This is a genomic window from Thermostichus sp. OS-CIW-31 (assembly GCF_054060305.1).
On the sequence record NZ_JBSSDA010000022.1, the window covers coordinates 1 to 52,670 of the forward strand.

48 protein-coding genes, 1 pseudogene and 1 CRISPR repeat array are annotated in these 52,670 nt (G+C 57.7%); of the genes and pseudogenes, 20 read left to right on the plus strand and 29 right to left on the minus strand.

Going from position 1 to position 52,670, the window contains the following annotated elements:
• The first annotated feature begins 73 nt into the window (after nucleotides 1–73).
• Both ACVWY9_RS11840 and ACVWY9_RS11845 read left to right on the plus strand, forming a co-directional pair.
• The gene (locus ACVWY9_RS11840) at nucleotides 74–433 is read left to right on the plus strand and encodes a DUF190 domain-containing protein (protein WP_457388522.1); all 360 of its coding nucleotides are present in this window, start codon (nucleotides 74–76) and stop codon (nucleotides 431–433) included.
• A gap of 42 nt (nucleotides 434–475) precedes the next feature.
• Nucleotides 476–1,669, plus strand: coding sequence for an MFS transporter (locus ACVWY9_RS11845; protein ID WP_457388524.1), 1,194 nt, complete (start codon nucleotides 476–478; stop codon nucleotides 1,667–1,669).
• A gap of 122 nt (nucleotides 1,670–1,791) precedes the next feature.
• Here ACVWY9_RS11845 and gloB read toward each other — a convergent pair whose 3' ends face one another.
• From gloB to ACVWY9_RS11865, 4 genes are all read right to left on the minus strand, one after another.
• Nucleotides 1,792–2,550 (minus strand): hydroxyacylglutathione hydrolase, encoded by a 759-nt coding sequence (gene gloB / locus ACVWY9_RS11850; RefSeq protein ID WP_414416695.1) that lies wholly within the window; start codon nucleotides 2,548–2,550, stop codon nucleotides 1,792–1,794.
• A gap of 7 nt (nucleotides 2,551–2,557) precedes the next feature.
• On the minus strand, nucleotides 2,558–2,821 hold the full coding sequence (locus ACVWY9_RS11855) for a DUF3143 domain-containing protein (RefSeq protein ID WP_011431822.1): 264 nt from the start codon (nucleotides 2,819–2,821) through the stop codon (nucleotides 2,558–2,560).
• 127 nt (nucleotides 2,822–2,948) lie between these two features.
• Nucleotides 2,949–3,365, minus strand: a complete 417-nt coding sequence (locus ACVWY9_RS11860; protein ID WP_414342162.1) for a J domain-containing protein — start codon at nucleotides 3,363–3,365, stop codon at nucleotides 2,949–2,951.
• A 111-nt stretch (nucleotides 3,366–3,476) separates the two neighbouring features.
• Nucleotides 3,477–3,656, minus strand: a complete 180-nt coding sequence (locus ACVWY9_RS11865; protein WP_011431820.1) for a 50S ribosomal protein L32 — start codon at nucleotides 3,654–3,656, stop codon at nucleotides 3,477–3,479.
• A 520-nt stretch (nucleotides 3,657–4,176) separates the two neighbouring features.
• Here ACVWY9_RS11865 and ACVWY9_RS11870 point away from each other — a divergent pair.
• Nucleotides 4,177–5,028 (plus strand): hypothetical protein, encoded by an 852-nt coding sequence (locus ACVWY9_RS11870; protein ID WP_457385604.1) that lies wholly within the window; start codon nucleotides 4,177–4,179, stop codon nucleotides 5,026–5,028.
• Here ACVWY9_RS11870 and ACVWY9_RS11875 read toward each other — a convergent pair.
• The 10 genes from ACVWY9_RS11875 to gcvP all read right to left on the minus strand — a co-directional run bounded on the left by ACVWY9_RS11875 (nucleotide 4,997) and on the right by gcvP (nucleotide 22,291).
• Nucleotides 4,997–5,833, minus strand: a complete 837-nt coding sequence (locus tag ACVWY9_RS11875) for a metal ABC transporter permease (RefSeq protein WP_457388569.1) — start codon at nucleotides 5,831–5,833, stop codon at nucleotides 4,997–4,999. The two genes, ACVWY9_RS11870 and ACVWY9_RS11875, sit on opposite strands and share 32 nt — an antisense overlap.
• Before the next feature lie 10 nt (nucleotides 5,834–5,843).
• Entirely contained in the window at nucleotides 5,844–6,641 is a 798-nt protein-coding gene (locus tag ACVWY9_RS11880) for a metal ABC transporter ATP-binding protein (protein WP_457388527.1), read from the minus strand.
• A complete protein-coding gene (locus ACVWY9_RS11885) occupies nucleotides 6,638–7,759 on the minus strand; it encodes a metal ABC transporter solute-binding protein, Zn/Mn family (RefSeq protein WP_457388529.1) in 1,122 nt (373 codons plus the stop codon). Before ACVWY9_RS11885 ends, ACVWY9_RS11880 begins: the two co-directional genes overlap by 4 nt.
• 13 nt (nucleotides 7,760–7,772) lie before the next feature.
• Nucleotides 7,773–8,216, minus strand: coding sequence for a SufE family protein (locus ACVWY9_RS11890; protein WP_011431815.1), 444 nt, complete (start codon nucleotides 8,214–8,216; stop codon nucleotides 7,773–7,775).
• A 97-nt stretch (nucleotides 8,217–8,313) separates the two neighbouring features.
• Nucleotides 8,314–9,453, minus strand: a complete 1,140-nt coding sequence (cfa, locus tag ACVWY9_RS11895; protein WP_011431814.1) for a cyclopropane fatty acyl phospholipid synthase — start codon at nucleotides 9,451–9,453, stop codon at nucleotides 8,314–8,316.
• Between the two features lie 70 nt (nucleotides 9,454–9,523).
• Nucleotides 9,524–15,582: a CRISPR direct-repeat array (repeat unit 36 nt; unit sequence GTTTCCAATTTCTAGGGATCCCCCCGAAGGGGGAAC).
• A gap of 277 nt (nucleotides 15,583–15,859) precedes the next feature.
• Nucleotides 15,860–17,515, minus strand: coding sequence for an ABC1 kinase family protein (locus tag ACVWY9_RS11900; protein WP_011431813.1), 1,656 nt, complete (start codon nucleotides 17,513–17,515; stop codon nucleotides 15,860–15,862).
• A 45-nt stretch (nucleotides 17,516–17,560) separates the two neighbouring features.
• Complete coding sequence (locus ACVWY9_RS11905; protein ID WP_011431812.1) at nucleotides 17,561–18,142, minus strand: peroxiredoxin family protein; 582 nt, start codon at nucleotides 18,140–18,142, stop codon at nucleotides 17,561–17,563.
• A gap of 37 nt (nucleotides 18,143–18,179) precedes the next feature.
• A complete protein-coding gene (locus ACVWY9_RS11910) occupies nucleotides 18,180–18,617 on the minus strand; it encodes an SRPBCC family protein (protein ID WP_414343614.1) in 438 nt (145 codons plus the stop codon).
• A 2-nt stretch (nucleotides 18,618–18,619) separates the two neighbouring features.
• Nucleotides 18,620–19,234 carry a hypothetical protein gene (locus ACVWY9_RS11915; protein ID WP_457388532.1) on the minus strand — a complete coding sequence of 205 codons (615 nt, stop codon included), beginning with the start codon at nucleotides 19,232–19,234 and terminating at the stop codon, nucleotides 18,620–18,622.
• 90 nt (nucleotides 19,235–19,324) lie between these two features.
• Complete coding sequence (gene gcvP, locus ACVWY9_RS11920; protein ID WP_457388534.1) at nucleotides 19,325–22,291, minus strand: aminomethyl-transferring glycine dehydrogenase; 2,967 nt, start codon at nucleotides 22,289–22,291, stop codon at nucleotides 19,325–19,327.
• Nucleotides 22,292–22,484: 193 nt separating this feature from the next.
• Between gcvP and psbU the strand changes: the two genes are divergently transcribed.
• The 3 genes from psbU (at nucleotide 22,485) to csaB (ending at nucleotide 24,961) form a co-directional block, all read left to right on the plus strand.
• On the plus strand, nucleotides 22,485–22,853 hold the full coding sequence (psbU, locus tag ACVWY9_RS11925; protein ID WP_457388536.1) for a photosystem II complex extrinsic protein PsbU: 369 nt from the start codon (nucleotides 22,485–22,487) through the stop codon (nucleotides 22,851–22,853).
• Between the two features lie 51 nt (nucleotides 22,854–22,904).
• A complete protein-coding gene (locus tag ACVWY9_RS11930; protein ID WP_457388538.1) occupies nucleotides 22,905–23,798 on the plus strand; it encodes an Rpn family recombination-promoting nuclease/putative transposase in 894 nt (297 codons plus the stop codon).
• A gap of 77 nt (nucleotides 23,799–23,875) precedes the next feature.
• A complete protein-coding gene (gene csaB, locus ACVWY9_RS11935; RefSeq protein WP_457388540.1) occupies nucleotides 23,876–24,961 on the plus strand; it encodes a polysaccharide pyruvyl transferase CsaB in 1,086 nt (361 codons plus the stop codon).
• Nucleotides 24,962–25,114: 153 nt separating this feature from the next.
• On the opposite strand, the gene ACVWY9_RS11940 is transcribed toward csaB, so the two are convergent.
• The gene (locus ACVWY9_RS11940) at nucleotides 25,115–26,269 is read right to left on the minus strand and encodes a homocysteine biosynthesis protein (RefSeq protein WP_414329883.1); all 1,155 of its coding nucleotides are present in this window, start codon (nucleotides 26,267–26,269) and stop codon (nucleotides 25,115–25,117) included.
• A gap of 129 nt (nucleotides 26,270–26,398) precedes the next feature.
• On the opposite strand from ACVWY9_RS11940, the gene ACVWY9_RS11945 reads away from it, so the two are divergent.
• Together ACVWY9_RS11945 and ACVWY9_RS11950 are read left to right on the plus strand one after the other, a co-directional pair.
• A complete protein-coding gene (locus tag ACVWY9_RS11945; RefSeq protein ID WP_011431804.1) occupies nucleotides 26,399–27,328 on the plus strand; it encodes an ABC transporter permease in 930 nt (309 codons plus the stop codon).
• Nucleotides 27,325–28,149 carry an ABC transporter permease gene (locus tag ACVWY9_RS11950; protein ID WP_414424115.1) on the plus strand — a complete coding sequence of 275 codons (825 nt, stop codon included), beginning with the start codon at nucleotides 27,325–27,327 and terminating at the stop codon, nucleotides 28,147–28,149. Before ACVWY9_RS11945 ends, ACVWY9_RS11950 begins: the two co-directional genes overlap by 4 nt.
• On the opposite strand, the gene cpdA is transcribed toward ACVWY9_RS11950, so the two are convergent.
• From cpdA to ACVWY9_RS11970, 4 genes are all read right to left on the minus strand, one after another.
• A complete protein-coding gene (gene cpdA, locus ACVWY9_RS11955; RefSeq protein ID WP_011431802.1) occupies nucleotides 28,146–28,940 on the minus strand; it encodes a 3',5'-cyclic-AMP phosphodiesterase in 795 nt (264 codons plus the stop codon). The two genes, ACVWY9_RS11950 and cpdA, sit on opposite strands and share 4 nt — an antisense overlap.
• A 330-nt stretch (nucleotides 28,941–29,270) precedes the next feature.
• Complete coding sequence (psbP, locus tag ACVWY9_RS11960) at nucleotides 29,271–29,795, minus strand: photosystem II reaction center PsbP (protein WP_414355432.1); 525 nt, start codon at nucleotides 29,793–29,795, stop codon at nucleotides 29,271–29,273.
• A gap of 263 nt (nucleotides 29,796–30,058) precedes the next feature.
• A complete protein-coding gene (locus ACVWY9_RS11965) occupies nucleotides 30,059–30,817 on the minus strand; it encodes a PspA/IM30 family protein (RefSeq protein ID WP_011431800.1) in 759 nt (252 codons plus the stop codon).
• Between the two features lie 37 nt (nucleotides 30,818–30,854).
• Nucleotides 30,855–31,565, minus strand: coding sequence for a polysaccharide deacetylase family protein (locus ACVWY9_RS11970; protein ID WP_457388544.1), 711 nt, complete (start codon nucleotides 31,563–31,565; stop codon nucleotides 30,855–30,857).
• A 325-nt stretch (nucleotides 31,566–31,890) separates the two neighbouring features.
• On the opposite strand from ACVWY9_RS11970, the gene polA reads away from it, so the two are divergent.
• Together polA and grxC are read left to right on the plus strand one after the other, a co-directional pair.
• Nucleotides 31,891–34,686, plus strand: coding sequence for a DNA polymerase I (polA, locus tag ACVWY9_RS11975; RefSeq protein ID WP_457388546.1), 2,796 nt, complete (start codon nucleotides 31,891–31,893; stop codon nucleotides 34,684–34,686).
• A gap of 92 nt (nucleotides 34,687–34,778) precedes the next feature.
• A complete protein-coding gene (gene grxC / locus ACVWY9_RS11980; protein WP_414418871.1) occupies nucleotides 34,779–35,039 on the plus strand; it encodes a glutaredoxin 3 in 261 nt (86 codons plus the stop codon).
• A gap of 11 nt (nucleotides 35,040–35,050) precedes the next feature.
• Here grxC and ACVWY9_RS11985 read toward each other — a convergent pair whose 3' ends face one another.
• On the minus strand, nucleotides 35,051–35,347 hold the full coding sequence (locus ACVWY9_RS11985; protein ID WP_414418872.1) for a DUF2470 domain-containing protein: 297 nt from the start codon (nucleotides 35,345–35,347) through the stop codon (nucleotides 35,051–35,053).
• A gap of 490 nt (nucleotides 35,348–35,837) precedes the next feature.
• Nucleotides 35,838–36,503 (minus strand): hypothetical protein, encoded by a 666-nt coding sequence (locus tag ACVWY9_RS11990; protein WP_457388549.1) that lies wholly within the window; start codon nucleotides 36,501–36,503, stop codon nucleotides 35,838–35,840.
• An 87-nt stretch (nucleotides 36,504–36,590) separates the two neighbouring features.
• Between ACVWY9_RS11990 and ACVWY9_RS11995 the strand changes: the two genes are divergently transcribed.
• Entirely contained in the window at nucleotides 36,591–36,977 is a 387-nt protein-coding gene (locus tag ACVWY9_RS11995; protein WP_457388551.1) for a hypothetical protein, read from the plus strand.
• Between the two features lie 419 nt (nucleotides 36,978–37,396).
• On the opposite strand, the gene ispG is transcribed toward ACVWY9_RS11995, so the two are convergent.
• The 3 genes from ispG to ACVWY9_RS12010 are packed head-to-tail and all read right to left on the minus strand — an operon-like array spanning nucleotide 37,397 to nucleotide 40,058.
• Nucleotides 37,397–38,626, minus strand: a complete 1,230-nt coding sequence (ispG, locus tag ACVWY9_RS12000; RefSeq protein WP_414331679.1) for a (E)-4-hydroxy-3-methylbut-2-enyl-diphosphate synthase — start codon at nucleotides 38,624–38,626, stop codon at nucleotides 37,397–37,399.
• Nucleotides 38,627–38,675: 49 nt separating this feature from the next.
• Entirely contained in the window at nucleotides 38,676–39,497 is an 822-nt protein-coding gene (locus tag ACVWY9_RS12005) for an MOSC domain-containing protein (RefSeq protein WP_457388553.1), read from the minus strand.
• A 45-nt stretch (nucleotides 39,498–39,542) separates the two neighbouring features.
• Nucleotides 39,543–40,058 (minus strand): bifunctional nuclease family protein, encoded by a 516-nt coding sequence (locus tag ACVWY9_RS12010; RefSeq protein WP_011431791.1) that lies wholly within the window; start codon nucleotides 40,056–40,058, stop codon nucleotides 39,543–39,545.
• Nucleotides 40,059–40,122: 64 nt separating this feature from the next.
• Between ACVWY9_RS12010 and ACVWY9_RS12015 the strand changes: the two genes are divergently transcribed.
• Nucleotides 40,123–40,905, plus strand: coding sequence for a cobalt-precorrin-6A reductase (locus ACVWY9_RS12015; RefSeq protein WP_457388555.1), 783 nt, complete (start codon nucleotides 40,123–40,125; stop codon nucleotides 40,903–40,905).
• A gap of 25 nt (nucleotides 40,906–40,930) precedes the next feature.
• Here the strand turns inward: ACVWY9_RS12015 and ACVWY9_RS12020 are convergent, their stop codons facing one another.
• A complete protein-coding gene (locus tag ACVWY9_RS12020; protein WP_414350270.1) occupies nucleotides 40,931–41,287 on the minus strand; it encodes a single-stranded DNA-binding protein in 357 nt (118 codons plus the stop codon).
• Nucleotides 41,288–41,623: 336 nt separating this feature from the next.
• Between ACVWY9_RS12020 and ACVWY9_RS12025 the strand changes: the two genes are divergently transcribed.
• Together ACVWY9_RS12025 and scpB are read left to right on the plus strand one after the other, a co-directional pair.
• On the plus strand, nucleotides 41,624–43,780 hold the full coding sequence (locus ACVWY9_RS12025; RefSeq protein ID WP_457388557.1) for an NAD(P)H-quinone oxidoreductase subunit 5: 2,157 nt from the start codon (nucleotides 41,624–41,626) through the stop codon (nucleotides 43,778–43,780).
• Between the two features lie 171 nt (nucleotides 43,781–43,951).
• Nucleotides 43,952–44,449, plus strand: coding sequence for an SMC-Scp complex subunit ScpB (gene scpB / locus ACVWY9_RS12030; RefSeq protein ID WP_457388559.1), 498 nt, complete (start codon nucleotides 43,952–43,954; stop codon nucleotides 44,447–44,449).
• Nucleotides 44,450–44,633: 184 nt separating this feature from the next.
• Here the strand turns inward: scpB and ACVWY9_RS12035 are convergent, their stop codons facing one another.
• The gene (locus ACVWY9_RS12035) at nucleotides 44,634–45,284 is read right to left on the minus strand and encodes a peroxiredoxin (RefSeq protein ID WP_414399269.1); all 651 of its coding nucleotides are present in this window, start codon (nucleotides 45,282–45,284) and stop codon (nucleotides 44,634–44,636) included.
• A 292-nt stretch (nucleotides 45,285–45,576) separates the two neighbouring features.
• On the opposite strand from ACVWY9_RS12035, the gene ACVWY9_RS12040 reads away from it, so the two are divergent.
• Nucleotides 45,577–46,632 (plus strand): hypothetical protein, encoded by a 1,056-nt coding sequence (locus tag ACVWY9_RS12040; protein WP_457388561.1) that lies wholly within the window; start codon nucleotides 45,577–45,579, stop codon nucleotides 46,630–46,632.
• 79 nt (nucleotides 46,633–46,711) lie between these two features.
• Here the strand turns inward: ACVWY9_RS12040 and ACVWY9_RS12045 are convergent, their stop codons facing one another.
• Together ACVWY9_RS12045 and ACVWY9_RS12050 are read right to left on the minus strand one after the other, a co-directional pair.
• Nucleotides 46,712–47,557: an alpha/beta hydrolase gene (locus tag ACVWY9_RS12045; RefSeq protein ID WP_457388563.1), complete on the minus strand. Its 846-nt coding sequence runs from the start codon at nucleotides 47,555–47,557 to the stop codon at nucleotides 46,712–46,714.
• A gap of 120 nt (nucleotides 47,558–47,677) precedes the next feature.
• Entirely contained in the window at nucleotides 47,678–48,265 is a 588-nt protein-coding gene (locus ACVWY9_RS12050) for a CPBP family intramembrane glutamic endopeptidase (RefSeq protein WP_414328684.1), read from the minus strand.
• A 492-nt stretch (nucleotides 48,266–48,757) separates the two neighbouring features.
• Between ACVWY9_RS12050 and ACVWY9_RS12055 the strand changes: the two genes are divergently transcribed.
• The 4 genes and pseudogenes from ACVWY9_RS12055 (at nucleotide 48,758) to ACVWY9_RS12070 (ending at nucleotide 50,705) form a co-directional block, all read left to right on the plus strand.
• Entirely contained in the window at nucleotides 48,758–48,886 is a 129-nt protein-coding gene (locus ACVWY9_RS12055; protein WP_414328685.1) for a hypothetical protein, read from the plus strand.
• A 202-nt stretch (nucleotides 48,887–49,088) separates the two neighbouring features.
• On the plus strand, nucleotides 49,089–49,622 hold the full coding sequence (locus ACVWY9_RS12060) for a thermonuclease family protein (protein WP_457388565.1): 534 nt from the start codon (nucleotides 49,089–49,091) through the stop codon (nucleotides 49,620–49,622).
• Between the two features lie 110 nt (nucleotides 49,623–49,732).
• A pseudogene (locus ACVWY9_RS12065) lies at nucleotides 49,733–49,916 on the plus strand (hypothetical protein); the annotation flags it as partial.
• Between the two features lie 90 nt (nucleotides 49,917–50,006).
• Nucleotides 50,007–50,705, plus strand: coding sequence for a cofactor assembly of complex C subunit B (locus ACVWY9_RS12070; RefSeq protein ID WP_457388567.1), 699 nt, complete (start codon nucleotides 50,007–50,009; stop codon nucleotides 50,703–50,705).
• Nucleotides 50,706–50,744: 39 nt separating this feature from the next.
• On the opposite strand, the gene bchI is transcribed toward ACVWY9_RS12070, so the two are convergent.
• Nucleotides 50,745–51,803, minus strand: coding sequence for a magnesium chelatase ATPase subunit I (gene bchI / locus ACVWY9_RS12075; protein ID WP_457388571.1), 1,059 nt, complete (start codon nucleotides 51,801–51,803; stop codon nucleotides 50,745–50,747).
• Between the two features lie 388 nt (nucleotides 51,804–52,191).
• On the opposite strand from bchI, the gene ACVWY9_RS12080 reads away from it, so the two are divergent.
• A complete protein-coding gene (locus ACVWY9_RS12080) occupies nucleotides 52,192–52,536 on the plus strand; it encodes a DUF4168 domain-containing protein (RefSeq protein ID WP_414331953.1) in 345 nt (114 codons plus the stop codon).
• The last annotated feature ends 134 nt before the right edge of the window (nucleotides 52,537–52,670 follow it).

Genomic DNA, 52,670 nt, shown 5'->3' on the forward strand with positions numbered 1-52,670 from the left:
TTTCTCGTTTTGACAAATTGGCCAGGAACTTCTTGAGTTTTCTCTATCTCGTCAGTGCTCTCTTTTGGCTCAAATGAAAGATCAACACAACCTAGATGATGAACCAGAAGTTTATAAATTGGATATTTACATCGGCGAGTCAGACCGTTGGCAAGGGAAGCCTCTCTACCTGGCTCTGCTGGAGCTAGGTCGTCAGCGTGGGCTAGCTGGTGGTACTGTGGTGCGAGCTATTGCTGGCTTTGGTCGAAACAGTCATATTCGCAGCAGTAACCTTCTAGAGCTTTCCACAGATCTGCCCATTTTGGTAACTTTCATCGACACGCCGGAAAAAATCAAAGCCTTTCTACCGGAAGTAAAAACTCTGATGCATGACGGTCTAGTTACTTGCCATAGGGTACAAGTATTCCATCATGTTCCTCATCAACAACAATAGTCCAGATCTGAAAATAGATTCCCCATTGCCAAGGAGCTGGTTATGCCCGATTCCCCTTCTGCCCTGCGCTTTATTGTTTTGCTGGGGATCGTCAGCCTCTGCGCCGATGCCACCTACGAAGGGGCACGCAGCATTTCTGGAGCTTTTTTGGGATCCCTAGGGGCCAGCGGCACAGTGGTGGGCTTGGTGGCAGGCGGGGGAGAGCTGCTGGCCTATGGCTTGCGCTTGGGAGTGGGGTATTGGAGCGACCAGCTGGGCAGGGATCCCGCGCACCGCAGTCGGGGTCACTGGCGGCTCACCACCTTGGGCTATGTCATCAACACGGCGGTGATCCCGGCTTTGGCCTGGGCGGGCAGTTGGCCTTGGGCCGCCGTGCTGCTCTTGGCCGAGCGGACGGGCAAAGGGATCCGCACCCCGCCGCGGGACGTGTTGCTCTCCCATGCAGCCTTGCAGGTGGGTCGGGGCTTGGGGTTTGGCCTGCACGAGACCCTAGATCAGATTGGGGCGGTGGGGGGGCCGCTGTTGGTGGCGGCAGTTCTGAAAGTCGGCTATGGCTTCCGGGGTGGGTTTTTGGCCTTGGGGATCCCGGCAGCGGTGGGGCTGGCGGCTTTGGGGCTAGCGCAATGGCTGTATCCCAGTCCGCGCGACTTTGAGCCGGAGCCGGAGATGACTCCAGCAAAAGGCTTGCCCAAAGTTTTCTGGCTGTATCTTTTGGCAGCAGCCTGTGTGGCTATGGGGTTTGCGGATTTTCCCCTCATTGCCCTGCATCTGCAACAACAGTCAGGGAGCGATGGGGCAGGGATCCCTTTGCTCTATGCCCTGGCCATGGGGGTGGATGCCCTAGCAGCCCTGGGCTGTGGCTGGCTGTTCGACCGCGTGGGGCTGTGGAGCTTGCTGGGAGCGGTGGCGGTATCGGCTGGATTTGCGCCGCTGGCCTTTTCCGGTACCTATGCTCTGACGGTGCTGGGCATGGTGCTCTGGGGCATTGGCTTGGGGGCCCAAGAATCCATCATGAAGGCGGCGGTGGCCGGTATGGTAGCTCCCGAGACGAGGGGCTTTGCCTTTGGCCTGTTTACCAGTGTCTATGGATTGGCTTGGTTTGTGGGCAGCGCCCTGATGGGGGTGCTTTACGATTTCTCCCTGACTGGCTTAGTGCTCTTTTCGGTAGTCACTCAAGGGCTGGGGGCGGCTATCCTGCTGGCTCTAGTGTCCAGGAGGCAGGCCGAGGTGGGCTGATGAAAAGCCCCTGCACCAGATTACGGTGCAGCTCTTCGGGGGTTTCGTTCGTGCTGGTGGTGAGGAGCACCATCCCCTCAGGTTTTGGGCCACCTCCAGGAGCTTTTGTCAGAACCCGATTTTCAGAACTGATCCTTCATACCGCGCAGGCGAGCGAAGACCCGCACCGGATCCTGGAGCCCGGTGGCAGCTTGCAGAGCCGGCTGATCCCAGCGCAAGAAGGGGTTGGTGCGTCGCTCCTCGCCCATAGTGCTGGGTACTGTTGGGGATCCCGATTGGCGCAGGGCGGCCACCTTTTGGTAACGGGCCTGCAGGTCGGGATTTCCCCCATCCACCGTCAGGGCAAACCTGAGATTGTTCAAGGTGTATTCGTGGGCACACCACACCCGCGTCGGTTCAGGCAACTGGCGCAGTTGATCCAGGGATCCCAGCATTTGTTCCGGGGTGCCTTCAAACAGCCGCCCGCATCCCCCGGCAAACAGGGTGTCCCCACAGAAGAGATCCCCGCTCTCGGAAAAGTAGTAGGCAATGTGACCCCGGGTATGGCCGGGCACAAACAGCACCTTTGCTAGCCGACCCGCAAACTCCACCGTTTCCCCTGCCTTGAGCTCCACCGTCTGGCCAGGGATCCGCCCCCGATCCACCTGGCTGCCATAGACTCTGGCACGGGGATAGCGCTCCAAAAGCTGTCGGTTGCCCCCCACGTGGTCGTGGTGGTGGTGGGTGTTGAAAATGGCCACCAACTCCGCCCCCAGCTCGGCCAGCTTTTCCAACACGGGCTCAGCCACTGCCGGATCCACCACGGCTGCTGTTGCAGTGTCGGGATTGTGGAGCAGGTAGATGTAGTTATCGCGCAGGGCAGGCAACTGGAGAACGCGCATGGCTCGGCTAACTCTCAAAAATGGCCTGTTCTACGTCTTGCCGGCTGAGGGAATAGGGAAAAGATAAAGTTTTCGTGTTGCCGTCTGGGTAGGTGTATCGCACCCAAATGCTGGTTTCTTCCAGGCGCAAAATGGCTTTCCAGCCAGGCCGTTCGCAAAACCACTGCTCCACATCCTGCGGATCGCGGGTGCAGCCCTGATCCTCCAGCCAGCGTTCGATGGTGTGGAGCGGGTGATTGTACAGGGGCGTGGTTGCAGGAGGCAAAGGCATGGCGAGATTCAAGAAAAGCAATCAAACCCTAGAGTCAACGGGCTATGTTCATTCAAGCACTCCTGATCCAGAATCCGAAAACTCGATCCCAATGTCCTACCGAAGAGGGCAGGAAATGCTCGCAGAATCAGCTTGCCCCACTCTCTCGCAGCCAAGCGAGGACACCTGCCAACACCAAACACACGACTAGGGTGGATCCCATCAGCAGCAGGGCACACAGCTCGCCAGCCGAAAGTGGGCGGGTTTCCATACGCAGCTCTAGAGAATCGGCACCAAGGGATCCCGGCATGCCCAGAGATCCCGTGTTGGCGGTCACCGCCCGTAAGCTGGCATCGTAGATGGCCCGTTTCGCCGGGTTGCTGAGGACAAGGTAGGCCTCCTGCAACTCTTGGAAGCAGCGAATGGCCACTTCCGGAGCCAGGGGAGAAGTATCGGGATGGTAGCGCTTGCTCAATTGCCGGTAGGCCCGCCGGATGGCCTCAGGAGATGCCCCTGGAGACAGACCCAGCCGTTGGTAGTAGGTGAGGGAAGTCAAGGAGCGCATGCAACCTATGGAGGAGCAAGACTACAGGGGCAGCAAAACCGCTTTCAGGGGAGCACAGCTCTAGTCCAGTGTAATCACTCGCGCAGACACCGGGATCCCTGCAGCAAGCCTCTATTCTTCCTCATCCTCTTCAGACTTAGCTTTGGGATAGTAGAAACCGGTGTTGCGACCGCTGAGAATGGCGCGCCCAATGGTCATGGCTCGCTGGGCCTGGAGCTTAGCTTTGCCCAGCCAGACGGCGTAGCGCCTGCGACTGCGGGCTTTAGAAGTTTTCTTCTTAGGAACAGGCATGGCTTCGCACAAAAACACAGCCTTACTAGGCTAGCATTGAGGCTGCGCTGCCGATCCCAGCTTTATTCAGGCAAGTAGCCTATCAGTGGTTGACCAAAAGGCGCGGCAAGCCCCGTCCTTCAGGGCAGGGAAGGATAGCGCCGACCGTAGCCGACGCCCTTTAAAAACGCAGTTATGAGAATAACGCCGATCGCGGCAGCGGGCCGGAGGCCTTTCTGGTCGGTGCCACCAACATCCTTGCTCGCGGGATATAGCTGTTGCGAGACGAAGGGCAGGACACGGCCGACGCTGCGGTCGGGATGCGGGTGGGTGAACCACCCGTGTCAGCCCGGATGGCCTGTGGATCGAACTGCACGGGCGGTCGGAAGCAGGAACCCGCCGAGACGACTGCGCAAGGAGCCATCCATGCGCAGCGTGGTAGGAATCTCCAGCCTTCAGGCCGGGGAGGATGTCAAACGAACGACACTTGCTTTCTGAGCCACTAACCTTGTAGAAAGACAAGGGCGAAAGGGCGGCTTTGATGCGGCGGCGCATTCTACAGCTTTGCATCCTCGGCTGGACGATGCTCCTCGTCCTGGCAGTGGGGGGCAGGGGATCCCTGCTGGTTCCCCACTTTTTTGGCATTGAAGCCCTGCAAGCCCAGGCTCAAACTCAAGCCGGAGAACTGCCGCAGCCGATGCGGCTCAAACTTCCCCCCGGCCTGGATCGCTACGCCTACGACAAGGCGGTGGGAGACTACTTTGAGGAAATCGAGCCGCTTTTGCCAGGTGGAGCCTATGCCCAGTGGGCCTTCTATCCCGTCCCTATCTACATCCAAGGGGATCACCCCCAGTGGAAGGCCTCCGTGGAGCAAGCGGTGAAGGAGTGGTCGGCCTACATCCCGCTCAAGGTGGTGGCCAAAGAGGAGGAGGCTTTCTACGGGATGAGCATTTACCGCGTTCCTCCTATTGGCGGCGGGGTGGCAGGGGCGGCCCGCCCGGAGTTTTTCTTCGCCTCGGATGGCTCTTTACAACAGCGGGTGCGCATCGTCATTGCAGAAGGACAGGGGTTGGCCGAGGTGACGGCGGTGGCCCGGCACGAGATCGGGCATGGGCTGGGGCTCTGGGGCCATAGCCCGAACCTGCGGGATCTGATGTATGGCGGACACCATGCGGCGGCTACCGGCAATCGGCGGGTGTTGCGGGTGCCCAACATTACCAAGCGGGATCTCAACACCCTCAAGCGCGTCTACGAGCAGCCCACCCTCAGCGGGCAGGTCTTTCCAGAGAGCTATCGCCGCCTGTTTGGCCAGCTTCTGCAGGAAAAGCCGCTGCCCGAGAGAGCTCTTGGATTGCCGCTAGCTAGAGCTGCAGGAGTTGCGACACCCCCTTGAGCGCCATAGCTAGGAGAAAAAAGAGCAACTGGGTGGCAACAATGCTGGGGCCGGAGGGCAGGTTGAAGGTTGCCGAGGCGATCATCCCCAGCACCGCGCTCAGTCCCCCAATACCTATGGCCAGCAGCACATAGGTTGTAAAGCGGGATCCCAAAAGCCTTGCCGTCGAGGCTGGGATGACCACAAAAGCGCTCACCAGCAACACCCCCACCGAGCGAATCGCCAGGGCCACCACCACAGCCAGCAACACCACAAAGGCCAGCTTCTGCCAGCCCACCTGAACCCCCCGCGCCCGCGCCAGCGGCTCATCCAGGGTCAGCAACATTTGGGAGGGCAAAGTCAATCCCACATAGGCCGAGCTGATCAGCAAGAGGATCCCGCTCGTCCACAGGGCTGCCGGGCTGATCCCCAAAATCTCCCCAAACAACAACTGGTTGAGGTTGCCCCGATAGCCGGGCAGCAAGCTGAGGGCGATAACGGCCAGCGCCAAAGAGGAAGAGTAGATGATGTTCAGCACCGCATCCGCCGACAGTTGAGTGCGCTCCAAGACAAAGGTGACGCCCAAAGCAAATCCCACCCCAAACACCATCAACACCACGGTGGGATTCAGCCCCAGCAGCACTCCCAAAACAATCCCCAGCAGAGCCGAATGCCCCAGGGCATCGCTAAAAAACGACAGTTGCCGCAGAATAACAAAACTGCCCAGCAGCCCACCTGTCATGCCGGTGAGGATCCCACCCAGCATGGCCCGCTGCATAAAGGGCAACTGCAACAGCTCCACTACCCGCACCCAGCCCTCCAACATCGCCTTCCCCTCAGTGACGGTGGTAGCGGACAAAATGGTGCTCCGCACCGCTGTCGCGAACAGGCCCATAAACCCGGCTCAGCACTTCTGGTGCCAAAGCCACCTGGGGGGATCCCTGGCAGATGAGGGATTGGTTGAGGCACAGCACGCGGTCGCAATAGCAAGACACCATTTCCAGATCATGGGAGATCTGCAAAATGGCCCAGCCCAGAGATTGGCGCAGCTCTTCCAAGAGCCGGTAAAACTCCCCCTCGCTGAGCGTATCTAAGCCTGCCGGTGCCTCGTCGAGGATAAGCAGCCGCCGCGGCCAAGCCAAGCAATAGGCCAACAGCACCCGTTTCAGCTCCCCGCCGCTGAGCTGGCCCAAAGCCTTAGAGGACAGGTGGGATGCGCCGACCCGTTCCAACGCCTCTTTCACCGCCTGCTGCCGAGCAGAGCGCTGCTGCCAGGGCCAGCGGGGTTGCAACGCCCCCCAACCCAAAGCCACAAACTCCTCCACCACCATGGGAAACCCAGGATTGAACTGAAAACGCTGGGGCACGTAAGCCACCTGCTGCCGCACTGACGGGGGCAAATAGCCGGACAGGCGCACCGGCTCTCCCAGAATCCAAACCGAGCCGCACTGCCGCGGCAGGATCCCCAAGATGGCCTGCACCAAGGTACTTTTGCCAGCGCCATTGGGGCCGACAATGGCCGTATGGGATCCCGCCCTCAGCTCAAATGACACATTCTGTACTGCCAAGCGGGATCCCCGATAGACCGTCAGCCCCTCGACGCGCAGGACAACCTCGCCGGAGCAGGAGATCACCGCCCCCTCGCCAGCAGGTGTTCGAGAGCAGCTTGGCCCAGCAGCGGCAATTGCAGGGGCAGGAAGGCCGTCTCCTTCTCAAAGGCGGAGACCAGGTTCTCCACGTTTTGCCGCAGGATGGTCAGGTAATATTCCGGCTCGATCCCCTCAGGGCCAGCGGTTTCGATGGGATCGAAAACGCGAACTTGGATCCCTAGGTCTCTGGCCAAAACCTCAAAGGGGTTGTTGTCTCCCACCTGAGGTTCCACCAAGATGGTCTTCAGGCCCGACTCCCGCACCGTCTCCATCACCCGCCGCACATCTTCGGGGGAGGGGCTGGCTTCAGGGATCTCCACCAAGAACTCGGCTTTGAGGTTGTAGCGCTCGGCAAAATAGGGGGCAAAGTCGTGGAAGACCACAAAGCTTCTTCCGGCAAAGGGAGCTAGCCGAGCGGCAATCTCCTCATCCAAAGCCTTGAGCTTCTCGATAAAAGCAGCCGCATTGGCCTGGTAGATCTCTGCCCCCGCCGGATCTACAGAGATGAGGCCATCACGAATATTTTCCACCTGCTGAATGGCCCGCCTGGGATCCAGCCAAATGTGGGGGTTAAACTCGCCGTGGCTGTGCCCATGAGAGTGTCCATGACCGTGCCCGTGAGAATGGCCGTGACTGTGTCCATGAGAGTGTCCATGGCCGTGACCGTGGGAGTGCCCATGCTCTGGCTCCTCAGCCCGCAAAGTTGGGATCCCTTCGCTGCTGTCAACGATTTGCAATTGGGGGTTCCCAGCGCTGGCGATCAACCCTTCCAAAAACGTTTCCATACCCAACCCGTTGATCACCAGCACATCCGCCTGAGCCAGCAAACGAACCTCCTCAGGTCGAGCCTGAAAGTCGTGGGGCCCCATCTGAGGGGGAAGGAGTGGCGTGACTTCTGCCCGATCCCCGGCCACAGCACGGGTAAATTGCGTTATCGGCAAAATCGTGGTCACCACCTTTGGGGGGCTGGATCCCTGCTGGGCCCGGGACTCTTCTTGGCGCATCTGCAGGCTTCCCAGGATCCCGACCGAAAGAGCGGCCACCAGAGATACCAGCAATCGCATGGATCGAACAGAGCGAAGAGAGTTAAGCCTATCGGTCATGTGCAGAAATACCTCACAAAACAACAGAGACAGCAGAACTTGCAGAACCCGACCTTCGAAAAGCCAAAGCCCTCTGCTGGAGCAAAGAAAACATGCTCACCAGACCGTTGCTCCTGGAAGGGCTAAGGCTGAAATTGAGGCCCATCTCCCGCACAAACTCTGGGGAAACCCCCAAAATCTCTTCCGGCGCTAGGCCACTTAGCCCCTCCACCACAATGGCCACCAAACCCTTGACCAACTGAGCATCGGCATCCCCTTGGATGTAGACCTTGCCCTCCCTAAACTCGGTGGCCAGCCACACCCGCGAAGCGCAACCTCTGACTAGGTTCTCCTCCTTCCTCTCCGCTTCGGGAAAGGGTGGCAGGCGCTTGGCATAGGCTAGGAGAAGCTCATACTTCTGCCGCGAGGTCTTGGCTTTCTGGAAGCGATTGACAATTTGCTGCAGAGCTGCGGGCATCCCTCAGCTTGTCTAGAGTGAGAATGATAATCAAACTCATCATAACACCCCCACTCAGCGAGGGCGCAGGGGCACCTGCAAACTTTTGGGACTGTCGTTACCGAAGCGAGCGATAGCCGCCACTTACTCCCCGTGGTGAGAGGACCAGTTGCCAAAGTTGGCTGGCCCGGGCCTTGAAGCTACCGGCACTCATCAGGAGATAGAGCCGCCACATGCGGCGAAAGCGCTCATCGTAGCGGTCGGCTAATTTTGGCCATGCCTGCTCGAAATTGGCGTGCCAGGCTTTTAAGGTGGCCACGTAATTGATCCCAAAATTGTGCCAGTCTTCCAGCACAAATAAGCCCTCAAAGGCTGCAGTAATCAGATGAGGCGAGGGCAGCATCGAGTTGGGGAAAATGTAGCGCTCAATCCAGGGATCCCGCCCCTGGTAGGCCACGTTGCTGCCGATGGTGTGCAGAAGAAACAAGCCATTGTCGTTCAACAAGCGGCGGGCTACCTGCATAAACGTTCGGTAGTTTCGGTAGCCAACATGTTCAAACATGCCGACAGAAAGGATGCGATCAAACTTTCCCTGGGTCTGGCGATAGTCTTCTAACCGAATCTCGACCGGCAGGCCGCGGCAGCGTTCGCTGGCCAGTTTGGCTTGCTCTTTGGAAACAGTAATCCCCACAACCTGCACCCCGTAGCGTTCGGCCAGGTACTGGGCTGTGCCGCCCCAGCCACAGCCGATGTCGAGCACCCGCATGCCGGGTTGGAGTTCCAGCTTGCGGGCAATGAGGTCAAGCTTAGCTTCTTGGGCTTCATCCAGAGTTTGCGCGCCCCCATCCCAATAGGCACAGCTGTAGATCATGCGGCGATCCAGCATGTCCTCATAGAGATCGTTGCCAATGTCGTAGTGGCGCTGGCCAATGACGAATGCCCCCTTGCCCCGCTGGCGGTTGATAAGGCAACTGTCCAACCCAAGCAAGGGCTGAGTTAGCCAACCCACCTGCTGCGGTGCCTGGGCAGTTAGGAGACGACAAACTAACTCATCAATGGCCTCGCAATCCCACCAGCCCTCCATGTAGGCCTCGCCAAAGCCCAGGGATCCATAGAGCAGGCAGCGCAGATATAGCCGCTCGTCGTGAACTTGAATATCCCAAGGTTGCGAGCCATTGAGGGTTATACCGGCAGCATCCAGAACTCGAAGCGCGTACTGACGCGCCAGCCAGCGCAAGCTGTTGAGTCCTTTCCCCATCCTCAGGAATCCCTCACCACAGGGAAACTGACTCAACAAATACAACCCAACGCGGCAAGGGATCCAACAAGTTTCCAATTTCTAGGGATCCCCCCGAAGGGGGAACAGGATGTGACTGAATTTGTAGATGTTGAGGATTTGCTGGTGTTTCCAATTTCTAGGGATCCCCCCGAAGGGGGAACTGCAATGACGAAGGCCTGACTGGTATCAGCATCCCCGAGGAAGTTTCCATTTTCTAGGGATCCCCCCGAAGGGGGAACCAGAATATTACCGTCTAACAGTCAACGGTAATAAATGGGTTTCCAATTTCTAGGGATCCCCCCGAAGGGGGAACTTGTTTATTCCCGGATAAGGGAGAGGTGGTTATGTATACCAAGTTTCCAATTTCTAGGGATCCCCCCGAAGGGGGAACTAAGCCGTCTTCCGCAATGGAAGCATGGCGGCTCCTGTTTCCAATTTCTAGGGATCCCCCCGAAGGGGGAACGCTTGCACCTGGCGAGTTGGTCCGGAATGATCAAGGGCAGTTTCCAATTTCTAGGGATCCCCCCGAAGGGGGAACAACCCGCTGCGGAAGCGTTTCGGCATTCAATTGTAAATGTTTCCAATTTCTAGGGATCCCCCCGAAGGGGGAACTTGCGAGTTATCGCAAATGGGGGGTTCTCCCCGAGTCGTTTCCAATTTCTAGGGATCCCCCCGAAGGGGGAACGGGCAAATGGGCTCCTATACCTTTCCCCTCGACTGGTCTAGTTTCCAATTTCTAGGGATCCCCCCGAAGGGGGAACACAAGCAGTCATTTAGGAAGTCGAACATAGCAAACCTGTTTCCAATTTCCAGGGATCCCCCCGAAGGGGGAACTCCTCAATAGCCCCGACTACAGCCTGATAGCAGGCTTCGGGTTTCCAATTTCTAGGGATCCCCCCGAAGGGGGAACAAAATTGAATATGAATCAACAACTGAATAACCTAGGCCGTTTCCAATTTCTAGGGATCCCCCCGAAGGGGGAACAGAGAAAACGTTCACTCCTCTAGAGAGTCTACTGTTAGTTTCCAATTTCTAGGGATCCCCCCGAAGGGGGAACGGCAATCCTGAGCGAAGCTTCGAGAGTGTAATACTCTCGGTTTCCAATTTCTAGGGATCCCCCCGAAGGGGGAACCCTTGTACTAAGTACAGTGATAGATTATCTAAGCTGTGTTTCCAATTTCTAGGGATCCCCCCGAAGGGGGAACATAAACGCCCGTAGAGAGAATGTTTTTAATTCTCCTCTTGTTTCCAATTTCTAGGGATCCCCCCGAAGGGGGAACAACCTAAGTAACATACTCGTAATGAAACTATGGCTAAAAGTTTCCAATTTCTAGGGATCCCCCCGAAGGGGGAACGATAGGAGGATGGGATGGCCACGACACACCGTGCAAAGAAGTTTCCAATTTCTAGGGATCCCCCCGAAGGGGGAACAGTTGATGTTAACTTGCGACCACTACAACCGTCTGCAGTTTCCAATTTCTAGGGATCCCCCCGAAGGGGGAACGGGGTAAGTCTGCTGTGGAGGGGTTGAGTGTGAGTAGGTTTCCAATTTCTAGGGATCCCCCCGAAGGGGGAACTTCGGCGAGCAAAACTGCCAGCCGGCAGAGGAGAAGGTCGGTTTCCAATTTCTAGGGATCCCCCCGAAGGGGGAACTCCCGCCAAGAAGCATTATGAACCACCCAAGTTGGTGTTTCCAATTTCTAGGGATCCCCCCGAAGGGGGAACAACCTTACCATCTGGGCAGTAAAAGATAGGAAAGCCTAGTTTCCAATTTCTAGGGATCCCCCCGAAGGGGGAACTTGCTAAGTCAGCGCGAAGCCGACCGAATTAGAAATGAGGTTTCCAATTTCTAGGGATCCCCCCGAAGGGGGAACGCTCAGTTTTTCTGAATTTGTTCCGAGAATACTGATGGTTTCCAATTTCTAGGGATCCCCCCGAAGGGGGAACTTGGTTTCGTGCGTGTTCGCCCCAGAACATCGAGATCGAGGCGGAAAGCCCCTTCACGTTTCCAATTTCTAGGGATCCCCCCGAAGGGGGAACCCGTGTTCTTAGTTTATTTGGAGACTCAAAATAACGTTCCTGCGTTTCCAATTTCTAGGGATCCCCCCGAAGGGGGAACTTAGAGAATCCCAGTCTCGTTGCAGATGATGATGAATTGTGTTTCCAATTTCTAGGGATCCCCCCGAAGGGGGAACTTACTAATTAGACACTTTATCCATCTAGCAGAAAGTATCCGGTTTCCAATTTCTAGGGATCCCCCCGAAGGGGGAACTTCAATGGTTACGAACGGATTGAGGAGAGCGTCCCCTACTACTACGGTTTCCAATTTCTAGGGATCCCCCCGAAGGGGGAACACTTTAAGGTCTTTGCTTGACCGGCTATGATCTTCTCAGGTTTCCAATTTCTAGGGATCCCCCCGAAGGGGGAACGGTCCTTGTAGAAGAAGGGTACACACGTATTGGTAGTGAACGTTTCCAATTTCTAGGGATCCCCCCGAAGGGGGAACCTTCCTCGGATAGTGTCGCTTGAGCTGGGTTACGAAAAGGAGTTTCCAATTTCTAGGGATCCCCCCGAAGGGGGAACCTGTTCTACTTTAAGTGTCTGTTTGTACATGATAGCGTTTCCAATTTCTAGGGATCCCCCCGAAGGGGGAACCATTGGCTAAAGCACTTGCATTATGCAATACGGATAGTGAGCTACGGTTTCCAATTTCTAGGGATCCCCCCGAAGGGGGAACACGGTAAACCGCTGCGTGAGCCAGTTTGGACTAACGTCAGTTTCCAATTTCTAGGGATCCCCCCGAAGGGGGAACCCCTAAACAAAGGGAGGTAATCATGGAGATCCTGAATATCAGTTTCCAATTTCTAGGGATCCCCCCGAAGGGGGAACTCGACTAGCTCGCAGGCAACCGCCCAGCTTGGGCTGGGCCGTTTCCAATTTCTAGGGATCCCCCCGAAGGGGGAACTCTTATCTAACTCTGGTATACCTTGAGCTTGTTCTAGAAACTGTTTCCAATTTCTAGGGATCCCCCCGAAGGGGGAACGGGATAAAGAACACCCAGGATTTTCCTGGGTGTGTTGTTTCCAATTTCTAGGGATCCCCCCGAAGGGGGAACCCAGTACTACTGGTGTTCCCAACGCTGTCGTTGGGTCCGGCTGAGTTTCCAATTTCTAGGGATCCCCCCGAAGGGGGAACTACTTATCTCAGTGTTCACTCACAGAGCACGAAATCTTCGAGTTTCCAATTTCTAGGGATCCCCCCGAAGGGGGAACCCTGGTATAGCGGACCAGTCGAGATTAGACAACATCGTTTCCAATTTCTAGGGATCCCCCCGAAGGGGGAACGATAGGCCAGATTGAGGAAGTCATTCGAGCAAAAGCGAAAAGGTTTCCAATTTCTAGGGATCCCCCCGAAGGGGGAACTACCTGCCGCGCTTCCGCAAGCAGTTCGTCGGGGGTCCAAATGAAGGTTTCCAATTTCTAGGGATCCCCCCGAAGGGGGAACGTTCGAGAAGAACCCGAGCGTCATCAAACAGGCAATTCAAGTTTCCAATTTCTAGGGATCCCCCCGAAGGGGGAACCTGAAAATCTGCGCAAGCAGATTGAGGCGGCTGTAGCGTTTCCAATTTCTAGGGATCCCCCCGAAGGGGGAACGTTGATGGTGTAGTCGTCACGTAGGGTGAGGTTTAAACGTTTCCAATTTCTAGGGATCCCCCCGAAGGGGGAACCTAAGCAAGTTCCTGAACTGCTGCCGAAACCTGAAAGGGTAGTTTCCAATTTCTAGGGATCCCCCCGAAGGGGGAACCCCAGTGAAACAGTCGAATATATCTATGACATCGACGTTTCCAATTTCTAGGGATCCCCCCGAAGGGGGAACTTGGGTGCTCCACGTAGGAGCCTCCACGCCTCCATCCCGGAGGTCGGGTTTCCAATTTCTAGGGATCCCCCCGAAGGGGGAACTCGATCTCGCTTGGCCTCCAACAGTCTGCGGGAGGCTAAGTTTCCAATTTCTAGGGATCCCCCCGAAGGGGGAACTTTTCTTGGTCTTCCCCGTCCCATCGAGGACGAAGGATTGTTTCCAATTTCTAGGGATCCCCCCGAAGGGGGAACGACTTCACCTTCAAATTCGAACTGTTGAATAGTCATAGAGTTTCCAATTTCTAGGGATCCCCCCGAAGGGGGAACTCTAGGACTTCCGAGGATTGTTTCCCTCGAGATTGGGGTTTCCAATTTCTAGGGATCCCCCCGAAGGGGGAACATAAATAAGTGAAGGCTGCCACTAGGGCAGCCTTTTTATTTTTGTTTCCAATTTCTAGGGATCCCCCCGAAGGGGGAACAGAATTCATTCTAGAACCCTCCATTCAGGGTTTTTGGTGTTTCCAATTTCTAGGGATCCCCCCGAAGGGGGAACTCCAAGAATCCATTTGTACCCTCCAGCTTTCTGCTTACGTTTCCAATTTCTAGGGATCCCCCCGAAGGGGGAACTCCAGTGATCCTCTAGGATTAACCACCCGCCAATGGTTTCCAATTTCTAGGGATCCCCCCGAAGGGGGAACGATTTCTGCAGCCTCTCGCAGACTGTTTGTTACGAGAAAGTTTCCAATTTCTAGGGATCCCCCCGAAGGGGGAACACGAATCTATTCTCTCTATTCTTGGAGCGCAAGATGCTTGTTTCCAATTTCTAGGGATCCCCCCGAAGGGGGAACAAGACCTTCCTTATCAAAGAGGAAGGAACGGCCAGTGTTTCCAATTTCTAGGGATCCCCCCGAAGGGGGAACGGGAGACAATGGGGGGCGACTTCGATGGGGATCCCGTCGTTTCCAATTTCTAGGGATCCCCCCGAAGGGGGAACTTGACATAGACAACCTCGCCTTCTGAGAGTGCCTTGTTTCCAATTTCTAGGGATCCCCCCGAAGGGGGAACTTTAGAGTCATTCTAAGAGCTTTAGAAAGATGTGTAGTCAAATGTTTCCAATTTCTAGGGATCCCCCCGAAGGGGGAACATGACTGCACTAACACACCGCGCAAAACGCCGTGCGGGTTTCCAATTTCTAGGGATCCCCCCGAAGGGGGAACTGGATGAGCATTTTACTGAAGTAAGCTTCTATATTCCGGTTTCCAATTTCTAGGGATCCCCCCGAAGGGGGAACACCACCCGCAATTCTTCGATAGTCCTCAGAGTGTTCCGTTTCCAATTTCTAGGGATCCCCCCGAAGGGGGAACGCTGAAGCGCGTAGCGCAGGGGATGTAGCGTCAGCCATCCGCGTTTCCAATTTCTAGGGATCCCCCCGAAGGGGGAACTATATCTTGGGTATCCGTAAATAACCTCCCCCAACTCGTTTCCAATTTCTAGGGATCCCCCCGAAGGGGGAACCCAGATGGGTCAACCCGCCGCGCTTGGCGGGGAGGCGTTTCCAATTTCTAGGGATCCCCCCGAAGGGGGAACAACCCCTGATATATTGGCACCGCTCTGCCCTTAGGATTTGTTGTTTCCAATTTCTAGGGATCCCCCCGAAGGGGGAACTGTCCACCATCATTTACATAATAGAAATGTAAATGTTTCCAATTTCTAGGGATCCCCCCGAAGGGGGAACTAGAAGTATAGTACCTAGTACCGAGTTCCACTCTGAAGTTTCCAATTTCTAGGGATCCCCCCGAAGGGGGAACCCAAGAAGGCTGGTGGACATTTGGGGGCAGTAAGACCACAAGTTTCCAATTTCTAGGGATCCCCCCGAAGGGGGAACTCTTGCTGGGGTACTCGGGGAGGTAAGCTGGATTGAAGTTTCCAATTTCTAGGGATCCCCCCGAAGGGGGAACATCAACCCGGCAAACCTGGCACAGCGGGAGGAAGAAGTTTCCAATTTCTAGGGATCCCCCCGAAGGGGGAACATGAATACTGATTCGATCACCGTCATAATCGCCGCCCGGTTTCCAATTTCTAGGGATCCCCCCGAAGGGGGAACTCAGTACACCATGTAGGCTATCGACAGTCCACCCGTGATGGTTTCCAATTTCTAGGGATCCCCCCGAAGGGGGAACCGGGACTATTCGCCCTAGAAATGAAGTATTCTCTGGTTTCCAATTTCTAGGGATCCCCCCGAAGGGGGAACCCACCCCTATTAAACCCAAGCAGGGCAAGGAATGCAAGGCCCATTTGCGAGGGATCCGGAAAAAAGTCGGCAAAAAGAGTTTTGGCGAGGGGGTTTTGGGGCCGGAAAGCCTTGTGGCGCAAGGCGTCGAGGGATCGAACGAAAGAATCGGCCTTTGCGGCTTTTGGCGGATCGCTCGCGGAGGCGTTGATACCGTTTTGGTGTTCTTTTGGAAACATCGAGATCCAGACAAGGGCAGTAGGGCCCTGAGTCCACTGATGAGCCAACCTCAGCCAATCTAGCCGCGCAGGCGACCGGAGCGCAGGATGCTGATGACGAGCCACAGCCCCAACAGGCTGGCCGCCCCGAACAGGAGTTCACTCAGCCAAAAGACCTGAAACCGCTGCGTCTGAGCCGAGATGATGGCAGCTCCGACGATCAGAGAGCCGACCACAATGCTGTAGGAAAGGCGGTTGGCCGACTGATCCAGGCTGCTGCGGATCCCGTCCAGCTCTTGGATGGTCAAGTTCCAGCGCTGGGTTTCCGAGGTGATGCGGCTGAGCAGCAGCTCCATCTGGCGCGGCGATTGCAGAGAGAGATTTTTCAAATCCAAAGCCGTGCGCAGCAGCGAAGGCAGAGGGGCCTCCCCCAGCAATTGCGCCCGAAACACATCCGCCATCAGGGGGCGAAGCTGCTCCGGCAGGTTGTAGTCGGGGGTGAGCTGGCGGGCGATCCCTTCCAAATTGGCCAGCGCCTTGGCACAGAGGCCCAAATTGCCGGGAATGCGGATCTGGTTGCGCCGGGCCGCCTGCAGGATCTCGGAAAAGAGCTGGCTGAAGTTGAGCTCCGCAATGCTCAGGGCGTAGTACTGCCGCAGCAGACGCTCGTAGTCGCTTTGGAGCTGGGCCAAGCTGACAGTCTGATCCCGCGAGCGGGCCGCGGATCTTTCCGGCAGGGCCAACTCCAGGGTCAATTCGGCACAGCGCTGGGCATCGAGGCTGACAATGGCCAGCATCAGCTCCAGCAGAATCTGCTGCGTGCGCGGATCCAGCCGCCCAATCATGCCGCAATCCAGCAGGGCTACGCGACCGGATCCCAAGTAAAAGAGGTTGCCGGGGTGGGGATCGGCGTGGAAATAGCCATCAATGCAGATCTGCTGGAAAAAAGCGCGGGTCAAGAGGCGGGCGATGTTTTCCGGGTCCGCGTCGCTGCGATCCGCCTCCAACAAGGGCCGGCCCTCGATCCACTCCAGCGTCAACACCTTTGGCGTAGTGAGAGGCCAATGGATGCGCGGCACCACCAGTTGGGCCGGATCAAACCAACGCCCCCTTTGCAACTGTTGGCGGAGCTGCTCGGTGTGGCGGGCCTCTTGGGTAAAGTCCAGCTCTGCTTGAATGGCCCGGCAGAACTCATCCGCCAAGGCCACCACATCTGCCAACCTGCCGAACTCCGTTTGCGCCACCAGCTCGGCAATGCCCCGGATTAGCCGCGTATCCCGCTCCACCACCGCCTCCAGCCCGGGCCGCTGGATCTTGAGGGCCACCCACTCGCCGCTGACCAGACAAGCCCGATGGACTTGGGCAATGGATCCCGCCGCAACCGACTCTGTGTCCAGGCTGCTGAACACCTGCTCCAACGGCTGCCGCAACTGCTGCCGCAGCAGGATCTCCACCGCATTCCAGGGAACAGGAGGTACGTCGGCCTGCAGAGTGCTGAGGGCCTCGATGTACTCTCGCGGCAACAGGTCCGGACGGGTGCTCAGCAGCTGGCCCAGCTTGACATAGACCGGCCCCAGATCCACCAAAATGTTGCGCAGCACCATTGGGGGGGGCAGTTGGGGTTCCCCAGCCTTGCCAAAAGAGAGCAAGCGGCGCATGTAGTCCCAACCGTGGCGCAAAACCACCTCCAGGATCTCGGCCTGACGCGCCCCACTCTGGGCCAGACGGGCAAACATCGCAGTCTCTCTCCCTGGAAGTCCAATGGCAGAGAAGCCCGATCCCTAGAAAAAGGGGATAGGGGCCACCCTACGGGTTCCATCCCAGCCGGTTTGCAGCCCCTCCCGCAACACCCGCAGCACCTCATCGGTATCGGCATTGGGCTGGGCAAAGGAGAAAACATGCTTGAAGCGCAGTTTGCCCTCCCGATCCACAACGAACTGGGCCGGCAGAGGTGCTCCCAAAGCTTGGCCAACCCCATAGAGGCGGAAGGTTTTGCACTCGGGATCCACCAGCAGTGGGTAGGGCAGTTGCAGGTCTGCTTGAATCTGCTGGCTTTGAACCGGATCAGTGCTGGTGACCATCAGCAGCTCCGCCCCCAGAGCTTGGATCTCGCCGTAGCGGGCTTTCAGCTCTTGGATGTGGGGGTAGCAAAAAGGGCAAAAAAGCTTTTCGGTGAAGATACGAGTAAAAGCCAGAACCACCGGCTTTTGGCCGCGGTAGTCCGATAGCCGCACGGGATCCCCTTGCACGCGCGGCAGCTCAAAATCGGGGGCAATCTGGCCGATTTCCAGAGAAGTGTTGGCTGGTTGGGGGATGAAGTTGTCGGCAAAGCGACGGTTAAACAGTCCGCTGTTGCTGGTCATTGCAGTTTTTTACGTTTCTTTACTACTTGCCACCAGCCTAACCCAAAGCCTCGGCCACCGCCTTCAGCCGTCGGAGCTGGGCCCGCATATCCTGCTGGGTCGGCCCTGCTGCCAACAGGTAAAACCCTGCCGCCACCCAGGGACTGGGGATGCGGAAGTTGAAGCAATTGACTAGAAGGGTACCCCCCGGCTGGGGATGGCATTCCCAGCGGTCGGTTCCTTCAAAAAATCCCTTAAACTGCCACTGCACCAAGCCTTCTGCCCGCTCTGTAATCACGCAATCCAAGCTGGGGGATACAAACGGCAAGCGAAGGAAAAAGCGGTAGCGGCTGCCCAATTCCGCCAGAGGGGATCCCACCGCCTCACAGCCCAACAGCGGGTTGAGCCAGCGCTTCATCAACTCCAGGTCGGTGAGGCAGCGATCCACCTGGGCCACGCTGGCCGCAATCGGAATTGACTGGGTGTAGACAGGCATCCTCAGGGGAAAGTTGGGGGAGCGAGCTTGGCCGCAGAGAGGTCTTCTGCCGTGGCAGAGGGGGATACGGTGCTCAGCAAAATCAAGATATCGCGATATTCCACCTGATCCGGCCCGCGACGGGGGGATCCCACTTGCACCACCGCCTGTTGGAGAGGCTTTTTGGGGTGGGGGGGAGACTCGAACACCAAGGTGCGGATCCCATTGGCCTGCTCGATGTCCGAGAGGATGTCCCAGCCCCGGCCCCACAGGGTGCGGCGATAGTAGGCGGCAATGGCCTCCAGAGGCTGAGAGGTCTGCAAGATCAGGGAAGCAAGGCCCCCCTCTCGATCCCGAATCTGTCCCGAAGAGATGATGGAAGCGTTGGGCAACTGCAAGTGAGGGGGAAACTGGGGGGGAAGAGCGCGGGCATCCCCCAGGGAAGCCTCAAAATGCGTGCCATCTTTGCCGATGTGACGCCGCACGGGATCCTGATCCACTTCTTGAGCAACCGGATCAGGCATCTTGCGGCAGGCCACGAGGGATCCCGCCAACAGCCCCAGGGTTAGCCGAGTAAGAATAGGCAAAGAACTTGGCCCCACTGACGTGAACCGCTCAAGACGGGGATTTTTTCTCATCCGTTGGCCAGGGATCCCTGACTGGTTATAGCGGATCCCGCCTTTGGATACAACCAATCTCCCTTTCTGGGCCAAGTTCCAGAGCAGCCATCATTCGTCGAGCCAGGGCTGACAACTGCACACCAGGTGGCGATCCCCGTAGGCGTTGTCGATGCGGCTGACGCTGGGCCAGAACTTGTGGGCCTTGACCCAAGGGAGCGGGTAGGCGGCCAGCGAGCGAGGATAGGGGCGATCCCAGTGGTCGGCAGCCACCACCTCGGCGGTGTGGGGGGCCAGCTTGAGGGGATTGCGCACCGGATCCATCTCGCCTCGCTCAATGGCGGCAATCTCCTGGCGGATGGCAATCATTGCCTCGCAGAAGCGATCCAGCTCCTCCAGAGATTCGCTCTCGGTGGGCTCCACCATCATTGTCCCCGGCACCGGCCAGGAGATGGTGGGGGCGTGGAAGCCATAGTCCATCAGGCGCTTGGCCACATCTTCCACCTCGATGCCGGCGCTTTTTTTCAGGGGGCGCAAATCCAAAATACACTCGTGGGCTACCCATCCCCCCGGCCCTTTGTAGAGCACCGGGTAGTAGGGATCCAGCCGCTTGGCGATGTAGTTGGCGTTGAGGATGGCCACTTGGCTGGCCAGGGTAAGGCCGGCGGATCCCATAAGGCGAATGTAGGCCCAGGAGATGGGCAAAATGCTGGCACTGCCCCACGGGGCAGCGCTGACGGGGCCGTTACAACCGGGCAAAACAGGATGGCCAGGCAAATAGGGCACAAGGTGAGGGGCCACGGCAATGGGCCCTACCCCCGGCCCACCCCCCCCGTGGGGAATGCAGAAGGTCTTGTGCAGGTTGAGGTGGCAGACATCGGCCCCCAGCTCGGCAGGACGGCAGAGGCCCACCTGAGCGTTGAGGTTGGCCCCATCCATGTACACCTGTCCCCCCGCCTCGTGGATTATCTGGCAAATCTCGCGGATCCCTTCCTCAAACACACCGTGGGTAGAAGGGTAGGTGATCATCAAGGCGGCCAGCCGCTCCCCGTGCTGCTCCACCTTGGCCCGCAGATCCTCAATGTCGATATTGCCGGCTTCATCACAAGCTACGCTCACCACCTGCATCCCCGCCATCACGGCGCTGGCCGGGTTGGTTCCGTGGGCCGAGGTGGGGATCAAGCACACCTGCCGCCGGCTTTCCCCTCTGGCTTGGTGGTAGCGGCGGATAGCCAACAGGCCGGCATATTCCCCCTGAGATCCGGCATTGGGCTGCAGAGAAACTCCGGCAAAGCCGGTGATCTCCGCCAGCATCTTTTCCAACTGGGCAAAGAGGGCTTGGTAGCCGCGGGCCTGCTCCAGGGGCACAAAAGGATGGAGCTGGGCAAACTCCGGCCAGGTGACCGGCATCATCTCCACCGTGGCGTTCAGCTTCATGGTGCAAGAGCCCAAGGGGATCATGGAATGGGTGAGAGCCAGATCCCGGCTTTGCAGGCGGTGGATATAGCGCAGCAGCTCAGTTTCCGAGTGGTAACGGTTAAAGACCGGATGGGTGAGGTAGGGGGTGGTGCGCAGGAGCTGGGGCGGCAGGCTCTGGCCCAAATCCGGCCCTGGGCTGTCGGGATCCCAAGCTGGCGGTAAGGACTCCGTTCCGCTGACGCGAACGGTTCCGGCGAAGATCTCCCACAGATCCCGCAGATCCTGAGCGGTGGTAGCCTCATCCAAGCTGATCCCCAGCGTCTGGTCATCGATCTGGCGTAGGTTGATCTGTCGCTGGGCAGCGCCGGCCTGGATCGCCTGCACCTGCTCTGGAGAAGCTACCTTGACCCAGAAGGTATCGAAGAAATGCTCGGGCCCCACCTCATAGCCCAACTGACGGATCCCAGTGGCCAAGTGATGGGCCTGGCGGTGGATGCGCTCGGCTATGTGTCGCAAGCCGCGGGGGCCGTGGTAGACGGCATACATAGAAGCCATCACCGCCAAAAGCACCTGAGCAGTGCAGATGTTGCTGGTGGCCTTGTCGCGCCGGATGTGCTGTTCGCGGGTCTGTAACGCCAAGCGCAGGGCCGGCTTGCCTTGAGCATCCTGAGAAATCCCCACCAGCCGTCCTGGCAGCAGCCGCTTGTGGGCCTCGCGGGTGGCGAAGTAAGCCGCATGGGGGCCGCCATAGCCCAAAGGCACGCCGAAGCGCTGGGTGGATCCCACCACGATGTCCGCTCCCCACTCTCCTGGGGGTTGCAATAGGGTCAAGCTGAGCAAGTCGGCAGCCACCGTCACCACCATCCCCTTCTGGTGAGCCTGCTCCACCAACTGCCGGTAGTCCCGGATTTCCCCAAAGGTGTTGGGATATTGCAACAGCAGCCCAAAGCCCTTCTCCGGGCAAAACTCCGCCAGATCCGTCACGCGCACCTGGATCCCCAAGGGCTCTGCCCGCGTCTGCACCACTGCAATCGTCTGGGGATGACAGCCCCGATCCACCCAGAAAACTGGGGATCCCCTGCCTGCCAAGGTGTAGGCAAGAGCCATGGCTTCGGCGGCTGCGGTGGCCTCGTCCAGCAGGGAAGCATTGGCGATCTCCATCCCCGTCAGGTCGATCACCATCGTTTGGAAATTGAGCAGGGCCTCCAGTCGTCCCTGGGCGATCTCGGCTTGGTAGGGGGTGTAGGGAGTGTACCAGGCAGGGTTTTCCAGGATGCTGCGCTGAATCACCGGCGGCGTCAGGGTGTTGGAATAGCCCATGCCCAAAAAGGATCGCCACACCTGGTTCTGGGCAGCCATTGCCTGCAGTTCCGCCAACACCTGCAGCTCAGGGCAAGGGGATCCCAATTGCAAAGGCCGGCTGCTGCGAATGGCCGGCGGCACCGCCTTCTCCACCAGCTCCTGCAGCGAACTCAGCTCCAACACTTGCAACATCTGCCCAATTTGCCGGGCATCCGGCCCAATGTGCCGTCTGAGAAAGAGTTCGGTCTGCCCCAGCAACTCCAGCTCCGGAGAAGGCGTGGGTTGTGGGATCCCTGGAGATGGATCCCGGCTGGGGGGGTCAAGTCGAGTCGAGTGGAGAAGGGCCAAGTCGGACATGGTGCGATAGCCGAGAAAGGGAGAGCAAGAAAGACTGTCTCCTGATCATAGTTGTTAAAAATTGTTTCTGTCGGGATCCAAATCCTGTCTTGGCCCTCGATTCGGGGTGGAGGGGATGAGACACTAGATGGTCGGAGAATGTTAGCAACCTATACAGATGAGCCTTTTGGATTCTGCTTGGAGAAGTGATGCTATGCGCTGGCTGCTGTCCATCTTGGTTCGTGTGGTGTTAGTGCTCTGTCTGTGCTTCGCTCCTTTGGGGATCCCTGTTGTGGCCAGGGCTGCAGAGCTTCCCGCGGTGAAGCACTTAGACACTCCGATTGACGTGAACAACACCATCTTGCGCAACTACCGCCAACTGCCCGGCTTCTATCCCACCCTAGCTCGCATCCTGGTGAAAAATGCCCCCTACAAGAGCCTGGAAGACATGTTGCAGATCTCAGGCCTGACAGAGCAGCAAAAGGACCTGATCAAAGCCAACGCCGAGAACTTCGTGTTTGGCGAGTATCAGGAAGGGGCTAACCAACTGGAAAACCGCATCAACCAAGGGTACTACGGCTGATCTCGGCAGAGGGGCCATCGGGAGAATCGGCTTTTGTAGGAAAGGGATCCTGTGGCCTACGATAACGTCTGCAAGTACTTGGTGGAATGGTTCCCCGAGTCCTTTGCCCGGTGGCTGCTGGGATCCCCGGTTCCCTTGATCCAGCTCCAGCCAACGGAGCTCTCCAGCGAGCCCATTCGCGCGGACTCCCTCATCCTGCTGAGGGCCCAAAACCTGATTTTGCATCTGGAGTTTCAAACCGATCCGGATCCCGATATCCCCTTCCGCATGGCCGACTATTGCCTGCGCCTCTACCGCCGCTATCCCGACCAGGAGGTGCGGCAGATTGTCATCTACCTAAGAAAAACCCAGTCAGAACGGGTGTACCAGACTTCTTTTCAACGGGGATCCCTGTCCCATCGCTTTGAGGTCTTGCGCCTGTGGGAACAAGATCCGGAGGTGCTGTCTCAATATCCAGGACTCCTGCCTTTAGCCGTGTTGGCAGATCCGGAAAACCCGGAGCCGCGACTCCGCCAAGTGGCCAGAGCAATAGCAGAGATAGAGGATCCAAAGCTACGGCAAGAGGTGAAAGCGGCCACTGCTGTTTTGGCAGGATTAACATGGACGCCAGAGGAAATTAGCAGGGTACTGGGAGGTCTGGCTGTGCGGGAATCGACCATCTATCAGATGTGGCGAGCAGAAGCCCTCAAAGAAGGGCGAGAGGAGGGCCTGAAACAAGGTCTAGAGCAAGGTCTGCAACAGGGTCTGCAGCAAGGTCTGCAGCAAGAAGCAGCTCGACTGACTCTGAGTCAACTGCGGCGCAAGCTGGGATCTTTGCCGGAAGACCTGTCTGAAACCATCCGCCTCTTACCTACCGAGCAACTGGAGGCTTTGGCGGAAGCGCTGTTGGACTTCCAAACCCTGGCCGATTTGATCCAATGGCTCAGGGAGTCATCATCCAACTAGGGTTTGCCGTCGCGGCCTTTTCCAACCTCACAGGACTCTGTGGGTGAGTTAGGATCCCTGTTACTCAGATGGACTCGATGAAACGGCCACAGGTTTTGATCTGTGGCTACTACGGCTACGGCAATGCCGGCGATGAGGCGTTGTTGCTGGCTCTCTTACGAGAGCTAGAGCAGTTGCCCAGCCCCGTACAGCCGGTGGTGCTCTCCCGTCGCCCTGCCGAAACGGCTGCCACCTATGGGGTGCTGGCCTATCCGCGCTTCAACAGTTTGGCTTTACGGCGCTGTCTCCAGGAGGCCCAGGCTTTCATCTGGGGTGGAGGTGGCCTGCTGCAGGATCGCACCAGTTGGCGCAGCCCTCTCTACTACCTGGGGGTGATGGGCCTAGCCCAGCGCTGGGGACTGAAGACCCTTGCCTGGGCCCAGGGGATCGGGCCGCTGCAGCGGGGGTGGATTCGCGCACTAGCCCGTCGCTCGTTGGCAGGTTGCACGGCCATCAGTGTGCGGGATGGGGTTGCCTCCCAATGGCTGCAAGAGTGGGGGATCCCTCACCAGGTGGCTCCGGATCCCGTCTGGAGTTTGCCGTCCAAAACCTTGCCGGAATGGGAAACGTGGCCTCAGCCCCGCATTGCTGTGGTCTTGCGTCCGCATCCGCAACTGACTGGAGCCTGTCTAGAAGCTTTGAGCCAGGGTTTACAGCGTCTCCAGGCTTCCACGGGGGCATACCTTCTCTTCGTGCCCTTTCAGCTGGCTCCTCCCGGATCCCCTGACCTTGGGCCAGACTACCACTTGGCTCAGCAGCTTCAGCAGCGCCTACCCCACCGTAGCCAAGTGCTGGAAATTCGGGATCCCTGTCTATTGAAAGGAGTCTTTCGGGGTGTCAGGCTGGCGATCACCATGCGCTACCACGGATTGGTGATGGCGGCGGCAGAGGGCTGCGCCTGTTTTGGTCTCAGCTACGATCCCAAGGTGAAAACGCTGCTCCAGGAATTGGGCATGCCTGGCTGGGATCTGCAGGAGATGCCCACCGATCCTGAAGCCTTACACCAAGCTTGGCTGGCCTGCTACTCAGAGGGCCTAGCTCTCAGCCCTGCCCAAGCTGACCTGTGGGCGAGGCAATCGGCTCAGCACGCTCAGTTGTTGAGACAGCACCTGAAGTGGGGTTGATGGGGTTGCCTGGAGAAGTTGCTGCCAGCGAATTCCGGTAGCGGTTCTTCTGGAGAGCCGCTTTACCCCAAAAGTAGGGAGGCACGGTGTCCCCGAACCAAAGCGCTGCGTGCATCCGCTTGAGGAGGCCCCCAATTCATTGAGGGGAGGACGTCACCTGAGAGGGTTTTGGGGGAGAAACTCCCGATCCAGGGGCAGGGGGGCGACAGGTTGGGTGAGGGTAAATTGGCCGCTTTCTATCCACTGCTTGAGGATTTCGGCAATTTGTATGGAGCGGCGCAAGCTGGCCAGGGGAGCGGTGCGAATCTTGCGGCCATTGAGGGTGATCTGGCCGGATTTGAGTTGGGCATAGCTCACTAAGCCAAAGGTGGGCCGCACCCGGCGGGGAATGGAAAAGTCGATCACCGGTGCCACCAGTTCTTCATCCCGGATGGCGATGGCCTCCAAATCCGCAGGAGCGAGGATGGGAATGGGGATCCCGACCCCCAACATCAAGCTGGGGCCGTAGTTGCGGAAGTAGCAGCCCCTCACCCATTCCGCCTGCATTTGCTTGGCATCTCCAATCAGGGCCAGGGTGGCCGCCGGGCCGATGGGAGTTTGGTTGGGCAATCGCTTTTGCAATGGAAAGTGCTGGGTACCCTCCCAGGCGACGTAGCCGATGCCGCCTCCCAAAAAGATGCGGCTGCCGATCCCCACCCGGCGCAACAGGGGATCGTTCAACAAGGGGGATAGCTCTCCCGGGTTGGAATAGACGGCATTGCCCAGATGCGGTTCCAACAGACCCAAGTAGGTGTACAAAGGCCGATCCCCGCCGTTCACCCCGACGATGAAGTTTTGGTAGGCATTGCGGGGGTTGAACAGGTAAAACTGGTTGAGCTGATCCCGAGTCAGGGTGGTCTCGTAGTCGGCGCGGGGGTAACAATCGGTCACTTGGCCGATGGCCCGCAAATGGACGCGCTTGCCCGCCACCAGGTCGGCAATGACATGGCCGCCCCCATAGGCTTGATCCGCTTGCTCGCTGGGTTGGGCTGCCCCCAGGTAAAGATCCACCGCGCCAAATCCGGCATAGGCCGGTACCCCGTTCAGCCAAGCTTGGCGAATCTTGATGGGCGGATCCGTATGGCCCAGGTTCACAATGGCTCCTGAAGACTCCATTGGCTCAAAGGTGCCGGTGGTGATCACATCCACCTGCTCAAAGGCTTCCTGGATCCCCAAGGTGGCCAGCTTGGCTTTGGCTTCCAGGGCCGTCCACACCCGCACCTGGCCTTTGGCAATGCGTTGGTTAATCTGGTCTAGGGTTCTCTCCATGGGATGTAAAGATCGCAATGGTTGGTCGCGTTGGCGGTGTGGAGCACTAGGCAGTCTTGATCGCTTGATCGTCGAGGGATCCGCTCCCATCTTGAATTCTCTCGTGAGGCAGCTCTTGGGACTGGCTCAATGAATAGCTTAAATGGACGGGGATCTGGGCCGGTGGGGCTTAAGGGGATCCGGCAGTATGGGCCGCTTTTGCCGGCGTTGGGGTTGGTGGGCCTGCTCTACGGCGGGGGGCTGCTGCTGGCTCTGGCCCAGAGTGTGGGCCTCTACGGCCTGGGCGAGAGGGGGTTTACCCTGCAGGGGTATGGGGAGCTGCTGCGGGATGCGGAAGTCGGGGGATCCCTGTTGCTCAGCCTCAGAATCGCTCTGTTGGCAACGGGGTTGGCGCTGCTTTTGGGGCTGGGGCTGGCGCTGCTGTTGCGGGGGGTGGGGGGGTGGGCCATCTGGCTTGGCCAGTTGACGCTGCCGATTCCTCATTTGGTGGGGGTGGCGGGGATGCTGCTGCTGCTGGGGCCCAGCGGTTGGCTGGCGCGGCTGGCCTTCCAACTGGGCTGGATTGCCTCGGATCAGGATTTTCCCTTGTGGGTGAACGACCGCGGCTATGTGGGGGTGTTGCTCTATTGGCTTTGGAAGGAGATCCCGTTTGCCGCTCTGGTGGCGCTGACGCTGCTGCGCGGGATGGGATCCGAGCTGGAGCAACAGGCTCGTCTGTTGGGGGCTTCTGCCGCCCAGACGTTTTGGTATGTAACGCTGCCCTTGCTGAGGCCGGGGCTGCTGGCCACCGGGATTCTCATCTTCGGCTTTGTCTTCAGCGCCTTTGAGGTTCCCTTGCTCTTAGGGCCCACCTACCCGCGCACCTTGCCCGTTCTGATCTACCAGCGCTTCACCCACATCAACCTGGAGCAGCGGCAGCAGGCGGTGGCGCTGGGGATCATCCTGCTGGCTGTCTCGGCAGCGGTGGTCAGCCTAATCGGAGGGCTGTTTGCAGCCAGAGTATCCTTTCTGCAGCTGCCGTTTGGCTCAGCGGGACGGAGTCCTTGGAGAAAGCCGTGAAAGGACGCAGATGGATTGGGGGATCCCTGCTCCGCCTTGGGGTGGCCGGAGTGGCCCTCCTTTGGGCTTTGCCCTTTGGGGTGCTGGCCCTTTGGGCCTTCACGCGGGCCTGGTATTTTCCCGATGCCCTGCCCCGGGCATGGAGCATAGCCGGTTGGCAGCAACTGCTGAGCTGGGGATCCCAGTTCCGGGCAGCCTTCGGCCAGAGCTTGCAAATTGCCCTGTTCACCACCCTGCTGGCCCTGGGGGTGGGGATCCCGGCGGGACGAGTTTTGGGCACCCATCCTGTGCCCGCCTGGCTGCGCCTGCTGTTGCTGTTGCCCGTCATCACCTCTCCTCTGGCTGTGCTGATGGGGATCCAAGGGGTGCTGATTCGCCTGCGGCTAGACGGTGCCCTGCTGGGGGTGGTGCTGGTGCATCTGATCCCCACCATTCCCTACATGGCTCTGGTGATGGGCAGTGTGTTCGCCCGTTTCGACCGCGGCTACGAGGCGCAGGCCCGCTGTTTGGGGGCGGATCCCTGGCAGGTGTGGTGGCAGGTGACGTTGCCCCTCATTGCCCCTGGGGCAGCCATTGGGGCGGTATTTGCCTTTTTGATCTCTTGGAACGAATTTTTGCTCACCTTCTTTGTCGGCGGTGGGCGGGTTCTCACGCTGCCAATGCTGCTCTACAGCCTTTTGCAAGGGGGAAACAATACCCTGGTGGCTGCAGTGGCCTTCCTGTCGCTGCTGCCGGGGTGGTTGGCCTTGCTGGGGGCCAGCGTCTGTTTGGGGCAGGCCATCGGGCTACCCCCCACAGAGGTTCAAGAGGGGGAGAGCTAATATCCCTTCAGGGCCAGGTTGGGCCGTTGCAGAGCAGCTCCCACCCGTTGAACCTGAGTTTTGAAGCTGCCATCTCGCTCCAACCATATCTGCCTCAGGGCAGGGGGAATTACCTCCAGGCCAAACTGGGGGCTCTTGGGACGAAATTGCACACAGGTTGAGGGACAAGCCAGGTAATCAACCCCCTCCCGCCGGCGGTGCAGGTCTTGGTGAATATGGCCGAATACAACGAGGCGGATGTGGTCGAACTCGTCCAGAACCCCAAACAACCGCTCCGGCTGCTGCAGGGCACTTTGATCCAGCCAGGCAGAATCCACCGAAAAAGGGGGATGGTGCAGGGCCAACAAAACATGGTGTTGGGCAGCTTTGCTCCGCTGCAATTCCTGTCTCAGCCACAGCAGCGTGCGCTCCGTCAGGTAGCCGCTATCTTTGCCGGGCACGAGGGAGTTCAACAAAATAAAGCTCCAATTTTCCCGGCTGAAGCTCTTGTCCCCAAATAGCCGCTCGGCATGAAGCTCTTGGTTCATGGTGTGCAGGCGATCGTGGTTGCCTGCCAACCAGTAAGTATCGATGGGGAGAGCCTGCAAATGGGCTCTCAAACGAGCGTAGGATGCTGCACTGCCATCTTGAGAGAGATCTCCGGTGAGCAGCAGCAGATCGGGCAAGGGATCCAGAGCGGCAATGGCCTTTTGCACCTGCAGGAAAGAGGCTTCCGTGTCCACCCCCAGCAGCCGGTGATGGGGCTTGGCAAACAGATGCAGGTCGCTGATCTGAACCACGTATACGGTCATAGAGCAGGCCCAAGAGGGTGGGATCCCATCTCCGCAGGTTTAAAACACTACCGTTTTACGTTTTAACACCAGATGGCCCGGCTGGAACCCGTAGGTAGGGTCATTTCGATTCAAGCTAGGACACTGCACCCACACCCAAAACGTTGGTCGCGTCTTCGCGTCAGCGTTGCGGAGCAATAATCCCCAGAACCACAAGGCTTTTCTCAGTAGCCCAGGCGTCTCGCCCCCAACCTAAAATGACCATAACTCAGCCCTAAAGGGCTCAACCTTAACCTACCCAAGTCCGTCAACCCGGTTCAATCCCTTGAGAAAATCCTCTCAGGAAAAGCTTTAGGAAACATTCAGAGAGCGGCCCACGTTCCTAAAGGCAGCTTGCACCTGAGGCCAGCGGGATTCTTGGGTAGAGGCCGTCAGCGTATAGAGGCGATGGTGCCGAACGGTTACCGTCACCACCTCATGACGAAGCTGGGATCCCATATCGGTTTGGTATTCCAGCAGGTAATAGGGGTGCTCCTGCCGCTCAAAGGCTTCGGCAGCCAACAGCTTGGCCGAGCGACCGGATCCCTCAGGAGCAATGATCTTCTCCGCCACCAACTGCCCCACCTCAGCCGGGCTGCCCAAATCGGCAATCGTCTCCCCCTTGTCAAACGGGGCGATCATCAGGCTGACGTTCTCGGTCTCGTACACCAGGTCGCGCAGGAGTACCACCGGCCCTTTCCCCGGCCCAAGATTGACCGCCACCATGCCGTTGGGGTAAGCAAAAGCAAAGGCTCCGCTGGGATCCCTGTAGGCCCGCAGGTTAGAGCCTGCGGAACAGGCACAAACCACCAAGCTGAGGCAAACACAGAGCAGCAACAACGCCCTAGACAGCCACAGGCTGGTTGCGTAAGTGGGCCACAGGCCTGATCGGGCAGAATGCGCGCCTCGTGCTGCTGACATTGCTGGGATCCTCTCCTCAGATGGGTTGCCTATTGTTCCTTTATCATCCTAGTACGAGCGCACTCCCTCTAGCCCGTTGACCGTCAATTCCCAACGGAAAACTCCCCCTGCAACTTAGCAGCGGGGTTGCCGACGTGGGTTGAAAAGCGAGGGATCCCCAAGCTTGGAAGCAACTGCCGCTATTGAGGGAGCCGCTTCTCGAAATCCAAATCCGGCATCGGCAAGTTGGCCTGGGCACCTCCTTGGCCGGTGAGCATTGCCAAGCGGCGGGAGATTTCGTCGTCCATGGCCATTTCATCCAGTTGGGCAGCAATCTGCTCGCTGCGATCTTCCGAGAGTTCGCTCATGGCTCGGGATTTGAGCTGGCGAGCCTGGATAGCATTCTTTGCCGCCTCAAATTGGGACTTGGCCGAGTCGATGTTGTAGGAGTTGTTGACGCGGGTCATCTGCTCCAGAGCTTGGTTCACCTCGTTGATGTCTTTGAGGTTGCTCAGCTCGCTCTTGTAAGCGGCCAGTCGTTCTTTCTCGCGGGCCAGCTTTTGCTTGGCGGCGTTGACGTAGCGCTCGGCAGTTTCCACGTTCTCCTTGAGGGGGCCGAGAATGGCCTCAATTTGCAGCGCTTGGGACATAGCCAGGCGGGCAGCCTCTTGATCGCCTCGTTGGGCGGCCAGGCGAGCCTTGTTCTCCAGGGCCTGGTACTCCCGCACCTTTTGCATGTACTTCTGCTCAGCCCGCTGATAGGCGGCTACTTGGGTGGCAACGGCTTCCGTGAGACGCTGAACCGTCTCCTGCATCGTGCGTAGGGATTCTTCCGCCACCATCACCGCCCCTGTGCCGCCTTTCTCCACCGGGATCCCCCACAGCCAGTTCCAAGTTCCGACGATGACGCTGCCGGCCCGTTGCCCAAAAATGCCGTAGATAATCTTGCGTGCGCCCATGGCCTGACCCTCCTGCTTGTGCGTGCCTCTACTGTATTTAACTTTCTCCCTGACTGGAAAGATCCCAGGGATCCGGCAAGTGGACAAATTCAAATCCCCGCTTCTTCAAAGTTGGGATCAACTGCCGCGTCACCTCAACCACTTGGGCTCCTCCTTGTACCCCATCGTGCAGCACGATTAAGGAGCCAGGCCGCACCTGGGCCAGCACCCGCTCCACTACCACCGATACCGGTGGGATCAGCCAATCCTCAGGCACCACGCTCCACATCACCGGACAAAAGCCCCAACGGCGCAAATCCGCAAGCGTCTGCGGCCAAAACAAGCCATTGGGCAGGCGCACAGCCCGATAATCGTCAGGGATCCCGCCACAGGCAGCCACGAGGGTGGTTTGGCTGCGCTTCAGGCTCTGATAAAGCTCTCCAGGGGCAAGCTCGGTAAAAGGGCGATGCTGCCAGCCGTGAAGGCCAATGCGGTGGCCTTGTTGGCGGATCTGACGGGCTAGGTGGGGCCAGCGCTGCACCCGTTCTCCCAACACAAAAAACGTGGCCGACACCTGAAAATCCATCAAAACCTGCAGCAGAGCCGGAGTGTACTCGGGGTGAGGGCCATCGTCAAACGTCAGGGCCACCCGCTGGGTATGGGGATCTGCCGGCAGCTCCCACAGGCCGTCGGGAAAGAGAGTCTTGAGGCCCCAGTGCAGGGGTGGGTAGAGGGATGGGGGCAGGATTTGCCGAGAAGAGAAGAGCATTGTGGTGAGCTGTATGTTGTCCAAAACCAGAAGCCAATGCTTTGGGTGATCAGTTGGGTTGGCAAATTGAGGTGTTGCCGATCAAGCCAATAAATTGAAAAAATGGGCATGAGCATTGTAGCTAACAAAACAGACAGGGGTGGCGGGCCTATCGATGGCTTTTTGGATCTTGCCGTAGCCGGGTCACAGAAGTTGGAATTGGAATCCCGTCCTGTTGACCGCCGGGCGCTCTTGCTGAGTTCTTGAGGCCGATGATGGATGTGGGATCCTTCTCTGCCCCCAACCCAGATTCGATAGGCTGGATTCACCCTCAAGGTATCGGCTAATGGCTTTGAGAACTCCAACACTGCTGCTGGTGGATGGTCACTCTCTGGCCTATCGCTCCTTCTACGCCTTTGCCTACAGCCGCGAGGGGGGGTTGCGCACTTCCACTGGGATCCCCACCAGCGTCAGCTTTGGCTTTTTGAAATCGCTGTTAGAAGTCTTGGACAAATACACCCCTACCCATGTAGCCGTTGCCTTTGATACACGGCAGCCCACTTTTCGCCACGAGGCCGACGAAACCTACAAATCAGGCCGCCCGGAAACGCCACCGGAGTTTATCGAAGATGTGGAGAACCTGAAGCAGGTGTTGACGGCACTACGCATCCCGATTTTGGTGGTGCCTGGTTTTGAAGCCGATGACATTTTGGGCACCCTCAGTAGGCTAGCCCCCCAAGATTACCGGGTGCAGATCTTAAGTGGCGATCAAGATCTGTTCCAGTTGATCGATACCGATGGAAGAGTTCGGGTTTTGCACCTCAACAGCAAAGATCGCATCAGCGAGTTTGGCCCCGAACAAGTGAAAGAAAAATTGGGCATCTGGCCTTGGCAGGTGGTGGATTATAAGGCCCTCTGTGGTGACCCTTCTGACAACATTCCCGGGGTGAAAGGGATCGGCCCCAAGCGAGCTGTGGAGCTGCTGGAGCGCTACGGCAGTTTGGATGAAATTTTCGACCACCTGGACGAGATCCAAGGAAAAGTCCAGCAATACCTCAAAGAAGGGATCCCGGCGGCCCATCACTCGCAATTTATGGCTCGGATCAAATGCGACGTTCCTCTTTCTCCCGACTGGGAGAGCATGAAATTAACCGGGTTTGATCAAGCAGAATTGCTGCCGCTGCTGGAAAAATTGGAGTTTCACAGCTTCATCGCCCAAGTGCGCAAAATACAAACGGCTTTGGGGGGGATCCCAACCGAGGCAGAGGTGGTTGGCGCTTTTAATCCCACCGGGGATCCCGCAAACGCTCCTGACGAAGCCCTGTGGTTTGATTTTGCCCTCGATCCCGTCCCTTCTCTGCCGGCGGTGCGCATCATCGATACGCCGGAGCAACTGGAGCTTTTGCGGCAAGAGCTGCTGGCCTGCCCAGGGATTGTAGCTTGGGATACTGAAACCACCAGTCTAGATCCACGGGATGCCCAATTGGTGGGGATCGGCTGTTGTTGGTCAGAGGGAGATATCGCCTACTTGCCCATCGGCCACCGCCAGGGATCCAACCTGGATTGGGAGCTGGTTAAACAAAGCCTGCAACCCCTTTGGGAAGATCCCAACCGACCCAAAAGCCTACAAAACTGTAAGTACGACCTGAGCATTTTCCGCGCCCACGGGATCCGCCTGCAAGGGATCCAGTTTGATCCCATGTTGGCCAGCTACGTTTTGGATCCAGAAGCCAGCCACAACTTGGCCGATTTGGCAGCTACCCATTTGGGTTTGCCAACCACCAGCTACAAAAAGTTGCTGGGCAAGGAACAGTCCATTGCCGATATCCCGATTTCCAAAGTTGCAGAATACTGTGGAACCGACGCCTATTGTGCCTATCGTCTGGTGCCAATCCTCACCGAAAAGCTGCAGAAAACCGAACCGCGCCTGTGGGATCTTTTTATTCAGGTCGAGCTGCCCTTGGCCCAAGTTCTGGAAGAAATGGAGTGGATCGGCATTCGCATTGATACCGAGTTTCTGAGGCAATTTTCCCAAGAGCTGGAACAAGAGCTGCAAAGTTTGGAGCAGAAAGCTTATGCCCAGGCTGGAGAAACCTTTAACCTCAATTCTCCCAAGCAACTGGGATCCCTGCTCTTTGAAAAGCTGAAATTGGACATTCGCAAAACCCGCAAAACGGCTACTGGCTATTCCACTGATGCCTCAGTTTTAGAAAAGCTAGAGGGGGATCATCCTCTCATCGAAACCATTGTGCAATACCGCACCTTGGCCAAGCTAAAATCGACCTATGTGGATGCTCTGCCCGCCTTGGTGAGAAGGGATACCGGCAGAGTCCACACCGACTTTAACCAAACCGTTACTGCCACCGGCAGGCTCAGCTCCTCAAACCCCAACTTGCAAAATATTCCCATTCGCACCGAGTTCAGTCGCCGGATTCGACAGGCTTTTATTCCCCAAGAGGGGTGGCTATTGGCGGCAGCAGATTACTCTCAAATTGAGCTGCGTATTTTGGCCCATCTCAGCCAAGAACCTGCCTTGCTGGAAGGTTTTCGCTCAGGGGAAGATGTGCACACCCTAACCGCCCGCCTGCTCCTGGAAAAACAAGAAATAACCAGCGAAGAACGTCGCCTGGCCAAGACGATTAACTATGGGGTGATCTACGGCATGGGGGCACAGCGCTTTGCCCGCACTGCGGGGGTTTCTCTATCCGAAGCCAAGCAATTTTTACAGCGATTTAACGAGCGCTACGCCGGCATTTTTGCCTATCTGCGCTCCACTGAAGCCTTTGTGGAAAAGCATGGCTATGTAGAAACGATCTTGGGTCGCCGTCGCTATTTTCCCAATTTGTCTCGTCTGACAGGCCATCGCAAACAAGCCGAATTGCGGGCAGCTGTGAATGCCCCCATCCAGGGATCCGCCTCGGACATTATCAAAGTAGCAATGGTGCGCCTGCGGCAAAAGCTGCAGAACTTTCGTTCCCGCTTGCTCCTGCAAGTGCATGATGAGCTGGTGTTTGAGGTGGATCCCTCGGAATGGCAGGCCCTAAAACCGCTGATCCAAACAGAAATGGAAGGAGCGGTGCCCCTCTCCATACCGCTGGTTGTGGATATCCAAATCGGCCACAATTGGAAGGAAGCCAACTAGACCATGGGAGGCAGAAAACCCCAGGTTTGCAAGGAAAGGGATCCCGGCTCCGTGAAAATGTTAAGCTATGTAAAAGCGTTTGTTGTTTTCTTATGACTGTTGAGATTTACACCTGGCGTTTTTGTCCCTTCTGCATCCGGGCCAAGCAACTGCTGGATCGCAAAGGCGTGAAGTATATCGAGTACGCCATCGATGGAGACGAGGTGGCACGGGCGGAAATGGCCAAGCGGGCCAATGGTCGCCGTTCGGTGCCGCAGATTTTCATCAACAACCAGCACATCGGCGGCTGCGACGATCTTTATGCCCTTGAGTCCCGAGGCCAGTTGGATCGGCTCCTGCAACAGGTCAGCTAATCCCGTCTCCATTACTTCATAGCTTGCTTAACTTGGGCACGGGCCTGCTTCACCATGGCAATTAAGGTTTGATGGGCGTCCTCGGAGTCCCGCAGGGGGTGGTCGAAGCGGATCCGCAGCGTTTGTACGGCCCCGTCGACCTGCACCCGCAAGTCCATCCCTTCCGGGTCAATGGCCTGCATGCGGGCTTGGGTAACTCCTTCCACCTGGCCAAAGACCCTGGCGTAGAGGGCTATTGCATCGGCATGATCTTCGTTCATGTGCTTGCAGATGCGCTCGCTAACTTGGGGGGTGAGAGGATCGCCCATGGCAGTTGTTTCTGGCATACAGCCCTCAGTTTAAAGCTCCCGCCAGTCCACAGTAAACTACCCAACCCTACCCCTGGCCAGTACAATAATGCGGCTAACCCAGCGTTAAAAGCGGCGCTCCCAGATAGGCAGCCGTTTAGGTTTCAGAATAAAAAGGCAGGGATCCCTTCCCCTCCATCCCAGAGAACACCAGGAATCCAGGGGATCAAGCTTGTCCTTGGGCCTGTAGCTGATACATTTACGCTGAACACTGCTGAACATCACTGTTCAACTATGCAGCGATAGCATTCTGTTTGTTTCCAAACAGAATGGCGGTATCCCGCAAAGCTTTGAGTAGAATACCCAAAGCGCAGTTTCCGTGTCGTCTTACTACCAATTTTCTGCTTTGCTTTGGCTACCATGTTGGCAGACTCGAAAGTAAACAGAAAGATCAACTGGTAGTAATCCGTACTGAACATATTATACATTATTTTCAGTATAGTTGAGCTTATTATTGACTAGAGTCATGCTCCAACAGCTCATCTGCCATATCCAAAAAAGCCTCCCGATCCAGATAGGAGACATCTCCCACCCACTCCCCCAGCTTGACCACATAGACCTCGCTCAAGGTGGGCCGGCGCTGCAAATCGCGGGAATAGGCTTTCACCAACCCGAGCACCGATTGCTTTTTGACAATTCGCCTGTAGCGGGGATCGTCCTTGGCCCGCACACGATAGACGACTCCGGTCTCATCGCCAATTTCCATCTCAAACTGGCGCTCCCGCACCTCTTCAATGTAGAAGTTGCCATCTTCATCCAGCTTTTCTCGCTCTTCCACCACCACCTCGAAGCGGCGAGTACGCAGCACCTGCCCAAAAAACAATCCCCCATAGGGAATCTCGCGAAAGGCTAGCTGACGGCGGGAGATGGTATAGAGCGGCCCCCACAGGAAGGGATAGAGCAACGAGAGAATCCCGACCAGGAAGGCGATTGCCCCCAGAAAGGATCCCTCGCCGAAAGCGCGGGAAAGAACCAGCAACGCCACGCCCACCAAAATGGCCGTGATGATGCGGCCCGTGCTCTTGAGGGCATCGCTCCAGTAAGCGGCATACTGAAGGCGCGTTGGCACCACCGGAATCACCGATTCGCATTCTTCTGGGGTTAGCTCCAACAACATGCTCCAAGGATCCTCACAATGCCACACTCCATCTGCAACGGGCCAGACCCTATCTTAAAATGAGGCAGGGGCGCTTTGCCGCCGGGCTTGTCTGCTGCCAGTCCTTGCGCACTTGCCACTTCCATGCCGACAGGATCCCATCTCTCCCCAACCGGCCAGACCATCAGACAGCAGGTGGCCCAGTTGGACGAGGGATCCCGTCGCGACAAGGCTTGGCTGGGGGATGCGGTGTTGAGCTTGTTTGCCCGGCAGTGGCTGCTTGGGCCACCTCAAGACTGGCAAGTGCCTTCCCCGCCCAGTTGTGACCTGAATCGCGCAGAACTCTTCACGTGGCTGACCTCCAACCAATTTCTGTCGGCCCTCAGGGATCCCACGCAGGTGGAAGCGGAAATCGGCCTATCTAGGGCGGCTTTGTGCTATGCTGCCTGCAGCGGCAGGGTAGTCAACCGCTCTATTCGCGTCAGCGGGCCGTAGGCCTTAAACCCAACAGTCTCACGACTGGATGCAGCCTCAATAGGTTTTGTAGTTGTTGTTTGCAACGGTACCTAAGGGCATTGGGGAACCGCCCTGCACTCGCGTCAGCGGCGCGTAGCGCTTGGGGGAACGCCTGGGGAGATGAGCACCGCTGTCGTAGAGGGGCAACCCAACACGGTAAGTGCTGTCGCAGAACCAGGAACCAGAATCTCCTGCCTAAAGGCAGGGGAGTATGTCAAGAAACAGAAGGTCTGCAAGCAGCGTTTGAATATATCCAGGCGCACCTGCTGCCGCTGTTTGTAAGGCAGGTGAACAACCGCGCCAAAGCTCTGCGTGGCAAACGCCGCTAGCCAGTTTCTCAGCAAAGCAAGAGCGCGGCAGGATTGCTGGACAGGTCGCTTTTTGAGGGGGAAGCGGAATTAATGGGAAGAAGGGGGATCCACCCAGCGCCCATCGGCTTTGATCAGATCGATCAGCGCCTGGACACCTTCCGATTCCGGCACCCTCTTCACTTCCTCTTTGCCACGGTAGAGGGAGATCACCCCTGGCGTTTTACCCACATAGCCGTAGTCGGCGTCGGCCATCTCTCCCGGCCCATTGACAATGCAGCCCATCACGGCAATGTCCAACCCCACCAGATGCTGAGTTGCGGCGCGCACCTTCTGCAGCACCTCCTCCAAATTGAAGAGGGTGCGGCCACAGGAAGGGCAGGCCACATATTCCACCATGGTTTTGCGCAGGTTCAGAGCTTGCAAAATGCCGTAGGCCACCGGGATCTCCTTTTCCGGCGCTTCCGTAAGAGAAACCCGAATCGTGTCGCCGATCCCTTCAGCCAAGAGGGTTCCGATCCCCACCGCCGACTTGATGCGCCCATATTCTCCATCGCCCGCCTCGGTGACACCTAAGTGGAAGGGGTAATTCAGGCCCAGGGCATCGAAGCGACGGGCTGCCAGCCGGTAGGCCGCCAACATGACCTGCGGGCGGGAGGCCTTGAAGGAAAGCACCACATTGTGAAAGTCTTGCTCGGCGCAGATTTGGGCAAATTCCAGGGCCGACTCCACCATGCCCTCAGGCGTATCCCCGTAGGTGAAGAGCATCCGCTCTGCCAGGGATCCATGATTTACCCCGATGCGCAGGGCTTTGTTCTGGGCTTTGAGGGTCTGGACAAGGGGGGTGAAGGTTTCCCGGATTTTGTTACGAATGGCCTCAAATTCCGCCTGGGTATATTCTGTGCGACCGGGCTGAGGTTTTTCAAAGATGAACAACCCTGGATTGATGCGCACCTTGTCCACGTATTTGGCTACTTCCAGGGCGATCTTGATGCCGTTGTGATGGACATCGGCTACCAAAGGCACCGGCTTGTAGGTTTGGATCAGCTTCTCCCGAATCGCCTCCATCGCCTTGGCATGGGCCATGCTGGGAACGGTAACCCGCACAATCTCTGAGCCCGCCTCGTGCAGACGGCGGATCCCGGCTACTGCTGCGTCGATGTCGAGGGTGTCCTCGTTGATCATGGACTGTACCACCACCGGGTGCTGGCTGCCGATCAACACATCGGCTACGGCCACCGTACGGGTGGGGCGACGGGGATAGACCGGTTCTGGGTAGGGCTGCTGGGTGGGGGCGTTGGGCCGATCCAGGGTTTGCATAGCTTGGTCAAGCCAAAAGAGCTGCTCTAGCTTGATTGTAGGTCGGAAACTAACCTGGGGTTCGATTCAGCTCAGGGTAAAGGCTGAGGGGTTCAACCCCGAGGATTTCGACGGGATCCCCAACCCTCAGGTGCTTGCCCGCCTCCGTTCTCGGGATCCACGTATTGATCCCAAGGCGATAGAAATGGTCAAAGCGGCTGGCTTCGGCCCAGGGTGGCAAGGTTTTCTGCCGTTGCGCTACGAAGTGCTTTTGAAAACCGGGATAGGCCTCTCCGCTCAGGGGATCCCGAGTGGGCACCACACAGCGGGCGCAGGGGTTGAGGCCCAGCAGCTCCACTTCCCCAATGCGAAAGCGCACCCCTTGATCTGCGCGGGCAAAGAGCCGATCCTCCCAAAAGGCAGAGCAATCCGACAGCTCGATATTCATGCGAAAGCGCTGCCGAACCGCTTCCAGGGTCAAGTTGGGGAACCAACCGGCCACCGTCTCCAGAGTGGCTGTGCTGATCAGGGTGGGGCCGTTGGCATAGGGATCATCCGGAAACCCCCTGAGAGGCTCCTCCAGCAGTTGCACCGGAAAACCGAACCAATCGCTGAGCCAAGTCTGCAAAGCATCCCGCTGCTGCTGCAGGTCAAACTGAGCCGCCTTGCCCTCCCCCCACAACTGCACCCGGCACAACCGGGGATCAAACCGGGCACGCAGGCGGTGGACTGCAGCATGGCGTTTGCCGTTCACCCGCTTCCCCTCCGCATCCAAGAGGGCGTAGCGGCGATCCCCTTCCAAAGTTCCCCCCGCCGTCAGCCTCACCTCAGACAGAGGGATCCCATCCAGGGACTTGATGGGATAGACCGTTAACCTGGCAACCTGGGGCATGGCCTGTCTGCCGGGATCCCTGGGGGTGGGATCCGCCTTAGCTGCTTAACTGTCGGCTTCGGTGGGATGGTCGGTCATGGGGTAGCTGCGGATAAAGTCTCTGGGGGTTACATTTTCTACAAACTTGCGAAAGGCCTCCCGCTCCGCCTCGTCGGCATCCTGGTTCATGGGGATCGAGGCTTCCGCAATGACCTCTTCCACCGTCCAGATGGGAACATGGGCCCGCAGAGCGAGGGCAATGGCGTCGCTGGGGCGGCAGTCGATCTCTTGTTTTTTGTCACCATTCACGGTGACGAGCACCGCGTAGAAGGTGTTATCCAGCAACGCGTGAATGATGACTCGCTCCAGCTTGATCCCCCACGTCTTCCAGGAGTTGAGGATGAGATCATGGGTCATGGGGCGCAGTGGCTTTTGGTCGTCCAGGGCCTGCAAAATGGCGTTGGCCTCTGCTTTTCCCACCCAAATGGGCAGGGCACGACGCTCACTGCCATCGCGCAGGATGACAATGGGGTTTTGGTTGACGGCATCGACCGCAATCCCAGCCACATGCATCTCGATCATGAGCAATTGCCTCCAGCCGGTGATCTTGATCGTATCTACGGGCGTCAAAGTTTGGCAACACACCATGAGCTCAGTTGGTAGTCCAGTTGAAGTGGCTTTGATCGGGGGCACTAGCGAGAGCCGCAGCTTGGCCGACGCCCTCAGCCGGCAGGGGATCCCTTGGGTGGCAACCGTCACCACCGAAGGGGCCAGAAGACTGTATCAGGATTTGCCCGGTCAGGTGGTGGTCACCCGATTTTCGCCGTCATCTCTGGAAGAATTCCTGCAAGAACGCCGGATCTGCGTGGTGGTGGATGCCTCTCATCCTTTTGCCCTGCAGATCTCGCAACTGGCCATCCGGGTGACGGCCCAACTGGGGATCCCCTACCTGCGCTACGAACGCCCTCCTCTGGAGCTGTATCCCTGGGTCCAGGTGGTGCCGGACTGGCAGGGGGTGCTCACAGAGGCGGTGCTGGCGGGGCGGCGGGTGCTGCTGACGGTGGGAGTGAAGGCCCTGCCCCTGTTTGTACCTTGGCAAGATCGCTGCCAACTGTGGGCACGGGTGCTGCCGGAATCGGTTCCCCAAGCGGTGCAAGCCGGGATCCCTGCCGAGCGGGTGATCGGGATGCGCTTGCCCCTCAGCTTTGAGCAAGAACTGCAGCTTTGGCAGCGGTTCAGCCCTCAGGTGGTGATCAGCAAAGCTTCTGGGGAAGCAGGTGGGCTGGGGATCAAACAGGCAGTGGCCAAAACCCTGGGGATCCCTCTGTGGGTGATCCGGCGACCCCCGTTGGACTATCCCTGGTGCAGCCAGGATTTGACAGCAGTGGTGCAGGCCTGTAGGCGATGCTTGGAAGGAGCGGGACCTTGAGGTTGCCCAGCTCCAGTCCAACGGGTCAAAACGGCTCTTCGGGGGGCAGGTTGGAGTCGCGGTCTTGACGGGATCCCAGCAGTTCTAGGCGATCTACAGCGATGATGGGCCTCTGGCGCTCTTCTCCGGTGGATTTGTCTTTCCAGCGATCGAACTTGAGGCTGCCCGTTACCCCGATAAGACTGCCTTTGCGCACATACTCTCCGGCCACCTCGGCAGTGCGGCCCCACAACTCTAGGCTGAACCAATCGGGCTTGTCTTCTCCTTTGCGGAATCGGTTGACCGCCAAGCTAAAAGTACAGACCACCTTGCCTGACTCAAAGTAGCGCACCTCCGGATCCATGCCGGCTCGCCCCACCAGGGTCACCAGGTTCAAGCTCATGGGTAGTTTCTCCAGACCGCCAGTAGATCTAGCCTTCGTTGTAGCGCTCGCAAGGGATCCCTGTCATCTTTTTGCTTGCGACCGTCAGCTTGGGCTCAGAGCCGATTCTTTAGGATATTTACAGATTTAGCTGCGGGGATCCCGATTGATCTCTGGGAAAAGCCTCTGCTGTGATGGACTTGATGCTCGGGATCCGGATCCGCACTCTGTCGCAAAAGTTTACAATGGCAGAAGCAGTTGAGCAAATGCCAGCCCACCAGACACTCCCACCGGCCAATTGCAGGGCTAGCAGAGCAGGTTCGTTGCTGTGAGAGGACGCATTCGGAAGCATTTCCCATGGAATTCATCTACACATACGCCTGGTTGATCCCCGTCTATCCTTTGGTGGCAGCCTTTCTCCTCGGCTTAGGTATCCTGATGTTCAACGCCTGGACAAGGGCCAACCGCTCTTTGGCTGCCTTTTTGAGCGTGTTCGCGACCGGGACGGCGATGGTTCATGCCTTTGCCCTTTTGGTCAGCCAGGTGCAAGGGCACGAAACCGTCCTCAGAACCATCACCTGGGCCCAGGCGGGATCCTTCTCGGTGGACATGGGCTTTGTCGTGGATCACCTGAGCGCCATGATGCTGGTGGTGGTGACCACGGTGGCCTTTCTGGTGCAGATCTACTCCCATGGCTACATGGCCCACGATCCCGGCTATGTGCGTTTCTACGCCTACCTGAGCTTATTTAGCTCCTCGATGCTGGGCTTGGTGGTCAGCCCCAACCTGGTGCAGATCTACATCTTCTGGGAGCTGGTGGGGATGTGCTCCTACCTGCTCATCGGCTTTTGGCACGACCGGCAGGCGGCGGCAGAAGCAGCGCAAAAGGCGTTTGTGGTCAACCGGGTGGGAGATTTCGGCCTGCTGTTGGGCATCTTAGGTTTTTACTGGATTTCCGGTACCTTCGCGTTCAACGAGATCGGGCGCAACTTGCAGGAGATGTTGGCTGCCGGAGCGGTGAGCAGCAGCTTGATTGCCCTGTTTGCGGTGTTGGTGTTCTTGGGGCCGGTGGCCAAGTCGGCCCAGTTCCCGCTGCATGTGTGGTTGCCGGATGCCATGGAGGGCCCCACGCCCATTTCCGCTCTCATCCACGCAGCCACGATGGTGGCGGCTGGGGTATTCCTCTTGGCCCGCATGTTCCCGGTGCTGGAAGGGATCCCGGTGGCTATGGACATCATTGCCTGGACAGGGGCGGGCACGGCCTTTTTGGGGGCCAGCATTGCCATCACCCAAAATGACATCAAAAAGGGCTTGGCCTACTCCACCATTTCCCAGCTGGGCTACATGGTCATGGCCATGGGGTGCGGCGCCTATGGGGCGGGCCTGTTTCACCTGATGACCCACGCCTACTTTAAGGCGATGCTCTTTTTGTGCTCTGGCTCAGTTATCCACGGCATGGAAGCGGTGGTCGGCCATGACCCGGTTTTGGCCCAAGACATGCGCCTGATGGGGGGGTTGCGCAAATACATGCCGGTTACGGCCATCACGTTTTTGATCGGCACGTTGGCCATTTGTGGGATCCCGCCCTTCGCCGGCTTTTGGTCTAAAGACGAGATCTTGGGCGCTGTTTTCGAACGGAACCCAGCTCTGTGGGGGGTGGGCTTCCTCACCGCCGGCATCACTGCCTTCTACATGTTTCGCATCTATTTCCTCACCTTTGAAGGGGAGTTTCGCGGCACCAACCTGAGACTGCGGCAGGAGGTGGCTGTCAGCGCGGGTCGTCCTGTGCCGGCTTTTGCCTATGTTTTCGCGGGGAAACAGCCGGCCTTTGGCCCTGGAGCCATGAACATTCAAGAAAAACCCCAGCCCAGCAGCCATCCTGAAGCCCACGAAAACCTGCACGACGGAGATGCCCATGCCTCAGAGCCCCATGAGTCCCCTTGGTCGATGACCTTCCCGCTGTTGGCTCTGGCCGTCCCTTCTGTGCTGATTGGCCTGGTGGGTACCCCTTTTGCCAACTTCTTTGAAGCTTTCATCCACCCACCGACTGAGTCTGTGGCAGAGGCAGGCTCGATTTTACCGCTGGTGGCAGCAGAGTGGCAGGAGGTGCTGGCGGGCCATTTCGATTGGGCAGAGTTTCTAATCATGGCGGGTAGTTCCGTGGGCATGGGGCTGATCGGCATCACCTTGGCCAGCTTGATCTACTGGCAAAAGCGCATCGACCCGGGCACCTTCCCCCAAAGCCTGCAGCCGCTCTACTACTTCTCCCTCAACAAGTGGTACATTGACGACCTCTATGAGCGAGTCTTTGTGCAGGGCACCCGCTTCGTGGCACGGGAGGCGCTGGAGGTGGACAGCCGCATTGTGGATGGTGTGGTCAACCTGACGGGCTTGGTGACCATGGTGAGCGGCGAGGCGATGAAATACCTGGAGAGCGGCAAGGCCCAGTTTTACGCCTTGATTATCTTTGCGGCGGTGGTGGTGATGGTGGTGGCATCAGGGGTAGGGTTCTAGCTCGAAGGCGAGGATGGATCCGGCCCGCTTGGCCAAGGGATCCCTCAGCCTAGAACTGCTGCTATGCTACGGAGCAAGTTGAGCGGATCCCTTGTTGCAATGGCCCCGCGTTCTCTTAAGTCGATTTCGCATCCCTTGTTGGCGGAAAGGCAAGGTCAGAGGGAGCGTGTCTTGGCCCTGAAAAATCGGATCGAAGCGATCCTCTACTTAAAAGGGCAGCCCCTGGAGCTATCGGCCCTGGCCCAGTTGGCCCATTGCAGTCGCGACGAAGCCTACGATGCGCTGCTGGAATTAATGGAAGACTATGCCCATCGCGATTCTGCCTTGGAGGTCTTACAGGTGGAGGAGGGGTTTGCCCTGCAGTTGCGGGAGCCGTTTTTGGAGCTGGCCAACCAGCTTTTACCCCCTGAAATTGGGGTGGGTGCTACCCGTACCCTGGCTACAATCATTCTGCGTGGCCCGCTCTCGCAAGCCGATTTGGTGGAGTTGCGCGGTCAAGGTGCTTATCAGCACGTGGCAGAGTTGGTGGAAAAAGGCTTTGTGACCCGCTATCGCAAAGAAGGCAGCCGTTCCCCCTGGTTGCGGGTGACCGATAAGTTTCATCGCTACTTCACGGTAGATGAGCTGGCCAAAAAAGCAGCAGAGGCGGCTTCTTTCCCCGAAGAATAAACTTTGAAGAATAAACTTTCCCCAACTGCAAAATGAGGGATCCCTAACTCCCCTCTCCTAAAGGGAAAGTGTCTCAATCTGGCTTGAAATAAAAAAGGATCCCCTGGTCGGGGATCCAAATCGAGGGGAGCGCAGCTTCGGCAGAGAAGGGATCAGCCGAAAGTAGGTTCGATTGCTGAGACTTCTACTTGTTGGGCTGAGGGGTGACCCGCAAATAGGGCTTAATTTCCTTGTAGCCTTTTGGGAACTTCTCTTTCAGCACTTCCGGATCTTTCAGCGAAGGCGGAATGATGACATCGTCACCGTCTTTCCAGTCGGCAGGGGTGACGACATTGTACTTATCCGTCAGCTGTAGGGCATCGATCACCCGTAGGAGCTCGTCGAAGTTGCGGCCCGTGCTGGCCGGGTAGGTGAGAATGAGGCGGATCTTCTTATTGGGATCAATAACGAACACCGAGCGCACCGTCAGGGGCAGCCCTTCTTGATTGAGGTTGGTTTGATCCAACATGCCGTAGAGCTGAGAGACCTTGCGGTCTGCATCTGCCAAAATGGGATAGGTCAAAGTGGCGTTCTGGGTTTCCTCGATGTCTTTTACCCAGCCGACGTGGGAGTCCACATCGTCCACACTGAGGGCGATCACCTTCACACCCCGCTTTTCAAATTCGGGCATCAGCTTCGCAACAGTGCCCAGCTCTGTGGTGCAGACCGGCGTGTAATCGGCGGGGTGAGAGAACAGCACCACCCAGCTATCTCCAGCCCAAGAGTAGAAGTCAATTTCGCCGTGGGTAGACTTTTGCGTGAAATTGGGAGCAGTATCGCCAAGTCGGAGAGACATACGCTCTTGATCCTCCGTAAAAGGGTTCAATCCGGTGAGACAGGGATCCGGATCTTTCGACCCGATCCCTCCCGATCTTGCCACATAACTCCACTTTTCCGAGCGGATTGCAGGTGATTTTAAGATTCTTGCTGGCAGGAGGGAGTGCTCCTCCTCTTCGCTGACGCCTTGCGCCCAGGCAGAACGTAAACAATTGCTGCGCGGATCTTAACGTTCCTTAAGTTCTTTGCTGCAGCGGTAGCCCCCTAGAAGTATGCTAGGTAAAACTAGATCCTCTGACGTAAGGTAGGCCATGGAAGAATTGAGGCAAGACGCAGAAACCGTTACACCTTGCAGCTTGGCCACCCTGTGGGCGCAAAAATATGTAGACAAGCTACGGGCACAGGCTGCCTTGGGCGAGCTGCCAGGCGCCCCTCTAGCTGACAAGGTGAAGGGATCTTTGCGCTTTGCCAGCTCCCAGGCCTGGGCGAAGACGGAGCGGCTCTTGGCTGCTGAAATACCGAGGCAGCGGCTGGATCCGGACTTGATTGATCCCTGGCAAATTGCCGAGGATTCCCAGGAGTTATTTGAAAAGGCAGCAGCAAGTTGTGGGGAGGGCCTCTCACCAGCCCGCTTTTCGGTAAAGATCGCGCCATCTTGTGGCCAGCTGCGGGCTCGCTACAGCAAGCCGGATCCGCGGGTACTTGGCTTTTTAAGCATGCAATTTCACTACACGGGGCAAATGGTCCTGCAGGCTCTGCTGCCCCAGGAGCGGGGTCTCTTCCACCCCTACTTGAAGGTCATGGATGACCACCTGTACATGCCTTTGCAGAGGATGTACGAGGCCGCTGCCGCCCAGGCAGGCGATCACTTTTCTGCGCCTTTGGCTGCTATTCAAGAGCTCTTGCCCCTGGTTACCAGCGTGGCAGAGTCCATTTGTGCCGAGGTAGCCCAACGTTTTCCGGACTATCACTGCGAAAGCGGTCCCTTGACAGATCTGAACGTGCGGATTTCCAGCATCCGCGATGTGGAGATGTTTCAGGTGTACTTGGGCCTCTGTGCCCTAGAAGGCAGCATGGCGGCTATCCAGCAGGAGCTGTTTCCCCTCTGTGTGATGCTCTACCCCCCTTTGAAAGTGAGCTGGGAGCTGGTACGGCAGATGCTCAAGCTCTTGGATAAGGTTCTGAGGTCTGGTCTCAGCCAGGCCAGCTATGCCGTCCTGCTGCCCTACCTCCAGACAGTGCAGGGTATGTTCTCGCTGGAGGTTTTTCCTGAAAATGACCCCATCTGGAGCCATCAGCCCGATGTGATGCGCTTTATGGAGACGGCGCAGAATCTGTTGCAAGAATTGCTGGCTCAAAAAGCTTAAAGGCCAGTTAACGCCACCATTCCTATTCCCGCTCGCGACCTCCCAGTTACGCAAGGAAGGGAACATTGGCAGTTGCTGCTCAGCCTGCCTGCAGCTTGGGATCCACCAGCTCGGCTACGAATTGGTGCAGGATGGTGACATAGCGCTCTCTGGCCACCTGCAGCAAGTTGTTGTGATCGGCTCCCTCGATGGGCACCAAGCGTTTGGGATCCCGTGCTGCTTGGTAAAGGGCTTCAGCATGCCAGAAGGGGATTAGACGATCCTGGGTACCGTGCAAAATTAGCAGCGGGCAATTGATCTTGGCCATGCGGCTGAGGTTATCGAAGCGATCGAAGGGCAGCAGCGGGATGCGGGTTAAGACGCGAAAGGCTGTGACGAAGGTGGATTCCAGGATCACGCCCCCCACCGGCTTTTGGGCTGCCAAATAAACCGATGGCCCACCCCCCACCGAGCGCCCATAAACCAAAATCTGCTCCGGCGGGATCCCTTGGGCAACTAGGTAAGTGTAAGCGGCCTCGATATCTTTGTAAGCGCCGGCCTCGGAAGGGATCCCTTCGCTGGTGCCGTAACCGCGGTAGTCGTAGGCCAAGACGGCAAACCCAGCCTGCTGCAGGTGCACCAAGCGGGGCAGGATATCCCCCAAGTCTTCAGCGTTGCCATGGCTATAGAGGAGGGTATAAGCAGCAGCCGGATTGGGCAGATATACCGCTGAAATCTGCAGCCCATCAGAGGTCGTGAGCTTGAGAATGGCGTCCCCATCTCGATAGCTGGCGGGACGAGGCAAAAAGATCATTCGCTCCGATTGAAACCAGCCCAGCCAGAGCAGGTAGCCGTACACCACCAGCCCGACGAGCAGCAAAGATCGCCCCACGCGCAGCCATGGGAAGGATCCCCAAACTAGTTGTAGGAGATCTCGGTGGGGCATTGACAGGAAGGCATCGGCAAGTAAGTTAAGCTCAATTTGCGGCACTTGCCCAAGGTTCTGCGCTGCTTACAGGCAACCCCTTTCCCATAAGGGAAGAGGGGAGCAGGAAAACTGCATCCTTTAGGGCTCCGCTTGAGAGAAAAAGCATTTCCAGGCACAAACCCCAATCCAGTTGACAAGGGTGTGGGCGACAATGGTGACCAACAGGTTTCCCGACAGCCACAAGCCAATCCCCATGAGGATACCAACCCCGCTGGCCCAGACGGCATAGGGCCAGCCCTGCCATCCCAGCCAATGCAAGGCGCCAAACAAGAGGCCGCTCAGCAGGATCCCGCCTGTCCACCCTAAGGGGCTGGCCACCAGAGCTGACAGCAGCACACCGCGAAACAGCCATTCCTCGCTCCAGCCCGGCAGCAGGCCCACCCAAAGGATATCTCCCCACTGCAAGGGATCCGCCACCCAGTGTAAGTAGGCAGTGGCTGCCCGACGATAGGCTGGCCAGAGCCGGTAAACCCCGCCGCTGAGCAGAGCCACCCCCAGTCCCAGCCCTGCCCCCCACGCCAAGGCTAGGGGATCCCAGCGAAACGGCACGGGAAAGGAGGATCCCAGCCAGATCCAGAGACCCACAATGAGAGCCGAAAACAGGGTGGTGATGCCCATTCCATTCAAGATCTGTTCGCGTGTGCAGGGCTGAATCTGGGAAGTCATGGAGGGGATCCCTAGGCTTCGAACTCCGGAGGGTTAACAGCAGCTGCTGTTTTTATCATCGTTTATCTCAGCGGTCCTAGGTTCACGGCAGGTTGACAGCAGCTACAGAGCGTCCCTCAAAACTGCCTCAGCTTGTAAGCCAGCATGGATATGAGCCTTGAGTGTGACCAAAGGGACTCAATCGCCCCCTTGCTCTGTCTTCTGAGCCTCTGTGTAGCGCTTGATAACCTCTCCGGAAACTTGCCCCGCTGTACCCGCGTAGTAGCTTGGGTTCTACAAATAACCACCCCAGAGCCTCTTTTTGAGTTCAGAATGTCTCCCAAAGAGAGCAGGAGCCGTGGAACTTTTAATACCTTGGCAACGACCGCCGGAGCCGCCTTGGGAGAAGCAGAAAGAAAAACGTGATTCAAGGCTTAGAGTAGAGAAGGGCTTCCAAGCTTTTACCCTCAGCCCGGCTATACCCCAAATACCCACACCCGAGATGGGTGCAAAGTGCTCCGCACCACGGACGCGACCGAGCGGCGCATTCACCAAGCCATTCAAAACGCGCAGGCTCGCTTCGACAGCGACAAGTTCGCCGACAAATTTGCCCAGCAATTGCGGGGAGAGCCGGGGAACTGAAGAAAAGCGAGCAGGAATGGCTCAGTCGCCTGGGAGCCTTGGGCAACCCAACCAACGGCGGATCTACTGCTGGCCAATTCAAATCTGCGGTGGGATTGTTTTCTGGAGAGTTGCCGCTACCATTACACTTTGAGCGTTGCCACCGGAAACTCCCCGGCGGGAAAAGAAGAGGGGGCTGCGTCCAAAGTGGGGAATTAAGGTCATGTTCCAGCGTATTGCTCTCGGCTCTGCTGCATTGGGATTGCTTCTGGCCATACCCGTCCTTCCCAGCCACGGGTTTGGAGAGCCCCGGGTCGTTCCCGATACCCTGTTCTACTTCGACAACCACCGCTTCGATCGCTACCCAGATGCGGTTGTGGTGCGGGTGGTCAACGGCGACACCCTAGTGGTGCAAATCGAAGGGGAACAGAAGATGCGCCTAATCCGGTTGGCCGGGATCGAGGGTCTCAGCCCGGAAGAAAACCCCTATTACCAGCAAGCCATTGAACTGATGCGGGAGCGCATCCTCTACCGCACCGTCAAGCTGGAAGGGGATAAGTTGCTGCGCAACGTAGATGCTACGGGCTTGGTGGAGGCCTATGTCTGGTTAGAAGGCCATCAGATGAACGCCATGTTGGTGCGCAATGGCCTGGCCCGCATCATCCCCTACAGCCACAACATCAAGTACGACAGCTACTATGGTGGCCTACAAGAAAAAGCCCAGCAGGAGCGCCTTGGCATTTGGAGCCGTCTCTGAGTTGGCTTTATACTGAACTTCAGTTCTTTAATCTTCAAGGGAGCAGAGAGGAAAGAGCATGACTCTAGTCAATAATAAGCTCAACTATACTGAAAATAATGTATAATATGTTCAGTACGGATTACTACCAGTTGATCTTTCTGTTTACTTTCGAGTCTGCCAACATGGTAGCCAAAGCAAAGCAGAAAATTGGTAGTAAGACGACACGGAAACTGCGCTTTGGGTATTCTACTCAAAGCTTTGCGGGATACCGCCATTCTGGTTGGAAACAAACAGAATGCTATCGCTGCATAGTTGAACAGTGATGTTCAGCAGTGTTCAGCGTAAATGTATCAGCTTCTCCCTTCTCTCCCGTTACTTCCTCTAGGTTATGCCTAGCCTGCCTTGACGGTTGAACCCACTCCAGCCCCCAGGGATCCCAATCGCTGGGTGAGGCGGCTGCCTCTGGTGACCGGCCTTTTGGGCAGCGCCCTCTTGGTCATCAATCGACTGGCCTTTACGCCGGAATTGCTCACCAGCCAGTCCCGCTCAGATGCCTTGGGGATCCTCCTCAGCGCCGTTTTGATCCTGACCGGCCTGCTGTGGCAGCAGATCCAGCCTCTTCCACCCCAAACGGCCCCCCTGCAGGGGATCCCCGGCTGTGATTGGCATCCCGATCTTTCCGAAAGCGAGAAACTGGAGCTGGCTTGGGCCTCCCATACCCTGCTCAGCACCACCGCCGCCCGCACCGTGGTGATCTGGGTGGGTGGGCGAACCCTCCTGCAACGGGGGATCCTGGCCAACCCCGGCCAGATGCCCTCCATTCAGCCCAAGAGCGTTTTACAGCGGGTCTTGCAGACGGGGCGGCCCGTGTATTTGGTGGATCTCAAGCTGTTCCCGGCCCGCGCCGAGTTCGATGGCCTGTTGCCCCCCGGATCCCAGGCCGTGCTGTGCCAGCCCATCGGCCAGCGAGGGTGCTTGATTTTGGGGAGCGATACCCCACGCAGCTTCAGCCGGCAGGAGCAAACCTGGATTGCCGCCATTGCCGACAAGCTAGCAGCCACCCTACTCCCCTCTCCCCCTGGGAGAGGAGCTGGGGGGTGAGGGCACACTCCCCCTGGGAGAGGGGCTGGGGGGTGAGGGCTAGGCGGCGCTCTCCAAGCTCACCTGGAACACTTCGCTGAAGGCTTTTTCCACCTTGTAGCCCGAGTCGATGGTCTCCAGAGGATCCTTGCGCAGGCGGTGGCGCAAACACAGGCTGATCACCCGACGGATATCGGCGACGGTGACCTCGCTCCGCCCTTCCAAAGCCGCCAGGGCCTTGGCAGACCGGTTGGTGACAATGTCTCCGCGCAGCCCATCCACCTCCAAAGCCGCACATACCCCAGAGATCTTCAAGCGCAAGTCGGGATCCACTGCCACGTTGGGCAAAAGATGTTGGGCTTTTTCGATGCGCTCCCGCAGGCGCTGCTGGGAATCGGCATACTTGGCCAAAAAAGCCTGGGGATCGGCGTCGAACTGGCTGCGCTCCTCCACGATCCGCACCCGCAGGGCAGCATCTCGCACCGTTTCGATCTGGACGAACATGCCAAAGCGATCCAGCAGTTGAGGCCGCAATTCCCCCTCTTCCGGGTTGCCGGATCCCACCAGCACAAACCGAGCCGGATGACGAATGGAAATGCCCTCCCGTTCCACGGTGTTCCAGCCTGAGGCCGCCGCATCCAGCAACACATCCACCAAGTGGTCATCCAGCAAATTGACTTCATCCACGTAAAGGATGCCTCGATTGGCCTTGGCTAGTAGCCCTGGCTCAAAAGCCTTCACCCCCTGAGCCAAGGCCCGCTCAATGTCGAGAGTGCCACACACTCGGTCTTCTGTTGCCCCCAAGGGCAGATCCACCATCGGCACCTGGATCCAAGTGCTTTCCAGCGTTTCTCCCGCCTGCAGGCGCTCCCACACTTGATCGCTCATCAAGTCCCGCTGCCGCGGGTGGCTGTTGAAGGGATCCCCTTTCACCACCTCGATCTGGGGCAGCAGGTCGGCCAAAGCGCGGATGGTGGTGGATTTGCCCGTGCCGCGATCCCCCATGATCAGCACTCCGCCAATGCGCGGGTCGATCACGTTGAGGAGCAAGGCCAATTTCATCTCCTCTTGGCCGACGATGGCCGTAAACGGGAAAACCGGGCGACGTTCCAAATGCATAGGGGCAATAACCAACAATTCATCCCCATTATCCCAGAGGCCACTCCCTTCTGGGTGTCAGATAGGCTGGAAAGGGACTGGAACTGGAACCTAAAGACCAGTTTTCGGTCAAATGGAAAAGCAAGCTCAGTTGTCAGCGTGGACGACGCCCTGGGCTTTCACAGAGAGGAGCAGATAGGATCGAAGCCCGCGGGGTTCATCAGAGTGTTGAACCGGCGTGGGGCCGAAAGCTCACAAAAACCCTAGGCAACCTGAGCAACAGTTGGCGGGTGGGGAGACATCAGCGGTGTCAGGCAAAGCAAGTCGGAGACGGTGGACGGCATTTCCAATCCAAAGCGTGGTCCAAAAAGGGCTGGTGGGTTTGATCTGGGTTTGCACTTGGATCTCTGTGCTCACTGTCTCTCTGGCCGTGGCTCAAACCCCCACCACCTCTGTGGTGTTGAGCGATGAGCAGGTAACAATGTACGCCCGTATCGTCTTGGAGATGGAGCCCCACCGGCAAGAGGCCCAAAAGCGCTCCCAAGCCACGAACGACCCGGCCAGCAAAGATCAAATCCGGCGAGAATTCATCCGCACCGCGACCGAGATCATCACTCGCCACGGTATGACCGTGCCCGACTACAACCGCATTACGCTCTTGATCCGCTCCGAAGAGGGCAAAGCTTTGCAACAGCGCATTGAGGCCGAAATTCTCCGCCTACAAAGCGAGGATCCCCAACCGCCAGTCCGATAAAAGTAAACTACCCGACACCCGCGCTATGCGCAGGGTGCAGGCTTTATCCCAATCCCTAGCGGCCCCAGAGGACAGCTAAGTTTCGGAATTTCAGGCGAGTTTACAGTCGCCCCAAGGAGAGAGATTACTTGAGC

Bases quoted from the DNA above. Each gene is read 5' to 3' on its own strand.
- ACVWY9_RS11840 (WP_457388522.1), top strand. From the start codon at position 74: ATGAAAGATCAACACAACCTAGATGATGAACCAGAAGTTTATAAATTG.
- ACVWY9_RS11845 (WP_457388524.1), top strand. From the start codon at position 476: ATGCCCGATTCCCCTTCTGCCCTGCGCTTTATTGTTTTGCTGGGGATC.
- gloB (WP_414416695.1), bottom strand. From the start codon at position 2,550: ATGCGCGTTCTCCAGTTGCCTGCCCTGCGCGATAACTACATCTACCTG.
- ACVWY9_RS11855 (WP_011431822.1), bottom strand. From the start codon at position 2,821: ATGCCTTTGCCTCCTGCAACCACGCCCCTGTACAATCACCCGCTCCAC.
- ACVWY9_RS11860 (WP_414342162.1), bottom strand. From the start codon at position 3,365: ATGCGCTCCTTGACTTCCCTCACCTACTACCAACGGCTGGGTCTGTCT.
- ACVWY9_RS11865 (WP_011431820.1), bottom strand. From the start codon at position 3,656: ATGCCTGTTCCTAAGAAGAAAACTTCTAAAGCCCGCAGTCGCAGGCGC.
- ACVWY9_RS11870 (WP_457385604.1), top strand. From the start codon at position 4,177: ATGCGGCGGCGCATTCTACAGCTTTGCATCCTCGGCTGGACGATGCTC.
- ACVWY9_RS11875 (WP_457388569.1), bottom strand. From the start codon at position 5,833: ATGTTGGAGGGCTGGGTGCGGGTAGTGGAGCTGTTGCAGTTGCCCTTT.
- ACVWY9_RS11885 (WP_457388529.1), bottom strand. From the start codon at position 7,759: ATGACCGATAGGCTTAACTCTCTTCGCTCTGTTCGATCCATGCGATTG.
- ACVWY9_RS11890 (WP_011431815.1), bottom strand. From the start codon at position 8,216: ATGCCCGCAGCTCTGCAGCAAATTGTCAATCGCTTCCAGAAAGCCAAG.
- cfa (WP_011431814.1), bottom strand. From the start codon at position 9,453: ATGGGGAAAGGACTCAACAGCTTGCGCTGGCTGGCGCGTCAGTACGCG.
- ACVWY9_RS11900 (WP_011431813.1), bottom strand. From the start codon at position 17,515: ATGTTTGCCCGTCTGGCCCAGAGTGGGGCGCGTCAGGCCGAGATCCTG.
- ACVWY9_RS11905 (WP_011431812.1), bottom strand. From the start codon at position 18,142: ATGACCAGCAACAGCGGACTGTTTAACCGTCGCTTTGCCGACAACTTC.
- ACVWY9_RS11910 (WP_414343614.1), bottom strand. From the start codon at position 18,617: ATGCCTGTCTACACCCAGTCAATTCCGATTGCGGCCAGCGTGGCCCAG.
- ACVWY9_RS11915 (WP_457388532.1), bottom strand. From the start codon at position 19,234: ATGAGAAAAAATCCCCGTCTTGAGCGGTTCACGTCAGTGGGGCCAAGT.
- gcvP (WP_457388534.1), bottom strand. From the start codon at position 22,291: ATGTCCGACTTGGCCCTTCTCCACTCGACTCGACTTGACCCCCCCAGC.
- psbU (WP_457388536.1), top strand. From the start codon at position 22,485: ATGCGCTGGCTGCTGTCCATCTTGGTTCGTGTGGTGTTAGTGCTCTGT.
- csaB (WP_457388540.1), top strand. From the start codon at position 23,876: ATGAAACGGCCACAGGTTTTGATCTGTGGCTACTACGGCTACGGCAAT.
- ACVWY9_RS11940 (WP_414329883.1), bottom strand. From the start codon at position 26,269: ATGGAGAGAACCCTAGACCAGATTAACCAACGCATTGCCAAAGGCCAG.
- ACVWY9_RS11945 (WP_011431804.1), top strand. From the start codon at position 26,399: ATGAATAGCTTAAATGGACGGGGATCTGGGCCGGTGGGGCTTAAGGGG.
- cpdA (WP_011431802.1), bottom strand. From the start codon at position 28,940: ATGACCGTATACGTGGTTCAGATCAGCGACCTGCATCTGTTTGCCAAG.
- ACVWY9_RS11965 (WP_011431800.1), bottom strand. From the start codon at position 30,817: ATGGGCGCACGCAAGATTATCTACGGCATTTTTGGGCAACGGGCCGGC.
- ACVWY9_RS11970 (WP_457388544.1), bottom strand. From the start codon at position 31,565: ATGCTCTTCTCTTCTCGGCAAATCCTGCCCCCATCCCTCTACCCACCC.
- polA (WP_457388546.1), top strand. From the start codon at position 31,891: ATGGCTTTGAGAACTCCAACACTGCTGCTGGTGGATGGTCACTCTCTG.
- grxC (WP_414418871.1), top strand. From the start codon at position 34,779: ATGACTGTTGAGATTTACACCTGGCGTTTTTGTCCCTTCTGCATCCGG.
- ACVWY9_RS11985 (WP_414418872.1), bottom strand. From the start codon at position 35,347: ATGGGCGATCCTCTCACCCCCCAAGTTAGCGAGCGCATCTGCAAGCAC.
- ACVWY9_RS11990 (WP_457388549.1), bottom strand. From the start codon at position 36,503: ATGTTGTTGGAGCTAACCCCAGAAGAATGCGAATCGGTGATTCCGGTG.
- ispG (WP_414331679.1), bottom strand. From the start codon at position 38,626: ATGCAAACCCTGGATCGGCCCAACGCCCCCACCCAGCAGCCCTACCCA.
- ACVWY9_RS12005 (WP_457388553.1), bottom strand. From the start codon at position 39,497: ATGCCCCAGGTTGCCAGGTTAACGGTCTATCCCATCAAGTCCCTGGAT.
- ACVWY9_RS12010 (WP_011431791.1), bottom strand. From the start codon at position 40,058: ATGATCGAGATGCATGTGGCTGGGATTGCGGTCGATGCCGTCAACCAA.
- ACVWY9_RS12015 (WP_457388555.1), top strand. From the start codon at position 40,123: ATGAGCTCAGTTGGTAGTCCAGTTGAAGTGGCTTTGATCGGGGGCACT.
- ACVWY9_RS12020 (WP_414350270.1), bottom strand. From the start codon at position 41,287: ATGAGCTTGAACCTGGTGACCCTGGTGGGGCGAGCCGGCATGGATCCG.
- ACVWY9_RS12025 (WP_457388557.1), top strand. From the start codon at position 41,624: ATGGAATTCATCTACACATACGCCTGGTTGATCCCCGTCTATCCTTTG.
- ACVWY9_RS12035 (WP_414399269.1), bottom strand. From the start codon at position 45,284: ATGTCTCTCCGACTTGGCGATACTGCTCCCAATTTCACGCAAAAGTCT.
- ACVWY9_RS12040 (WP_457388561.1), top strand. From the start codon at position 45,577: ATGGAAGAATTGAGGCAAGACGCAGAAACCGTTACACCTTGCAGCTTG.
- ACVWY9_RS12045 (WP_457388563.1), bottom strand. From the start codon at position 47,557: ATGCCCCACCGAGATCTCCTACAACTAGTTTGGGGATCCTTCCCATGG.
- ACVWY9_RS12050 (WP_414328684.1), bottom strand. From the start codon at position 48,265: ATGACTTCCCAGATTCAGCCCTGCACACGCGAACAGATCTTGAATGGA.
- ACVWY9_RS12060 (WP_457388565.1), top strand. From the start codon at position 49,089: ATGTTCCAGCGTATTGCTCTCGGCTCTGCTGCATTGGGATTGCTTCTG.
- bchI (WP_457388571.1), bottom strand. From the start codon at position 51,803: ATGCATTTGGAACGTCGCCCGGTTTTCCCGTTTACGGCCATCGTCGGC.